Genomic DNA, 57413 nt, shown 5'->3' on the forward strand with positions numbered 1-57413 from the left:
AAACGGGATGACAACTTCCTCGCAGCCGTCCAACTCGCATCCCTGCGCATCTGGCTAAGAACTTATGAGTCGGTGACCTAGACCAGCAAACAAGATTTGGTTCAGCAAGTGGACACAAGAGGTCGAAACCGTGGCCATGATGACAGCCCTGGAAGCTCATGACAAAGAAAAAGGGCCAAGGCCAGTCTTTCGACGATCCGCATTGATGCGTGTCGACCCATGTCACACAATTCATGAAAAGAAGGACAAGACGGATTGAACTTTGGGGCGCTTTCACTAAGACAGGCACACCTCCCGGAACCATGACAGAGCAGAACGATGCTGAAGCAGACAGGCAGAAAGATTGCGCAAAGGCTCGGCCTGCGCGTGAAAAAACAGGCGCCTCTGCCCGCTAGGAAAAGTCCTGCCAAGCTGGAACGGACCTTGCGCCTGTCGCTGGTAGTTCCGACCTATAATGTCGAAGCCTATATCGACCGCTTTCTAGACAGCGTCTTTACTCAGACATCGCTTTTAAAAAGCTTTGAGGTGATCGTCGTTGACGATGGCTCGACCGATCGCAGCGCCGAGATCGTCAAGGAATGGCAGGCGCGCTATCCCAAGCATCTGCGCTATGTCTATCAGGAAAATGCGGGTGCATCATCTGCGCGGAACACCGGCTTGGCTCTGGCAAAGGGGACATGGGTTGGATTTCCAGATCCTGATGATTTTTTGGATGAGAACTATTTCAGGAAGATGCTGAAGGAAATCGAACGGGAGCATAAGAAGCCACTTCTGGCCGTATGCTCCAACATGATTTTTTATTTTGAAGATCAGGATATTTTTTCGGACTCTCATCCTCTGAAATATAAGTTTGCGTCCAAGACTGTCAGGAAATCGACCAGCAATCTGGGAAACTTCATCCATCTGTCGGGTGCCACGATCTGGTTGCACCGTGAGACTGTGATAAGCCATGGATTGAAGTTTGAGAAAAGGGTGAGGCCTTCTTTTGAAGACGCTCATTTCATGAACAAGCTTTTTGTTCTTTCGCCACAACGCACCGTAAGCTTTGTGCCGAGTGCAAGATATTACTACAGGAAAAGGCTCAACAAGACATCTCAGGTGGATACCGCTAGGGCACAGCGTGCCTGGTTCATAGACAAATATGAACATGGCATCCTTGATCTACTGAAGCATTCCCAGGAAAACCTTGGCACTGTTCCTAGATTCATCCAGAGGACCTGCCTCTATGAAGTCTTCTGGTCCTTCCGCCATCTGGTCAATCATGAAGAGCGTGCCAATTTTCTCGACAGGGAGGATCGGGACAGGTTTTTGCGCCTAATGAGGGAAGTTTTCACCTACATAGATGCTGATGTTATCAAGAGTTTCGAACTTGCTGGATGCACGGAAGAACACAGGGTAGCCCTCTTGTCTCTCTTCAAGGATCAGAGGCGTGACAGCACTGCGATCTATGTGGAAAAGAACGACTCCGCTGCGGGCATCATGCAGTTCTCCTACTTCACCGGAGGTCTTGATGATTTTACAGTTCAGCCTTTGGTCAACGATCGAGAGGTAAAAGCACAATTTCCTAGCAAAAAGTCATCAGAGTTCTTGGGAATCAATTATTTCACACAAAATTTTTTCTGGGTTTCCTTCAATGACGGAGACACGATATCCTTCAGCGTCGAGGATAGTCCTTGCCGTATCCGACGCGGCGGTAGGTCGATCGGTCACGAGGCTGACTGGTTGACGCTTCGCAATGCATTAAGGAAACCTGTCCCTCATAATCACAGTGAAGAAACTTCGCGGCTTCGAAACCATGTCATAGCCAATCAGGAAAAATATCGCGATTGCATGGTCCTAATGGATCGCGATGATCGTGCCGATGACAATGCGGAACATCTGTATCGGCACATGATGCGGACGGGCAGGGACGGGAATGCCTGGTTCGTTCTGGACCGCGATTCAAAGGATTGGATCCGTCTAGAGAAAGAGGGTTTCAGATTGCTGCCCTTTGGTTCCGATGATCATATTGCAGCTCAAATGAATGCCGCAGTGCTGATTTCCTCTCATGCCGATCATTATGTCCTTTGGCCGGTTTCTCGAGGCGACTTCGCAGATCTTGCCAGGTATGAATTCGTGTTCCTCCAGCATGGAATTTCCATGAACGATTTGTCGGCTTGGCTTAACCGCAAGCCCATACGTCTGTTTGTGACCTCGATGCCGTCGGAAGAAGCCCACATTTCTGACAGCGGCAGCCCCTATGTCTTTACAAAACGGGAGGTTCTCTTTAGCGGGCTTCCCCGCCACGACAGCTTGGTTGACAAGTCAAGACATGCTGCGGCGGACACCATTCTGGTCATGCCGACCTGGCGAAAGTATCTGACGGTAGAGGGCGAGGTCACGGGAATGCGCCGGACCAAGCAGGATGATTTCACCGGCAGCCTCTTTGCCCGCAGCTGGTCGGCAGTCCTGGATTCGGATTCGCTGCGACAGCTTGCTGAAAAGCACGGAATGAAGGTGGTTTTCGCTCCGCACCCCAACATGGCCATGTATCTTGAAGATATGAATTTGCCAGCCTGGGTCGAAACGGTCGATGTCCGCAATGGCGTTTCCTATCAGAACTTGCTTTCGCGTGCCCGCGTTGCGGTGACGGATTATTCCTCCGCCCTGATGGAGGTGGCATACCTGCAGCGCCCAGTAGTCTATTTCCAGTTTGATTTCCATGAGTTCTTTGCAGGAGAGCATATCTGCAAACCCGGCTATTTCTCGTTCGAGCGGGATGGTTTCGGGCCTGTTGTCCAGAAGCCGAAAGATGTGATCGCGTGTCTGGAAGACGCGCTGTCTGGCCGTGAAAACCCCGTCTATGCCGAGCGGCGCGACAATGCCTTTCCGTTCCGGGATGGCGGGTGCTGCGAACGGGTTTGTACGGCCATCGAACGCCTCTTTGAACCGCGTCCTGCGCTGTCGCCTCTTTACACAACCCAAGTCGCACCCCTGGCCTTGCTGAAGACCGGCGCGGAACGATCTGTGACGCAGAAGGCGGCCAGATACTTCGGCTGACGGATGGGACGGCTGTCGGCTCGGTTCCACCGCCCGGGCTGTTTCGCGCAACGCCCCGGCCTGCCCCGCCTGCAAGCGGGCCATCACGCTGGGCAGTCTCTCCAGTGTTCCTCTTGCCATGGTCGCGCAAGTCATTCGGCGGATTGCCGCAGGGGCGGTTTCCATGCTTCCCTTGATATGCTACCGCCCGGAAAGAACGAGAGATGGCCTGGTTCGTGGTCGACGGCCATGCCCCCATCAGCAAGCCCTTGCCCCGGCGCAAGCGGCTGTTCGACGTGGCGCTGGCGCTGCTGGGGCCCTTGTTCACCGCTGCGGTCGCGGGAGAGGCGGAAGGCCAGTGCCGGCGGGACGGTGCCGCCAAAAGGCCGATCATCACGGACATAGGTCCAGAGACGGGCCGTCTTCGTGCCGCCCCGGGCCAGCAGCGGGACCGTCGTATCATCGACATGTAACCGCTCTGCGGCCATGACATGGGCTTCGATCAGTGTATACAGCGGCTCCAGCAACTCGGTCACCGCGCCAACCTGGTCGGCGAGCATGGAGAGGCTGAGTTCCACGCCCTCGCGGGCATAGCGTTCGGCCTGGCGGTTCAGCGGTTGGTGCTGTCCGAACTTCTCGAACACGATTATGGCCAGGAGGCTCGGCCCCGCCCATCCCCGCGGAACCGAGTGGAATGGAGCGGTCGGCTGCGAGATCTTCTCGCAATCTCGGCAGGTGAACTTCTCGCGGACGGTCTGCATCACCTTCCACTGCCGCTGCACTACCTCCAGCGTCTCGGTGATATCCTCGCCCACCTTCTTGATCCGGTCCGACCCGCAGCAGGCGCAGGCCGTCGGCGCCTCGACCACCACCCGTTCGCGCAGCAGATGCTCGGGGAACGCCTTGCGGACGGGCTTGCGCCGGTCGAAAGCACGGACCTTCGTCGCCTTTTCTGCAGCCTGCCCCGCGCGAATGGCACCGTGTGAGAAGCGAACGAGAGATCTCGTAGCGTCGTGCCGTTGCCGCAGCCATCCGCGGCGCCGCGTAGCTCTCCTCCACGATTCGAACCTTCTCGGCGTCGGTTCACCGCCGCCGGCCAGTATCCGTGACCGAAAGAACCTCTACTTGGCATATGAAGCTATGATCTGTCATAGCTTCATGCTCTTACAGGCAACCGGGTGGGTCGGTCAGACGGCCCCCGGCGGATGCATACGTAGGTACTGACGATCGCTGCGGTGAGTCTTCAGCAATTTGCTGCCTGCATGGGCGCATCGGCCGGTTTGCGGAACCTTATACAGCCTTGCCCAATCCGATCTTCCCCGCTAGTCCTACTGCGTCTACAGGCTCTGGCGGCGAATGCGAACTGGCTGAAGCATTTGCATGATCCCAAAGCTGTTCGAGCGAGTAGAAGGCATATGAATCCGTATGACATTCTTCCTCAGGAGGCGTTCTGGTCTCCTGCCGTGGCCAAGAAGCACATGCTGGATATCAGCGGCTTGTGGAAGGCTCCCTTCCCGATCCTGCCGAAGACACGGATTGCCACCTATGGTTCCTGCTTTGCGCAGCATTTCAGCAAGGCCCTGGTGGCGCGTGGCTATACCTGGATGAACGCGGAACCTGCCCCTTCGGGCGTCGCAGAGGAAACCGCACGCCACTTCAACTATGGCGTCTTCTCGTCCCGGACCGGCAACATCTATACGACATCGTTGCTGCGGCAATGGGTGGAATGGGCGATGGAAAAATCTGTGCCGCCCGCGATCCATTGGGAAAAGGAAGGCCGGATCCATGACCCCTTCCGGCCCAGCATCGAACCCGGCGGGTTCGGTTCCGTCAATGAGATGATCCGGTCGCGGCAGACCTGCATCGCGGCGTTCCGGGATTCGATCATGCAGTGCAGCCTGCTGGTCTTCACCCTTGGCCTGACGGAAAGCTGGTGGGATGCGGAGGGCGGATTCGAATATCCCATGTGCCCGGGCACCCATGCCGGCACCTTCGATGCGGACCGGCATGTGTTCCGCAACCAGGACTACGGCTTTGTCCGGGAAAACCTCTTGAAGGCAATCTCGCTGATCCGGCAGGGCCGCGAAAAGGGGCCGAGGATCCTTCTGACGGTTTCCCCCGTACCGCTGACGGCCACCAATTCCGGCAATCACGTCCTGGTGGCGACGATGGAATCCAAGTCGATCCTGCGCGCGGTCGCGGGCAACGTGGCTGCAAGCGTCAAGGGCGTCAGCTACTTCCCGTCCTACGAAATCATCAATTCCCCGGTGTTCCGCGGCATGTTCTTTGAACCGAACCTGCGCAGCGTCAACGGCCATGGCGTCGGACATGTGATGAACTGCTTCTTCGCGGGCCTGGACAAGAAGGGGGCTGCCGCGCCCGGAACCGTTCCCGCACAGCGCAAGTCCCGGCGGGGGGATCCCGAACCCGCCTCGGCGGACGACGTGAAATGCGACGAGGAATTGCTGGACGTTTTCGGCAGGCAGAAATGAAGCCCGTCATCATTACGGGTGATTCCCATCTGGGGCCGATCCGGCGCGGCCTGGACCTGCTCCCCGAAGGCCGCAGGAACCGCTTCGTCTTCTGGCCCCTGGGGAAGGGGGCCGCGCTGCGCAGGAAATGCCATGCCTTCGATGCGGCCACGCTGACGCTGCGGACCGCATCAAGGGTTTGGGTTGACCGGGTGTTTTCAAGGGAAACGATCGGCGCCATGGGTTCCGATACGGTTCTTGCCGTCTCGCTGCCCCTGAACACCTCACGGATCTTGCGGGATTATTCATGGGAAACCTATGCCCCCTGGCACCTTGCACAAGCCGAATTTGCGCTGTCTGACCAAATGGTCGAGGCGATGATCGACGGCGACAGCATCCATGCACTGAACATGGTCAGGAATCTTGCGCGGATCTGGCCACGAACCGCCGTGATCGAGGCGCCGCGGTTCTTCGCCAATGCCAGCTATCTGAGCCGGAAAAGGCTGGATGTCATCCGCCATGTGGATGCGGCCTATCGCGACAGGGTTCGCACCATGCTGGCCGAGGCGGGAATAGATGTCATCCCCCAGCCGGCGGCCACGATCACGGACAAGGGGATGACGGCATTGTCCTTCGATCACCACGACCCGCAAGATGATCATCATGCGAACGAAGCCTATGGAAAACTGGTCCTCGAGGAGATAGGGGCCTACGTGGATCGGCTGCACTAAAGGCAGGCCCAGCCTTTCGGCAAAGCGGAAACTTCCGGGGATATGGCTATCTCGCCTGTTCTGCCAAATCAGAGGATAATGAATGGCAATCGTTAGCCACAAGCATCGCGTCGTTTTCTTTCCGATGGCGAAAAACTGCAGCACCTCCGCCAAGCACCTTTTCTATCTTCTGGATGTCGGCATGCCATTCCGTACGGCCAAGAAGAAATACGGGCTTTGGGGGCATGTCCATAAGTATTATCCGACGCAGACCAAGGAAGAATGGCAGCAAATCTTTGATGCCTATGAATCGATCGTGATCGTCCGGGATCCGATAAAACGCTTTCTGTCTGCCTATGGCAACCGCATCGTTCATATGAAGGTCTTGGAAACGGTGGGGGGTGCCTCTGCCAGGATCCTGGCGGCAGGCCATCCGTTGCAGCCTTCGCTAGAAGAATTCGTGCAGAACCTGGAATTCTATTGCAGTGTCTCGTCCTATATGAAGAACCATATCGCGCCTCAGGAAAAAATCGTGGGCGACATCTTTCCCAAGATCAAACGGGTGTATGATACCTCGCAAGTTCCCGAGTTCGAGGCATTCATGTCCGAACGCTGCGGAAGTCAGATCGTCCTGCCACGCGAACAAAGCGGAGGGCCGAAATTCACGGTCTCGGATCTTAGCGAAAGATCGCTCGGGAAGCTGCTGGATTTCTATCGCAAGGATTACAAGATGCTGTCGCGCTTCTACAGCCCGCCCAGCCTCTAATCCAAGCGCCCTTGTGCGCATTTTAACGGACAACAAACGCTCTCATCGAGACGGATCTCATCTTCATACCCCGGAAAGCCTTTCATGCCTTTGTCGCCACGCCTCTATCTTTCAAAAGCGATAAGCACGACTCGCATCATGTGGGATTATTCCCTGGTCGCGATTGCCCATCCCGGTCTGTTGAAGGAAGCGGCAAGGACCATTGTGCATCGCAAGTCCCGCCGCCTGGTCAGCGAACTGCGGGCGGTGGACACGACACGGAACGGACCGGTAAAGGCCGCGCCGGTCGATCCTCGTTCCCTGCTGGACATGCTGGCCGAGGAGACTGGCGTGCTGGTCCTTCGCGACAATCCCGGAAACATCTGGATCGGAATTTCCGATACGGATTTCCTGCGTGCCTTGGTGCGGTTGCAGCTGAGCGTCGCTTCGGGAAAGCTGATGTCCGCCGGGAAGACGGTCAGACTGACAAGCTCGTCCGAACGGCAAGCTGCCCTGCGGGAACCGAATGTCGTTTTCACCTTTCCCGGACCTGGCCTGGAAGAAGCCAGCCTAACGATCGAAAGCTATGCCTTGCGGACCGATGGGGTCTGGATTTCGGGCAATGCCAACAATCGCCTGGCGCGGGCGCTCTATTCCGACATCCTCTTGCAGCCGGGCTTGCATCCCCTGTCCGAGATCCTGCCGGGTCCGCCGCTGGACATTCGTGCCGAGGAACGGCCGGTAGATGTGGTCTATACATGGGTCAACCACAAGGATCCCGACTGGGTCCGTCTTTACCAGGACCACAAGTCGGCAGCAGACGGGCGGGATCCGGCCCATATCGACGATCATGTCAGCGACGACGCAAAGGCGATTTCCCGGTTTCATTCGATCGATGAATTGCGCTTCTCGCTGCGCTCGGTTGCGAAGAACCTGCCCTGGGTCCGCAAGATTCACGTTTTTACCAACTGCGCGGTCCCGGATTGGCTGAAGGAACAGAATCCCAGGATTGCCTGGGTGGATCATTCCCAAGTCATTCCGGAAGAATACCTGCCGACCTTTTCGTCGCATGTGATCGAAAGCTTTCTGCATCGCATCCCTGATCTGGCCGATCAGTTCATCTACCTGAACGACGATGTCTTTATCGCAAAACCCCTTGGCAAGGATTTCTTCTTTGATGCCGGTGGCCTCTCGCGATCGTTCCTGGAAGGCTACGGAATGGTTTCGGGTCCGGTGCGCATCGGTGATCCGGATTACCTCAATGCATCGCGGAACTCTGCCCGGCTTATCCATCAGGCATTCGGCGTGTTTCCCACGCGACTGCACAACCACACGGCATTTGCCCTTCGCCGCGATGTGCTTCAGGAAATCGAGGATCGTTGGTCCCGGGAATTCCATGCCTTCCGTCGGAACCGCTTCCGGATGCCCAGCGACCTGAACATGACGTCGTTTCTTTATCATCACTATGCGATGAATACGGGAAGGGCCACCGATACCAAGATCAAGATGGCCTTGGTAAAGCAGTTGGATGTCCGCTGGAAGAACAGGCTGTCCAATGCGATGAACCAAGATATCGAGACGATCTGCATCAACGAAGGCGGGTCGGGGACGCCAAGCTGGGACTGGCACGACAGCGTTCTGGATTTCCTGAAAACATTCTATCCGATGAAGGCCGATTGGGAACGGTAACGGACCTTGAGCAGACGAATGGCGGTCCGGCGCACATGAGCGGCAAGCCCTCCGGCAATAAACCGGACAAGTTGCGTGAAGGGAACGGCCTGCTTCGCCGTCTTCTTGCCATCCTGCGTCAGGAAGGCGGCATGGGAATGTATGACCGCATCCGCTATCCGAAGCCTTTCTGGCGGCGTCCGGCCCTGCCATCCCCGATTCGAGGGCCGGTCAGGATCCGCGGCGGGGAGGCGGATGAACGGGAACAGGTCGAACGGGCCTTGCGGGATTTCGGGATTGCAATCGCCCCGGATGATGCCCCCGGGGCCGCAGAGGTGATCCATCTCGGCCCCGACTGGCCAGACATCGCGCATGTCACGGACAAGGACATCCTGGCAGGCACCGAACCGCCGGATCTGGACAGGATGACCGCACTTGCCAGGCGATGCCGTGTGGTGTTGACCGCCTGCGCGTCCGGGATTTCCGCACTGGCCGACAGGGGGATTGCGCTGGAAAGGATATTCTTCCTGAAGGATCGGCAACGCCTTCACGAGGGCATGACGCGCTGTCTTCTGGCCTTGCAGCATGGTTCAGCGGCGGCATCGTCCTGGCATCATTTTTCGGACCTGCAGAACCTGCCCGGGCGTCCCCGGATCTGTGTCGGGCTTCCGGAAACAGCCGGGCGCCGGCAAAGCTTTCTGTCCAGGGGGCTGAAGAATTTCATCCTGTTCGATGGGATCAGGCGAAATCCCGGCTGGATCGGAACGGGGGAAAGCTTTCGGATGATGGCACAAGCCTGCCTGGACCAGGGCTTGGACCGCGCCTTGTTCACCGAGGACGATGTCGAGCTTCCGCTCGACTTCGAAGATCGCCTTACCCGCATCCAGGCCTATCTGGACAGTTGTGACTGGGATGTGTTTTCGGGCCTGATCACCGATATCGGCCCGGATTACGCAGTCACACGGGTGGTGCGGCGGAATGGTGAGACATTCGTCCACCTGAACCGCTGTGTGGGCATGGTCTTCGGCCTGTACAGCAGGAATGCGCTCTTGCGCCTTGCCTCGTGGAGTTCAGCCTCTGGCCTGACAATTGACCGCTATCTCGAAAAGACCGGCAGCCTGGAAGTGGTCACCACCCTGCCATTCCTGGCGGGGCATGATGACAGGCTTAGATCGTCGATATGGCGCTTCAGCAACCGGCGCTACAGCCGCATGATCCGGGGCAGCGAGGAAAAGCTGCGGCTGATGGTCCGAGCCCATGAAGACAGGCAGATGAACCCGAAAGCCGTTCCGGGACGAAATATCACGAAAGCTTAACAGGGCTGTTTCCTGGTCCTTACGAACAGGATCTATGCAGAAGGTCAGTCGCATGTTCCTCAGGATGCTGCCATGCCCCGTCCTTCTCCTGAAGAAATCAACGATTTCCTGCGCAATCAGCACGGCGCCAGACCGCGAAAGCCCCCGTCAGGCAGCCGCGCCCGGCGGCGGATAGCGAAAATCCCTGCGCCGTCCTGGCGCGCGGGGGCTTTCTGGCTTTCTGCGGGTCTGCGGTTCTGCCGGCGCGTCCCGCCTAGTCTGTCAAGCCTGACGATCGCCATGCAGCGGCGCAGCTAGGCGGGCCGGATCCCTTCAGGACTCCGCCGCCTCCATGTTGGCACTGTGGTGCGCAATCGCGTCGTCGATGTCGTTGTAGTAGTAAAGCTTGCCATTTTCCAGAACTGCCCCGGACTGGCAGATGCGCTTGAGTGTGCCAAGACTGTGGGACACGACGATCGCCGAAGACGTGCACAGCCTTTGCTTCAAAAGCTCGGTACTTTTCTTGCGGAAGCTGGCATCGCCGACGGCCGTGACCTCGTCGATCAGGTAGGTGTCGAAGGGCACCGCCATGGATGCCCCGAATGCCAGGCGCGAGCGCATCCCGGATGAATAGGTGCGGAATGGCAGATAGTAATGCTGCCCCAGGCCGGCGAAATTCTGGACGAAATCGCTGACCGCATCGGTGTCCAGACCATAGACGCGTGCAAGAAAGCGGACGTTCTGCTCGCCCGACAGTTCCTTGTGAAAGGCGCCGGCAAAACCCACCGGCCACGAGATGCGCCCGGTGGACAGGATCCGTCCCGATGTGGGCAACATGCTGCCGGCCATCATCCGCAGAAGCGAGGATTTGCCTGCTCCGTTCCGACCCAGCAGGGCGACCGCCTCTCCGGTTGGAAAGACGGCCGTGATATTGTCAGCAATGACCTTCTTCCGGCCGTTCAGCCGATAAATCTTGGTCAGATTTTCCAGCTTGATCATGAGTCCTTACCGGCGCCGATCCCGGGATCCATAATAGAACATGGTGCCCAGCAGCCATATCAGCAGCAGAAAGCCCGACACGACCACCAGGAAACGGATGCGGTGGGGGTATTCCGCCATGGTCGCAAGGGTCGGGCGGACATAGGCCGCCAGATATAGAGCCCGCCGCTCGGCCGAGGCACGGGCTGAATCATAGGCCGCCAGGGCTGCCGTATAGGATTCCTCGGCAAACTGGCGATCGACCTGGATGGCTTCGAACTGGCTAACGATTTCGGCAAGGGCCGCCGCCTCGATCTGGTCTGTGCCGACCTTGTTGCGCTGTTCCCGGATCTGTTCGCGGATGGAGTTTACCCGTAATTCGCCTTGGACGATCCGCGGATCTCCTTCGGGGGCATTGACCCGCAGCATGTCCAGTTGCACCAGGGCCTCGGCCAGCTGCTGCTGCAAGGTCGCCACGATCCCGGCCTGCTCCACCGTGGCCGAGTTCGGGTCGATGATCTGGTTCTTGCTGCGGAAGGCGCTGACGGCCTGCCGGGCTTGCTTCAGCCGCTCGATGGCCAGATCCAGATCCTCGCGCGCATATTTCATGGAATCCTGCCGTGCCACGGCATTGATCTCGTCCAGCCGTTTCTGGCTTTCGGCAAGAATGACATCCGCGATCAGCTTGGCATCCGCCGGATCATAGGCAAGGATCCGCAGGTCCAGCATCCCCTCGTCGTAATAGATCTTCACCATCCGGTTCCAGTGACGGACCAGATCCTCGATCTGCGGACTGCCGTCATAGCTGAACATGACATCTTCGGGATGCTTGGACCAGATCGCTGCCAGATCGACTTTCTTGGCGACCTCCTCGACCAGTGACTGGCTCTGGATGAACTTGTAGAGGATGTCCGTATCCGAACCGGAATTCTGGGCCAGCTTGGTCAAGCCGCTCAACGCGTCCAGGGCACTGTCGTTCTGTTCGCTGCGGACAAGAAAGCCGACATAGGAAGCGTACTGATCCGCAGCGCGTCCCCACAGATACCAGGCAGTGCCCAGGGTGGGCAAAGCCACGATCAGCAGGAAGCTGAACAGAACAAGCCAGTGCCGCGGCTTGGGGGTCGCGGCGGGCAGTTCGGGAAAGGCTGCCGGGAATGCCTTCCCATGCCCGGCAGCCCACCGGGGCTGGACGGGCGTAAGTTCGGATTTGTTCAACGCCCTCAGCATCTTGGCCCGACGTAGCTTCCTGGCCTGCAATGCCTTGGCTTGTGCGACCTTTGCCACGGCGGTTGCATCAGGGTCGTCCTGAACCTCGTCTGCTGGCGCTGGCGCGGGTATCATCGAAAGGGACTTCCTGGTGTTTGCCTTTTGCCCGGCCCTGCCTGCCTTCACACCGACCGGGCCCCGATCCGTGGTCTCGGCATCCGACCGGGCATTCCCGCTTTCCGGCCCTGTTCCGGTGTCGAACTGTCCGTCGTTCATCGCGGGGATCTTTCTCTGGTCATGGGCATTGCATCGGCTTATCTGGCAGGTCCAGAGGATAGGTATCTAAAGACAATCGCCACAAGCCTCCAGAGCCAGATTCACCCGCGTCAAGGACAGTCGCATGGCATTTCGCCACCTGAGATCACAGCCTCCTGCCTTTCAGCAGCAGCCTGGAACCGGGGTCAGCTTCCCCATGGCCCGCACCGTCGGGGCGCTGATCATGCGGGAAGTGTCTTCCACCTATGGCAAAAGAGTAGGCGGCTATCTCTGGGTGATCCTGGAACCCATTGCAGGCATCGTCCTGTTGACGCTGATCTTCTCGGTCGCCTTGCGGACACCGCCCATCGGCACCAGCTTTGCCGTTTTCTATGCGACGGGTCTGATGCCGTTCATGTTCTATGGAACCCTGAGCGCCGCGGTCGCTAGTTCAATCTCGTTCTCGAAGCCCTTGCTCAGCTATCCGGCCATCACCGTGACCGATGCGATCATTTCTCGCGCGCTTGTGAACAGCATTACGGGGCTTCTGGTCGGCTATATCCTGTTCTCGATCCTCCTGGGGATCGAGGAAACACGGACAAATCCGCAGATCGGCCAGATCGCCCTGGCCTACGGGATGGCCTTCGTGCTGGCGCTTGGCGTGGGGTCGGTGAACGCCTTCCTGTTCGCGGCCCTTCCCGAATGGCAATCGCTCTGGATTATCGTGAACCGGCCGCTGATGATCGTGTCCTGCGTGCTGTTCATGTATGACGACGTGCCCCATCCCTATGACGACTATCTTTGGTGGAACCCTCTGATCCATGTGGTGGGCCAGATGCGGAAGGGTTTTTACCTGACCTATCCGGGCGACTACATCAGTCCGGTCTATGTGTTTTCCGTGGGCCTGGTTCTCTGGGTGATCGGCACCGCATTGCTGCTGCGCTATCACCGGGAAATCCTGTTCGAATGGTGAACGAGGTGAAGAAGTCCTGGACAGGCAAAGAAAGCCGTTTCCGGTGACCGTGTTGCCGGCAATGTTACAAGATCGCTTTGCACTGAAAAGCTTTACAGCCCCGCCGCCCACAGCCTGAAGCGCCGCGCGCCGGTGATCTCGCGCACCAGCCCCATCCGGCGCATCCGCGACAGCAGCCGTTCCGCCGTGTCGCGGCTGATCCCGGCCAGTTCCTCGACCTGGGCGGTGTGCAGGACCGGATGGGCGGCCAGGGCCGCGATGATGCGGGCGGGGTTCTGGCCCTTGATCGTTGCCGTGGCCTCGCGCGCGGCCCCGGCCCAATCGGCGATGCGGTCCAGCATCCGGCCGGCATCGCCTGCGCCCTGGGTCACGGCGGCCAGGTGGCGCGACAGGCGCCGTTCGGGCGGCCCGCCATCGGCCCAGATCGCCCGGCCGTGGCGGCCCAGGGGCACAAAGACCAGGCCCGGCGTGGCGCGGGCCATGTCGCGGGCGGCCCAGACCGCGCCCTCGATCGCGGCCCCCTCGGGCGACAGATCGGCCAGCCGCCACAGCATCCGCGCCGCAGGCGCGCGGGCCAGGGGATGCAGGGCCGCCAGCCCCTCCATCGCCTCGCCGAAATCCGCGGCCGCCGCGTCGAAGGCGGTGCCGACGGGGCGTTCCGACCAGGCCGGATCCGCCTGGTCCTCGGCCCGGTGAAGCGCCAGGAAATCGCGCAGCCGGGCAGGGTCGGATTGCCCTTCCAGCCGCCGCAGCGCCCAGCGGGCCTGCGCCATGGCCCCCAGGTCGGTCCCGGCGCGGGCGGCCATGGCGTCAAGGCCGATCTCCTCGCGCGACAGGGGGGTGCCCTGGGCGCGCAGCATGTCCTCGATCTCGATCAGGGCCAGGCGGCGGGTGGCGCCCGCGCGGGCCCCCTGATCCATCAGGGCCAGCCGCGCCTCCAGCCGCCCGACCGACAGCGCGGCTCCGGCCAAGTCCACGGCCAGCGCCGACTGCGCCGCCAGCCAGTCGGCAGGCCGGGGCAGGGCGGTTTCGCCCTCATCGAAGTCTTGCCAGGAAAGCCCGGATCCACGCATATCCGCACCCTAATGCAGATCTGCCGAAGAACCAAGCTCCTGCTTTGGACCCTAAATATCCTCTGGGGGTCCGGGGGGCGAAGCGCCCCCGGCCGTCGCGGGACGCAAAGCTACTCCGCCGCCACCGGCCCTGCCTCCGGGCTGCGGCGCAGCCCCTCGATCAGCACATAGATCACCGGGGTGATCAGCAGCGTCAGCACGAAGGCCAGGGACAGCCCGCCCACGATCACCGCGCCGATGGCCTGGCGGCTTTCCGATCCCGCGCCCGTGGCGATGGCCAGGGGCACCGCGCCCAGGACCGTGGCGATGGTGGTCATCATCACCGGGCGCAGGCGGGTCACGGCGCCCTCGCGCGCGGCGACGGCCAGGGGTTTGCCCTCCTCGCGCAGCTGGTTGGCAAATTCCACGATCAGGATGCCGTTCTTGGCCATGATGCCGATCAGCAGGATCATCCCCACCTGGGAAAAGATGTTCACCGTCCCGCCGGTCAGCCACAGCGTCCCCACCGCCCCGGCCAGGCCCAGGGGCACGGTCAGCATGATCGTCAAGGGCGTGCGGAAGCTTTCGAACTGCGCGGCCAGGACCAGGAAGACGATGGCCAGCGACATGGCAAAGACCGAGGCGATTCCCCCGGCGCTTTCCAGGTAGTCCTTGGCCTGCCCTTCCCAGGCCAGCACCGCGCCCGCGGGCAGATCGACCGCCGCCGCCTCGACCGCCGCCATCGCGCCCGCCAGATCGGTGCCGGGACCGATATCGGCCTCCATCTCGACCGAGATCAGGCGGTCGTATCGGTTCACGGCGGGCGCGGTGGCCCCCGTCTCGATGCTGGCGAAAGCCCGCAGCGGGATCAGGTCGCCCCGGTCGTTGCGCAAAAACACCCCCAGCATGTCCTGCACAGAGTCGCGGTCCTGGGGATCGGCCTGCAGGATCACCGGATATTGCCGCCCGTCGCTGGTGTATTCGCCCACGCTGCGGGACGCGAACAACACCTGCAGGGTCTGGGCGATGGTTTCGGACGACAGCCCCAGATCCTGGGCGCGGGCGCGGTCGATCGACAGGCTGGCGCCCGGCTGGTTGGCGGAATAGCCCACCTCGACCGAGGCGAGGCGGGGGTCGCCCTCCAGCTGGGCGGCCAGGTCATTCGCCCAGGCGGCGGCGCGCGCCATGTCCGGGCCGCCCAGCATCCAGCGGATATTGCCCTGGCCGCTGGACAGGCCAAGGCCGCCCGCGGCGCGGATAAAGGTCTCGGCCTGGGTGATGCGGGCCAGTTCCGGGCGCAGGGTGGCGATCACCTGGTCCACGCTGACGGCGCGGTCCTTCCAGGGGGCCAGGTTCACGAACAGCAGCGAGCGGCGCAACTCGCCCCAGGTGCCGACGATGGTGGTCACGTTGGTCACGGTACCGTCCGCGCGCAGGGGTTCCAGCAGCGCCTCGACCTGGCGGGTGGCCGCATCCGTATAGGCCAGGTTCGACCCTTGCGGCGCGGTCACGGTGATGCGGATCTGGCCGCGATCCTCGTCGGGCGTCAGTTGCCGGGGCAGGTGCCCATAGACGGCGAAAGCCCCCGCCATCAGAAAGGCGGTCACGGCCAGGATCGGCAGGGGCCGGGCGATCAGCCGGTCCAGCACCGCGCCATAGACCCGCTCCAGCGCGCCGATCATGCGGTTGACGCTGCGGGTCAACAGGTTCGGGCGTTCCTCGCGCGGCATGATCTTCGCGGCCAGGACCGGCGACAGGGTCAGCGCGATCAGGGCCGACACGGCCACGGCCACGGCCAGCACGATGCCGAATTCGGCGAACAGCTTGCCGATCTCACCTTCCATGAAGCTGACGGGCACGAAGACCGCGACCAGAACGGCGGTGGTGGCGATCACGGCAAAGCTGACCTGGGCCGATCCGTCGCGCGCGGCCTGCAGCCGCGACTTGCCCATGGCGCGGTGGCGCTGGATGTTTTCCAGCACCACGATGGCGTCGTCCACCACCAGGCCGATGGCCAGGATCAGCGCGAACAGCGTCAGGATGTTGATGGAAAAGCCGAAACCCAGCATCGCCAGCCCCGCGCCCAGGGCGGAAATCGGAATGGTCACCACCGGGATCATCGACAGCCGCATCGACCCCAGGAACAGGAAGATCACCGCGATCACCAGGCCCACCGCCTCGGCAAAGACCTTGAGCACCTGGTGGATCGAGCTTTCGATGAACACGGCCTCGTCCGCGGTGATGTCCAGGGCCATCCCCGGGGGCAGGGTCGGGCGGATCCGGTCCAGTTCGGCCCGCACGGCTTGCGAGATGGCGACGGTGTTGGCCTGGGCCTGCGGCTGGACGCCCAGGCCAAGCGAGACCACGCCATTGGCGCGAAAGATCGACTCGCGCTGTTCGGGGCCTTCCTCGATGCGGGCCACGTCGCCAAGGCGCAGGGGGCGGCCCCCCCGGTCCCCATCGGCGCCCCGGATCACCACCTGGCGGAAGGCGTCCGGGCTGGAAAACCGGGTCCGGGCCAGGACCTGCAACTGCCGGGCGCCGGTCTCGATCTCGCCTGCGGGCAGTTCGATGTTGTTGGCCTCCAGCGCGGCGATGATGTCGCTTGTGGTGACGGCCTGGGCGGCCATGCGCGAGGGGTCCAGCCAGATGCGCATCGAGGGCGACCGCGCGCCGAAGGTCGCGGTGTTGGCGACGCCGGGCAGCCGGGCCAGCCGGTCCACCAGGAAGCGGTCGGCATAGTCCGACAGTTGCAGCGGCGTCATGGCGGGGCTGGACAGCGACAGGCGCACGACCGGGTCGCCCTCGCTGTCGTTCTTGTCCACGCGGGGACGCTCGGCCTCCTCGGGCAGGCGGCCCACCACCCGGTCCACGGCATTGCGCACGTCGTTGGCGGCCGCGTCGATGTCGCGGCCGGAATCGAAGGTCAGCACCGTGCGCATCCGCCCGCGTTCGGATTCCGTGGCCATGGCGGTGACGCCGCTGACGCCCGCCAGCGCGCCCTCGATCACGGATGCGACCTGGCTGTCCACCACATCGGGGGCCGCACCCGTGTAATCGACGCGGACCGTGACCTCGGCGGCCTCGACCCGGGGCAGTTCGCGCACCGGCAGGCGCGACATGGCGACCGCGCCCACCAGCACGATCAAGAGGTTCAGCACCGTGGCCATCACCGGGCGGCGCAGCGACAGGTCGGGCAGGCTCATCCGCCGCCCTCCGCCGGGGCCGCGGCCTCGACCCGGCGCCCCTCGGCCACGGGCTCGATGGCGCTGCCGTCGGACAGGCGGTGCAGGTTCGTCACGATCACCCGGGCAGAGGGGGCCAGGCCCGAGACGACCTCGACCAGCCCGTCCTGCTGCTGGCCGGTGACGATCTCGACCTGGCGCGCGGTGCCGCCGTCCGCGACCATGACCAGGGTCCGGTCGCCCTCGACCGTCAGCGCGTTTTCCGGGACGGCGGGGCGCTGGCGTTCGTCCAGCACCAGCCGCACCTGCAGGAACATGCCGCCCGCCAGCGCGCGGTCGTCGTTGGCGATCTCGGCGCGCAGGGCCAGGCTGCGGGTCGCGGCATCCACGCGGCTGTCGATGCGGCTGATGACGCCCCCGAACACCCGCCCCGGCCAGGCGGCGGATGTCAGGTCCACCCGTTGCCCCCGTTCCAGGCGTGGCAGCAGGGTTTCGGGCACGCTGAAATCGACGGCGATCATCGACAGATCGTCCAGGGTGGCGACGGGGGTGGTGGTGTCGATCACCTGGCCTTCCACCAGGTCCGACATGCCGATGACGCCCGCGAAGGGCGCGCGCAGGCTGCGGTCCTCCAGCGCGACGATGGCGCGGTCGCGCTCGGCCTCGGCGCGCAGCAATTGCGCCTGCGCGGTCTGATAGGCGGCATCCGACGCGCTGCCCGAACGGTTGAGGCTTTGCTGGCGGTCAAAGGCCGCCTGCGCCTCGGCCAGGGTGGCGTCCGCGGCCTTGAGGTCGGCCTGTTCGGCGCGGCTGTCCAGTTCGACCAGCACGGCCCCTTCCTCGACCCGGTCGCCGGGCTGGAAGGCGATGCGGCTGATGCGGCCGCCGGATTCCGCCACCAGATCGACGGCCTGGCGGGCGCGGGCGGTGCCCACGGCGGTGACGGCATCGGCAAAGGTGACGATCTCGGGCGCGATGGTTTCCACCCGCAGGGGGGCGGCTGCCGCGCCTTGGGCTGCGGGGACCGGTTCGGGGGCGGCCAGCAGCCGTTCGGTCAGCCACATCCCGCCCGCCGCGGCGGCCCCGATCACGACCAGTCCCAGGACGGCCCTCACCGCGCGCATGCCTGCTCCTTCAAGGGTTCAGAGTGGGTCGTTTCCAGAACAACCGATCGGGCCAGAAGGGACAACCGATATCGACGCGGTCCCGGACATGTGAAGTTTGTAAACGAATGTCTCAGATGGCGCGGATGGGGCCCTTGAACAATGCCGGCGAGGCCGGAGGATCAGGCCAGGGGCATCCCCCCTTTGGTCGCGTGCATGGTCCTTACACGATCCTTTCGCGTAAGGCGTCCGCCCGCAACGCCGCCTTCAACGCCCCTGTCCGGGCCGCCACCTCGCGGTGAATCCGCGCATCCTCGGCGTAATGGGTTTCCACGAAAGAGCGGACCTCGTCCATTTGCAGGATTCCGCTGGCCTCGGCCGCGTTCTTCCTGGCCGAAAGCAGGCGCAACGCCCCATCCTTGATCCGGGCATGGATATCCAGCGGCAAGGTGCGGCGCAGCACGTCGTTCACGCGATAGGCAAGGCCGCCGACCCGCTTGAAGCGAAGCTCGACGTTCTGATTGCTGCGCGTGCCCGATTCCATGGGCGTGTCCGTCATCCGGCCGATATGGGCGATGAAATCGGGCACCAGCTCCATCGGGATCAGGTGATCGACGATCCTGCGGTCCTCGTCATGGATGAAATCGCGCTGCCGGGCGAAGAAGATGTATTTGCTGGATGGCCTGTCCAGTTGGTCCGCCACCTCCTTGATCGTCCTCAAGGTCAGATCGCGCAATTCGTCCTGGGGAATGAGCGTCATGGGCCGCTTGTCGTACCGCCACAGCATCTGGCGCAGGGACGACCCGAACCGCTCCAAGGGATCGCGCACCACCGCATAGGAGGTGAAACGTTCCAGATAGGAATATTCCCGGGGGAAATGCTGCCTGAGAATGGAAAGCGGCACATGGCCGTAATCGATGTTCCCCAGGACGGGATGGGTTCCCACCTCTGCCATCCCGATATGGTCCGGGTCGCACTTGATCAACTGCGTGCGCACCGAAGTGCCCGCGCATTTCGGGATATGGACGAAAACGAACTGATGTCGCGGGCTGATTATCATCGGGCGATCCTGGGCTTCACCGTGAAACGGACTTGAACTTCATCACCTGGGCCGGAATGTCCCGGGGCTGGCGGTTTTTGGAAACGCCGGATCCTGGCATGGGGACCGCAGGTTCATCAAGCGCCTGTCCCCATGCCCCGACCAGGATGCATCCGCCGCCTTCGTTCCTTCAAACACTGGTGCCGCCCCGAAAGTAACCATCTTGGACCGATGATCGGCGAACGGAAAGGCGGGAACTGTCTGCCCCTAACCGCATCGTGACCAAGCCTCGCCAAAACCGGGGTTCCGATCCCGGCCTGTTCTAGCTTAGCTGGCGCCATCCCCATCCGAAAGGCCCCCGCCCATGATCGCCCGCCGCCTTGTCCTGTCCGGTGCCGCCGCCTGCGCAATCAGTGCCGCCCTGCCCGCGCGCGCCGCCGTTGCCGATCCGGGCCGCCCGAACCCCATGCCCGAGGAACTGCGCAAGTCCCTGGAACGCGACCCGACCGCGCCGGTCCTTGGCAACCCCAAAGGCGACATCACCCTGTCGGTGTTCTTCGACTACAACTGCCCGCATTGCCGCAAGATGGCCGGGCCGATCGGGGCGCTGATCGCGTCCGACCCCCGGCTGCGGGTCGTCTATCGCGAATGGCCGGTCTTCGGCGAGGAGTCGGAGTTCGCAGCCCGCGCGTCGCTCGCCTCGCTGGAAACCGGCAGATACTGGCAATTCCACACGGCCCTGCTGGCCATGAAGGACCGCGCGGCCGAGGCCAGCGTGATGCGTGTGGCCCGCCAGCTTGGCCTGGATCAGGCCGCCCTGCGCCGCGGCATGGAGGCGGAACCCGTGACCCGCCATATCCAGTTGTCCTTCCAGCTGGCCGAGCATATGGGCCTGATGGGCACCCCCACCTTCATCGCGGGCGACGAGGCGGTCTTCGGCGAACAATCCCGCGCCGATCTGGCCGGGCTGGTCGGGCGCGGGCGCCGGACGCTGGGCCTGGCCTGAGGCGCGGATTCCCGGGACAAGTGGGGACGCGCTGCGCATCCCTCCTGCCGGCCGCATCCCCGGGATCGCCCCCTATGGCGAATGTCGATCCGTCGGCCCCGCAGCGCCGATCTTCATCAGGCCATAAGGACCGCTTGCGGCCCCTCTGCGCTCTGAAGCGCCGACAAGCGGCGCGGGACTGCCCGGGCTTGATGATGAACAGGCTTGGGCTAGATTGATCGCAGGAGACCTTGGCCATGCCCCTGCAAACCCCTTCGCAAGCCCTGGAACAGGGGCGCGACCTGATCCGCGACCTTGCGGCGCGGCACCACACGGCCAATCCCCGCGTGTTCGGGTCGGTCCTGACCGGCCAGGACCGCGCGGGCAGCGACCTGGACCTGCTGGTGGAGCCGCTGCCCCGAACCACGCTCTTTGACCTGGGCGGCTTGCAGGATGCGCTTCAGGAAGCCCTGGGCGTGCGGGTCGATGTCAGAACCCCCATGGATCTTCCCCCGCATATCCGGGCGGAGGTGCTGCGCCACGCGGTCCCGGTTTGAGCGGACCGGCGCGGCTGGCCGAATGGCTCTGGCAGATGGTGCAGGGCGCGACGGATGCGCTGGCCTTCACGGAAGGCATGGACGAGGCCGATTTCCTAGCAGACCTGCGCACGCAGCGTGCCGTGGTGATGAGCTTGATGATCCTGGGCGAGGCCGCCAGCCGTGTCCTGGCGGATCATCCCGAGTTTACCGAAGCGCATCCCGGCATCCCATGGCGCGGGATGCGGGGGATGCGCAACCGGATCGCGCATGGATATTTCGACATCGACCTACATGTGGTCTGGCAGACGGTCCGGTCCGAGTTGCCGTCCCTGATCAAGGGCTGGCGTCTTCCCGGTCCTGATCAGCGGCACTGCCGCGTGAAGGGCCAGGGGAAACGCATGTGTTTCCCCGCCCTTGCTGCGGCGGCTCTGCTTCAGCCTTACCAGCTGGTCAGCACGGACCCTTCGTATTTCTTGTCGATGAAGGCCTTCACCTCGGCGCTGTGATAGGCCTCGACCAGCTTTTTCGCCCAGTCCTGGCCTTCATCCCCTTTCCGCACCACGATGATGTTCACGTAAGGGCTGTCGGCCTTTTCCATGGCGATGGTGTCGGTGTTGGGGTTCAGCCCTGCTGCCAGCGCATAGTTGGTGTTGATGATGGAGGCATCCGTGTCGGCCAGCGACCGGGGCAGCTGCGCGGCGTCCAGTTCCAGGAATTCCAGGTTCTTGGGGTTTTCCGTGATGTCGAGCGGCGTCGGCACCAGCCCCGTGCCCTCGGCCAGCTTGATCAGGCCCAGATCCTGCAGGATCAAGAGCGCGCGCCCGCCGTTGGTCGGGTCGTTGGGGATGCCGATCCGGGCCCCGTCCGGCAGATCCGCGATGTCCTTCAGCTTGTCGGAATAGACGCCCATCGGCGTGGTGATGGTGGTGCCGATCTCGACCAGGTCGAACCCGCGGTCCTCCATCTGGTTTTCCAGATAGGGCCGGTGCTGGAAGCTGTTGGCCTGGATGTCGCCGTCGGCCAGCGCGGTGTTGGGGATCACGTAGTCCGAAAACTCGACCACCTCGATGTTGAGGCCCATGGGCTCGGCGACGCGGGCGACCTCCTCCATGATCTCGGCATGTTCGCCGGGCGAGACGCCGACCTTGATGTCCTCGGCCCAGGTGGCGGGGGCCATGGCGGCCGTGGACAGGGCCAGGGCGGAAACGAACGTGGCAAGACGCAGCATCGGATGGGTTCCTTTCTTGTCTGCGAAGAAATCGGGGGAAACTCAGCGGCCCCGGTTGCGGGGCGCGCGCTTGTCGAAGCGGGCGGCGATGCGTTCGCCGATGGACTGCACCAGTTGCACCAGCACGATCAGGACCACGACCACGGCGGCCATCACCTCGGGCATGAAGCGCTGGTAGCCGTAGCGGATCCCCAGGTCGCCCAACCCCTCGCCGCCCACCGCGCCGACCATGGCGGAATAGCCGATCAGGCTGACCACGGCCAGCGTCAGGCCAAGCGCGATGGATGGCCGCGCCTCGCGGATCAGCACCTTGCGGATGATCTGGAAGGGCGTGGCGCCCATGGCGCGGGCGGCCTCGATCAGGCCCGCATCGACCTCGCGGATGGCGTTTTCCACCAGGCGGGCGATGAAGGGGATCGCGGCCAGGGTCAGCGGCACGATGGCGGCGTTGGTGCCGATCGAGGTGCCGACGATGGCGCGGGTCAGCGGGATGATCGCCACCACCAGGATGATGAAGGGCACGGACCGCGTGGCGTTCACCACCAGCCCCAGAACCTTGTTCGCCCAAGGCGCCGACAGCAGTTCCCCCCGCTGCGAGACAGCCAGGAACACCCCCAGCGGCAGGCCGAAGGCGGTGCCCAGGATGGTCGAGGCCGCGACCATGTAGAGCGTTTGCAGCGTCGCTTCCCACAGAAGGGGGATCAGGTTAGCGGACATGGCCCAGCACCTCGGTCAGAAGCCCGTGTTGTTCCAGATAGGCCCGCGCCTCGGGGCCGCGATCGGCATCGACGGAAATCAGCAGGTTGCCGAAGGGATGGGGGCCCACCTCCTCGATGGCGCCGGCCAGGATGTTGCTGGCGATGCCCTTTTCCACGGCCAGCTTGGACAGCATCGGGTCGGTGGCGTGGGTGCCGGCGAAGGTCACGCGGATCACTTCTTCCGAAGGGCCGTCGGGGCGGGCGGGCAGCAGCCGCCCGGCGATGAAGGCGGGCAGCGTCAGCCCGGTCACGCCGCCCAGGAAGGACCGGGTGGTCGGATGCGTGGGCCTTGTGAAGATGTCGTAGGTCGGGCCCGATTCCACGATCCGGCCCCCTTCGATCACCGCCATGTGGCTGGCGATGTCGCGGACCACCGCCATCTCGTGCGTGATGAGCAGGATCGTCAGGCCCAGGTCGCGGTTGATGTCGGCCAGAAGCCGCAGCACGGTTTGCGTGGTTTCCGGGTCGAGCGCGCTTGTCGCCTCGTCCGACAGCAGCACCCTGGGGCTTGTGGCAAGCGCCCGGGCGATGCCCACGCGCTGCTTCTGCCCGCCCGACAGTTCCGCCGGATAGCGCGCGGCCAGGCCATCAAGGCCCACGCGGGCGATCAGGTCGGTCACGCGGGCGCGGATGGCCTCCGCAGGCTCTCCCGCGATTTCCAGGGGCAGGGCGATGTTGCCCGCCACCGTGCGGGACGACAGCAGGTTGAAATGCTGGAAGATCATCCCGACCTCGCGCCGGATCGCGCGCAGCGCCGCGCCCCGCGCGCGCCCCACGTCCCGGCCCGCCACGGTGACGGTGCCGCTTGTCGGCCGTTCCAGCCCGTTCACCATCCGCAGAAGCGTCGACTTGCCCGCGCCCGACCGGCCGATGATGCCGCAGATCGCGCCAGGCTCCACCGCCAGCGTCACGTCGTCCAGCGCATGAACGCGGGCGCCGCCCGGCCCGGCGAAGGCCTTGCCGACCCCTGAAAAGCTGATCGCCGCGCCTGCGGCGGCTGTGCGTGCCGCCCCTGCGGCGGGATTGCCGGTCATTCCGTTTCGTCCTTGCGGCCAGTCCGGGCGGGGTTGCCCCAATCGGGGGCGGGACGCAAGGCCGGTGATGAATCGCATGGCCCCCCGGCCCCGTTGCGGATAGTCTGGCGGCAATAGCCGGAGACCGGATTTTCATGAGTGTCCTGAACGCCGATTTCGCCGCCTCCGATGCCGGATCCCGTCCGGCCTTCCGCGCCTACGGGGACAGGCGGTATTTCGCATCGTTGAACGGGTTGCGGTTTTTGTGCATCGGGGCCGTCCTGTGGCATCATTCCCCGGCGAACACGCTGGTGACCTCGCCCCGGCTGCTGGAACGCGGCTTCGTGGGCGTGGACTTCTTCTTCGTCCTCAGCGGCTTCCTGATCACGACCCTGCTGCTGCGCGAGGAACGCGGGACCGGGCGGATTTCCCTGCCGGGCTTCTATCGCCGCCGCGCCCTGCGGATCCTGCCCGCCTATGTCCTGCTGGTGACGGCGATGTCGGCCTATTGGATCGGCGTGAAGGGTTATCACGACCTGGCCGGAATGGTGCCCTATTACTATGCCTTCCTGGCCAATTTCCTCAAGGGCGACATCCCGCTGCTGACGATCACCTGGTCGCTGTCGGTCGAGGAACAGTATTACCTGCTCTGGCCTGCCCTGCTGGTGGTGCTGCCGCTGGCCTTCCGGCTGCGCGCCGGGCTTCTGGCGGTCCTGATCGGCCTGTGCCTGCTGGCCATGCTGGGACTGGCCGACTGGCTGGATCTGCCGCGCCTGGAAACCGCCCATGCCGTCTTCGTCCTGCCCGGCATGTCCTACATGGCGATCCTCTGCGGGTCGCTGATGGCGCTGCTGCTGGACGATCCCGCGGGGTTCCGCTGGCTGTGGCGGCTCTGCGGCTGGCGCGGCGCGCCCCTGGCGCTGTTCGGGGCGCTGCTGCTTTATTTGCAGCTGACGCCCGATTCCCTTCTGGGCTGGCCCGCCCTGGGCATGGATGTCCTGATGGCGCTGTGCCTCGCCTCGCTTGTCGTGCGAGAGGATCACGTGCTGCGCCCGGTCCTGACCCTCGCCCCCCTGGCCCGGGTCGGAGAGATCAGCTACGGCATCTACCTGTACCACCTGATCGGGCTGCACGTCGCGAACGAGGGCCTCGCGCGCAGCGGGCTTGCCGCGCCGCAGGCGGCATGGGCCGTGACCCTTCTTTACCCGCTGGCCGCCATAGCCATCGCCGAGGCAAGCTTCCGCTGCCTCGAGCGTCCTTTCCTGGCGCTGAAATCGGGACATGCCGCGGGCCGGGGCAACCCCGCCCCCGGCCGCTGAGGGCCGGGATCATTTTCCCTTTCAAAGCCCGTCTTCCCGCTGGCCTGTTCCCCCGGCATTTGGCACAAGCCCCGGGCAGGCGGGCCCATCCGGGCCCCGGTGCAAGGATGTCCAGGTTCGCGATGCGGTCAACTTCATGCTGACGAAAATCCTGCGCTCGACCAGCGGGCGCGCCGCAAGCTGGACGATGATCGGCTTTGGCGCCAATTACGCGATCCGGCTTTTGTCCACGCTGGCCCTGACCCGGCTTCTGGCGCCCGAGGTCTTCGGCCTGATGAGCCTGGCCTGGGTCCTGCTGGGGGCGCTGACGATGCTCAGCGACGTGGGCACCGTCCCCTCGGTCATCCGCAGCCCTCGCGGCGACGACCCCGATTTCCTGGACACCGCCTGGAGCGTGCAGGCCGTGCGCGGGTTCTGCCTGGGCGGGCTTGTCCTGCTGCTGGCCTGGCCGGTATCGCGCCTTTACGACGAGCCGCGGCTGTTCCCGATCCTGTGCGCGGTGTCGGTCATGCCGGTCTTCCAGGGGCTCAACTCGATCGCCATGGCCACCTGCCGGCGGCATGTCCGGCTTGGCACGCTGACGGTCATGGGCCTGACAGGGCAGATCGTGACCACCTCGTTCAACGTCCTGTTCGCCTGGTGGCTGCAATCCGTCTGGGCGCTGGTCCTGGGATCGGTCGTGGGCGTGCTGTTCGGCCTGGTCGCCAGCTACCTGTGGCTGCCGCCCTATCGCCCGCGCCTGCGCTTTCACCGCGACGCCATGGCCGAGATCGTGACCTTCGGCCGCTGGGTCCTGCTGGCGACCCTGTTCACCTATTTCGGCGGCCAGGGCTCGACGGCGATCATGGGGCTGGAAGTCCCCCCCGAGACCCTGGGCCTGATCACCATCGCCACCACCATCGCAGGGGCCTTCAGCGATCTTGTGCTGCGGGTTCTGAACCAGGTGGTTTTCCCGTCCATCGCCCGGATCTATCGCGAGGGGGGTGACATCGGCGCGGCCGTGGAGCGGGTGAAGAGGATCATCTTCCTCTGCGTCCTGCCGGTCTTTCTGTGCATTTCGCTGGCCAGCCAGCCCATCATCGACCTGCTTTACGACCCGCGCTATGCCCAGGCGGGAAGCTTCCTGGCCCTGCTTGCCCTGAACAATGCGATCGGGACATTGCAGGTGCCCTATCAGAACGCGATGCTGGCCGCAGGAAACAGCCGTGTGCATTCCGTGGTGATGGGCGTGTCGGCCGTCTCGACGGTTCTTCTGATGCTGGTCGGGATGCATGTGGCCGGCATCTATGGCATGATCGTGGGCTTGGGGGTCGGCGGAAGCCTGCTGCCCTTTGTGGCATCGGCCTATTTCGCAAGACGATATGGCATCATGCATTTGAAATACGACCTGATGACACTTGCGCCGGTCCTTGCCCTTTACGGCTACACGCTCTTCAAGATCCTGGGATAGGAACCGTTAGCCCAGGACCGCAAGGCGGCGCAGCTGAAATTCCATGGCGGGGCCGCCCGCGTCTTTGCGGCCGAGCGGTGCGCAACCGCGCCGCAAGCCTGATCGTCGGCCACCTGACCGCGCAGGCCTGGCAGGACTTCGGCAAGGGCAGGCGGATGGCGGGGATCAGGACGATCCTGGACGCGCTGTCCCGGCAGCCCTTCAGGCGCGGCTCATGGAAGAGTCTTCTGCTGATGCTGGCCCGGTCCCTTCCCGGCCGGCGCTGAGCGCGCCGGGAACAGCCCCGCAAGGCCGCGCAGGGCCATCACGAGTGCCATCCCGCCCAGGAACCCCGCCCAACCGCCGCCGACATAGCCGAGGGCGATCCCCCAGAAGGACGCGCCCTGGAGCCACAGGGCCGCAGCCCCCGTGAAGGATCCGGCCAGGATCAGGAACAGCGCCACGACGATCATGCCGGGGGCCGAGGGTAAAAAATCGAGGCTTGCGCGGGGACGGCCATGGGCAGGGACACTTCGTGATGTCGCTATGATCTTGTGCATCAAACCATCTTCAGGAGAACCCGCAATAGAAATTATCAACCTGAGGATGATTTCAGTGATTCGGTTGTATCAGTTGGATAAAGGCAACCTTTAATTGAAATTTCCGTGGCCTGAATCCGCCGCTGAAAGACGGGCGCAACCCCGCGTGCAAAACCCGCCCAAACAAGGTTAACGCCACGTCTTTCCACGACAAAATCCTTACGTCGGGCAAGCAACTCATGGAACTGTTAAATTTTTATTGATATGACCTTTTCCCAAGACATGGGTCGGGGGAAAGCATTGCCAGAAGGCAAGACCGGCGGGGCATGATGCGCCCTGCCCTTCATGACCCATGTCCGGTGTGTTCGCCCGCGTTGGGCAGTCGGAAAGAGTGTCATGAGTGACTTTTACAAGAAATACGAATGGTCGGCCTTTACCGAGGCGGACCTGCTGAAGAACGGCAGGAACGGCTGCGACTTCGGCAAGGGCGACAGCTTCGTCGCCGGTTCGGCCACCACCAGGATGGCGACCTATGACAACGACGCCAAGCTGTCGGGGGCCAGCACCTGGTGGTGCAACACCTATGCCGACGACACATCGGGCCAGGACGGGTATGTCAACGGCGCCCGCGTCGGCTGCCAGATGTATGCCGAACAGTACCACGTCCTGCGCGGGTCAGACGGCAAGACCTATTACCTGATCGAGATCAAGATCGAGGGCCATGATTCCGCAGGCGCGGGCAACGGCTATTTCACCTATTACGGCGCGCAGCCCCCGGCGGGCACGGCGCTGACCGTGACCGGCACCTGCAAGGTCGAGGGTTCCTGGATCGACTATTCCTGCCTGGGCGCGGGCAACACCGCCCCCCCGAATACCGCGCCCACCTTCACCAACGTCCCCGCCAACGGCGTCTTCTGCGTGTCCGAGAACACCAAACTGGTGGTGGACCTGAACGCCTCGGACAAGGATGGCGATGCCCTGTCCTTTTCCATCGTCGGCGGGGCCGATGGCGCGGCCTTCACCATCGACGCCAAGACGGGCGTCCTGTCCTTCGTGACCGCGCCAGATTACGAAAAGCCCACGGACAGCAACGGCAACAACAGCTACAAGGTGATCGTGGCCGTCAGCGACGGCAAGGGCGGCACGGTCAACAAGGAACTGACCGTCACCGTCGGCGACGTCAAGGAAGACGCCCCCCGATGCACCGTGATCGAGGCCGAGGACATGAAGCTGTCCTGCTATTCGGTGAAATGCGCCACATCGGCCTCGGGCGGGGAATATATCGCGCTGGCCAGCGGCACCGGCAGCGCCACGACCACCTTCGCGGGGGCGGCGGGCACCTATGACCTGTCGCTGCGCTATTGGGACACGGCGGGCGACGGCAGCATCAAGGTCTATGTGAACGGCACCCTGGCCGGAACCGTCCGGCTGAACGCCAACGACAATGCCTGGCACGACATCAGCCTGGAGGGCCTGAACCTGAAGAAGGGCGACGTGATCACCCTCAAGGGCAGCGGCACCGGCTGCGAAAGCGCGATCATCGACAAGGCCACCATCTGCCCCACCGAGGTGAAGCCCGGCGCCCTGGAAGGCCGCGTCTTCCTGGACGCCAACAAGGACGGCATCGACAATGCCGAGGCGGGCGTCGCGGGCGTCACCGTGCAGCTGCTGAACGCGGCGGGTGTGGTTGTCGCCACCACGGTCACGGCGGCCGATGGCGGCTATGCCTTCGGCAACCTGACCCCCGGCGATTACCGCGTGGTCTTCCCGACCGAAGTCGATGGCCGCGAACTGACCGGCGCCAATGTCGGGTCCAACGACAGCGTGGACAGCGACGCCAACACGGCCACCGGCCAGACCGGCAGCTATGCCGTTGTCGGGGGCGGTGTGACCAAGGACGTGGACGCGGGCCTGGTCGATCCCGGCACCGCCGCGATCGAGGGCCGCGTCTTCGCCGATGCGAACGGCGACAATGTGGACAACGGCGAGGCGGGCGTGGCGGGCGTCACCGTCACCCTGCTGAACGCGGCGGGCGCGGTCATCGCCACCACCGTGACCGCCGCCGACGGTTCCTATCTGTTCGAGGGGCTGGACGCGGGCAAGTATGTGGTCGAGTTCCCGAAATCGGTGAACGGCCTTGTCCTGGTCAACGCCAATGTGGGCGGCGACGACACGATCGACAGCGATGCCAGCCAGACCACCGGCCAGACCGGCGTCATCAGCCTGGGCATCGGCGAGATCTCGTCGGACAACGACGCGGGCGTCAAGGATCCGGCGACCGCCAGCATCGGCAACTTCGTGTTCCTCGACGCCGACAAGGACGGCATCCAGGACGGGACCGAGCGCGGCCTGGCAGGCGTCACCGTCACCCTTTACGACGCGGCGGGCGCGGTCATCGCTACCACCACGACCAACGCGGCGGGCGGATACCTGTTCACCGGGCTGAAGGCCGGCACCTACAAGGTGGGCTTCACCGAAAAGGCGGGCTTCGACTTCACCGCCGCCAACGTGGGCAATGACGCCGCCGACAGCGATGCCAACCAGACGACCGGCCTGACCGCGCCGATCACCTTGACCATCGGCGAGGCGAACCTGACCGTCGATGCAGGCCTGGTCGTGGAAAACGTGGCGCCCGACGCCCGGAACGACGCGGCGGGCACCTGCGCGACCGATCCCAGGACCGTGGACGTGCTGACCAACGACGCGGACGCCAATGGCGACGCCCTGTTCATCACCCAGGTGGACGGCCAGGCCATCGCCGAGGGCGGTTCGGTCGATGTGGACGGCGTCACCGTGTCGCTGATCGGCGGCAAGCTGGTGATCGACGGGTCAGACGCCTACAAGAACCTGCTGGTCGGGCAAAAGGCGCAACTGGACATCAGCTATACCGTGTCGGACGGCAATGGCGGGTTTGACACCGCCATCCTGGACATGGACTTCTGCGGGGCGAAAAACACGCTGGACACGATCAAGGCCAGCCTGCCCGCGACCGGGACGCTGGTGCTGTCCATCGACGATACCTTCGACGGCGAGCATTTCAACGTCACCCTGTCGGGCACCGGCGACAACCGCTTCGACGGCCAGACCTTCGACGCGGCCTATTGCGTGTCGGCCTATCTGCCGATTTCCGAAGGGGTCGAGGTTCCCTACAACGTCTTCCTGGCCGATGCCTCGGTTTCCAAGACCGTCGTCTCGCGTCCGCAGAACCTGGACATGGTCAACTGGATCCTGAACCAGGACTTCGACGCGATGGACAACGGCGACGGCAAGGGCCAGGCCTATACCGAGGCCGAGATCCAGGGCGCCATCTGGGGCCTGACCGACAACATCGTCTTCGTCAACCCGGCCCTGGGCAGCACCGCCAACGCGCGCGAGATCTATAACCTTGCCCTGGCCCATGGCGAAGGGTTCGAGGCGGGCGAAGGCGACATCGTCGGCCTGATCCTGGATCCGACAACGGCGGCCGAGGCGGCGGGCAACAAGCAGCCCATCATCGTCGGCATCGAATGGGACGACCTGGCGCAGGATTGCTTCTGCTTCTGATCGTCACGCCCGCGCTGCCCCCGGGTGGCGCGGGACGCATTCCGGTCGTCCAGGAACCGGGATCGGGATTTCCCCGGGGATCCCTTGTGCAGTGTGACGGCGCCCTGGATCGCCGTCTGTTTTTTCGGAGTTCAAGCCATGAAGAAATTCGCCTTTGCCAGCGGCCTCGTCAGCGCCGTTTCCGCCGCCGCCTCGGTCGCGGCCACCGGCGCCGCCTATGCCTGCGCGGGCCTGTCCTGCCCCCCGGCGCCGACCCCCGTTCCGGAAATCAGCGCCCTGGAGGGCACCGCCGCCATCGCCGCCATGGCCGCCATCGTGCTGCTGACCTGGGAACGCCGCCGCCGCGCGCACTGAGCGGTTCGGTAAAACCCTTAGCATCGCTTGCTTGACAGGCCTGCCCCCGGGCGGGCCTGATCCGTTTCCACCGCTTGCCCCCGGATCCCGTTCCATGAGCGACAGCCGCGCCCCCCGCCTGCCCGCCCCTTCCCTGCCCCTCACGCCCCTGGCCCTAGCGGCCCTGCTGATCGTGGCCGAGCTTCTGGTGATCGGCATGACCTTCAAGCACGGGATCGCCTTCCGCTGCCTGGACAACTGGCCGCGGCCCGTCTGCGAAACCACCAGCCGGACGCTGGCGGGGCTGTATTGCGCGATCGCCGCCACGGGCCTGTTCGCGCTGCTGCGGCCCTGGCTGTTCCGCGACCTGCTGGCCAGGGCGGGCCATGACGCGCGGCCGCTGACCGTGAACGGGGCCGGGTTCGCCCTGGCCATGCTGCCCGTCCTGTTCCTGCGCCAAGGCGAGGGCACGGCGATGATCCTGCCGTCCTTTGCCGCCTGGATCCCCGGCATGGCGCTGATCCTGGGGGGGATCGGCGCCTGGCTGGCGCCGCGCGCATTGTGGGCACGGTTCGGCCGCCGGGCCGGTCCGGCGCTGGCGGTGGCCATCGCGGCGGGCGCCATGGCCCCGATGATCGCCATAAGGCTGCAACCCGTCTGGGACATGGACGCCATCGCCGGGGCGACCTTTTCCGCCGTCCATTGGATGGTCGGCGCGCTTGGCTATGACGTGGTGGCCGACCCGGTCCGCCGCCATATCGGCGCCGAAGGCTTCATCCTGTCGATCGCCCCCGCCTGTTCGGGGATCGAGGGGATCGCCCTGGTGACGATCTTCGTCACGCTGTATCTGTGGCTGTTCCGGCAGGAGCTGCGCTTTCCCCGGGCGCTGCTGCTTTATCCGCTGGGCGTCGTCGCCAGCGCGGGCCTGAACGCGGTCCGCATCGCCATTCTGCTGATCCTGGGGATCGAGGGTCAGCCCGAACTGGCCGTGGGCGGATTCCACAGCCATGCGGGTTGGGTAATGTTCACCGCCGTGGCGCTTGGCATCATCGCGCTGGCGCGCCGGGTGGCCTGGTTCAACCGCGCGCCCGCCATGGCCGCCCCACGGGCCCCTCTGCCGCCTCTGCGCCGCGACCCGGTCGCCGCCCGCATCCTGCCCTTCGCGGTCTTCATGCTGACCGCCGTGGTGGCCCCCGCGATCAGTCCGACCCCCGCGATGTTCTATCCCCTGCGGGTGATCCTGCTGGCCGGGGCCGTTTTGCTGGTCTGGCCCGCGCTGCGGGGCATTGCCTGGCGGGTGTCGCCCCTGGCCTGGGCTGCGGGCGCGGCTGTCGGCCTGATGTGGGTGGCGATCCCCGTCGCGCCCTCGGTTGCCGCCCCCCCTTACGGCGCGCTGGCCGGGGGCATGGCCGCGCTGTGGTTCGTCTTTCGCGGCATCGGCACCGTGATCCTGGTCCCGCTGGTCGAGGAGCTGTTCTTCCGCGACTACCTGGAAGGCCGGCTGCGCGGCGCGGCCCCTGCCCCCCTGTGGCGCAGCATCGGGGCCATCGCCGTCTCGGCCGCGCTGTTTGCCGCGCTCCACGACCGCTGGGCCGAGGCTTTCGTGGCAGGCGTCGTCTTTTCGCTGGTGTTGCGCCGCAGCGGCCGGATCGCGGAGGCCATCGCCGCCCATGCCATGGCGAACCTGATCGTCTTCGCCGTGGCGGTCGCAACCGGAAACCTGGCGATCATCTGATTGCGGTTCGGCCCATTTTCGCCTATCTAGCCAGATAGCTGGACAGGTGACGCGATGTGGACCTTGCAGGACGCCAAGAACCGCTTTTCCGCCGTGGTCGATGCCGCCATGGCCGGGCAGCCCCAGCAGGTGACGCGCCGGGGCAAGCCCGCCGTGGTCGTGGTCTCGGCCGCCGAATACGACCGGATGCGCCAGGCGGCGGGGGACCGGCGCGGCAGCTTCCTGCACCATCTGCTGGAATTTCCGGGGCTGGACGATGATCCCCGCCCGCAGGACCGCCCCCTGGCCCGCCCGCGCGATGTCGATTTCTGAAAAACTGATCCTGGACACGAACGTGATCTCGGCCCTGCGCCGCCCGGACCGCAGCCCGCGCGTGGTGGCCTTCCTGGCAAGCCAGCCCGAGGACAGCCTGTTCCTGTCGGTCATCACCCTGGGAGAGATCGAGCGCGGCATCATCCGCCAGGAAAGCCGCAATCCCGGCTTTGCCGCCGACCTGCGGGCCTGGTCGAACCGCACCCAGGCCTTGTTCGGGGACCGCCTGCTGCCCTTCGGCGCGGCCGAGGCGCGGATCTGGGGTGCCCTGTCGGCGCGGATCGGGCATGACGGCGCCGACCTGCAGATCGCCGCGACCGCGCTGGCCCATGACGCGACCGTTGTCACCGGCAACACGGCCGATTTCCGACCCTCGGGCTGCCGGATCGTCGATCCCTTCGCCTGACGGTCAGGGGAAAAGGTTGAAGTTGCGGTTCACGCCCAGATAGACCCGTTCCTCGTCGTCGCGGGTGCCGTTGCTGTCCTTGCTGCGGATGATGCTGGCGCCCGCGACCAGGGCGAACTCGTTTGGCAGGTCGCGGCTGTAGTCCAGCCCGAACGAGGCCGAGCGCGCATCCTCGTTGTCGCCCGTCTGCACCTGGCTTTCGCGAAAGCGGATATTGGCGCCGATGGTCGAGATGTCGGACAGTTGGCGGCGGAAGCTGGCGGACAGGTCGGTGTTCAGCGCCTCGTCCCCGTCGTCGTCGGTGACCGCCGCGCGGCGCAGCGAGGCCTGGAATTCGGACGCGCGGCTGATTTCCTGGCGATAGGCGATCTGGAAGATCGGGTCGTAATTGCCCTGGAAATGCGTCACGCCGATCTGGCCCGACAGCTCGTAATAGCGCAGCTTCAGCGTGCGGCCGATGTTGAAATCCTCGCGCCGCCCGGCGGTGCCGGGGTTCGATCCGAAGGACAGCGACCAGTCGCCCAGGGGACGCGAGCGGATCAGGCCCAGGCTCAGCGACGGGCCCCGGGTTTCCTCGACAAAGCCGTTCTCCTCGGTCCGGCGGATGGTGGTGCGGGCCAGCTCGACATCCAGGTTGGTCAGCTTGTCCACCTGCAGCGAGGCGCCCGCGCCGTAGCGGTCGAACCGGCTGTCGGTGCCGTCGTCGCTGTCGGTGCGGCTGGCCCGGGCCAGGATGCGGGCCCGGATCAGGGGAGTCGGCTCCAGGTAGAAGGTGACGTTGCCGCTGCGCGTCTCGCTGTCGTCCAGGTCGGGATCGGTGGTGCCGGTATAATCGCGCTGCAGCCAGGACAGGCCGAATTCCCCGCCCAGTTTGGATTGGGTGCCGAAGACATAGGTCAGGCGGGCGTCGGTCTGGGCCACGCGGCCCCCGTCCAGCGTGACGAATTCGTTGGCGATGTCGTCGAACAGGATTTCCTCGTCCAGGTCGTTCTCGCGATAGCCCAGTTCGGTCTCGATGGCGGCGTTTCGCGCGCCGCGGCGCAGCAGCAGCCGGGCCTGCGGATCGCCCAGGGCAAAGGTCTTGCTTTCGTCCGGGTCGTTCAGGCGGAAGGGCGCGGACAGCGAGAATTGCAGCGACTGGACGCGGGTGGCGCGGCGCAGCGACAAGTCCAGGGGCGTGATGCCGACCAGGGTGCCGTCCTCGACCGCGACCTGCTGGCCCAGCGTCAGCCGCGTCTCGGGGGCCGAGGGGTCGCTGTCCTGGGCCTGGACCGGGGTTGCCAGCGGCAGCAGGGCGGCAAGCCCCGCGATGCCCGCCGCCAGGGCCCCCCGGCCGATCCCGTGGCCGATCCCCTGGCCGATCCCGCGCCGCACCTTTCCCCTCACTCGAACAGGCCGCGTTCGGGAACGATGATCACGTCGCCCTCAGCCAGGACGGGGTCCAGGTTCATGCCCGCGCCCCGCATGATCGCGGCATAGTTCACGGTGATGACCTGCCCCGGCACCGAGGCGCGGCGCAGCTGGATGCGCTTTGTCGCGGCAAAGGGGGTCAGCCCGCCCGCCTGCGACAAGGCCTGCAGGAAGGTCGTGCCGGGCAGCACCGCCTTGGGGCCGGGGGCGCTGGCCTCGCCCATGATGTAGATGTTGACCACGTCCTCCTCGGCCTCGGTCACCGGCGCCTCAAGGGGCATGGCAGTCACGAAGACCGTGGGCGGGGATGCCAGCACGCCCGCCAGCGCCTGGCTGATGCTGTTGCTGACCGCCGTGGGCGACTTGCCCGCGACGCGGATGCTGCCCGCATAGGGAAAGTTGATGGTCCCGCCCGGCAGCACCGCCACCGTGCGGTTCAGGGTGGCGTCCTCCAGCACCTCGATCATCAGGCGGTCGCCGGTCTGGATGCGGTATTCCTGCGCCAGGGCGCCGTGGGCGAAAGACAATGGCAGCGCCAGAAGGGCGGCCAGAATGAAACGCAGCAGGATCGTCATGGATCAGTCCCTTTATACTGTTCCCGTCAGCCTGCCTTGCGGCGCCTGGCCTGTCTGGGATCACTCGATATCACATTGCCATGGGCGAAAGCCCCAGAGGGACAAAAAATCCTTTCCCTGTCACCTCTGGACCACAATCCGCCCTTGGCTTCCGGCACCCGGGAACCCGGGCGTCAGTTCGTGGCCTGCCCCGCCGCCGGGGGCTGCGCGGTTCCGGCGGCGGCGGGATCGTTCAGCCGGGCCAGGGTTTCGCGCGCGGTGTCGATGGATTTCCCCGTCTGGCCCGGGGACAGCATGTCCAAGCCCTTTTGCAGCTGCGCCTTCGCGGCATCAGACTTGCCGACGGCGGCCTGGACCACGCCCAGGTGCAGCTGCACCACGGGATCGTCGGCCAGCCCCGCTGCGGCGCCTTCCAGATAGGGCAGCGCCGCGCGGCTGTCGCCGTTCAGGTGTTGGATCCAGCCATAGGTGTCCATGAAGGCGGGCACGGTGGTATCCTTCAGCCGCCGCGCCACCGCCGAGGCGCGCGTCACCGCCGCAGGATCGTCGGGCTTCCAGGTCGCCAGAAGGCTGGCCAGGTTGTTGGCGACGATCACCGCCGAGGAATCGCGCGCGTAAAGCTGTTCATAGATGGCGATGGCGCCGTCGATGTCGCCCTTGCGCTCGACCAGGCCGGCCTTGGACCACAAGAGGTCGGGGTTGCCGGGGATGGCGGCCAGGGCCTGGTCGGTCAGCGCCAGCGCGCCGTCCGTGTCGCCCTGCTGCGAGGCCAGCCGGATCAGCGCCAGGTGCGGCGGCAGATCGGCGGGCTGTTCGGCGACCAGCGCCCCGAAGGTGTCGCGCGCGGCGGGCAGATCCTTCTTGGCGGCCTGCGCCAGGCCCAGGGCCATGCGGGCCGGGCGGCTGGCCGGATCGGCCGCGACCATGTCCCCCGCCAGGGTCAGCGCGGCATCCACCTGCCCCGTCGCCAGTTGCGCGCGGATCAGGCTCAGCTTGGCGCCGATCCCGGCATCCGCGGCATTGGCCTGCTGTTCCAGATAGCCAAGCGCGGCGGCCTCTCCTTCCTGGTTGGCCATGCGGGCCAGATCCAGCCGCTGGGCCGCGGCGATGGCCCCGTCCGTGCCGATCTCGCGCAGGCGGGCGATCACGCCCTGGGCGCGCGGCAGGTCGGGCATGGACAGGTAGACCTGGCCAAGCGCCGCCAGCAGATCCAGGTTTTCCGGATCGCGGCGCAGGGCGGGCAGGATCGCGTCCTCGGCCGGGCGCCAGCGGTCCTCGGACATCAGGCGGCCCGCCAGGCGCAAGGTCGGGGCAACCGCGTTCCCCGAGGCCGCCGCCGCCTGCGACAGGTAATCGCGCGCCAGATCGGGTTCGCCCGCGCGGTCATAGGCATCGGCCATCAGGCTCAGCGCCTCGGGATCCTCGGGCGCCTGGTCCAGGACCGCACGCAGCGACAGCACCGCGTCGTCCACCTTGTCGTCGCGGATGTCCCAGGCGGCCTTCAGCTTCAGCGCGCCGGGATGGCCGGCATTCTGGGCCAGCACCTCATCGACCTGCTGGCGGGCGCCAGGTTCGTCGCCGGTCTCCAGAAGCATCCGCGCCAGCTGCACCTTCACGTCGCGCGAGGCGTCCGTGGGCTCGGTCACGCCGTCCAGGACGGACCGGATCTCGGCAATGGCCTCGGCGCGCTTGCCGTCGCGGAAATCGAAGCCCGCGCGCAGGGTACGGAACAGCAGCGGATCGGCGCCCTCGGCGATGACGCGGTCCAGTTCGGCCCGGGCGGCATCCGCGCCGCGCTGCATCTCGATGAAGCGGATCAGGTCGGCGCGCGGGGCGGGGTTGTCCGCAGGCGCGGCCTCGGCCAGTTCGCGCAAAAAGGCCTCGGCCTTGTCGGGCTGGTTTTCGCCCCTGTAGAAGCGCACCAGGTCGGCCTTGGCCTGGCTGTTGTCGGGAAATTTCGCGATGGTGGCGCGCAGATGCGCCTCGATCGCGGGCTTGTCGCCGCGTTCCGCCAGAAGCGCCAGCCGCTGCAGGTATCGCTGCGGATTGTCGGGCTGCAGTTCCAGCAGGCGCGCGGTCAGCCGGTCGGCCTCGTCCAGGTCGCCCACGCTGGCCGCCCGGTCCAGCAGGATGCCCATCAGCATCGGGTCGTCCGGCCGCGCGGCGGCCATGCGGACCGCCTCCTGGGTCAGGGTGGCGCGTTCGTCGCGATCCTGGGCCACGGTGGCGTCGCGATAGCGCCGGGTCAGGTCCAGCACCTGCACCTGCGCGTCCTGGGGGGCGATCTCGACCGCGCGGGCGGTGTGGCGGGCGAATTCCTCGGGGTTCTGGCCGTCGAAGGCCAGCCGCGCCAGGGCGATCCGCGTCGGAAGGTCGTCGGGATACTGTTCGGCCAGGCGCAGGTACTGGCTGTAGGCCTGCGCCGTCTCGCCCCGGTCCAGATAGGTCTCGGCCAGGGTCTTGCGGGCCTCGTAATGGGTGCCCTCGATGTCGAAGACGTTGCGGAACTGCACGATGGCGCGGTCCACGTCGCCCGATTCAAGCAGCTGCAGGCCGGACTGGTAATATTCCTCGGCCTTTTCGGCCGATGTCTTGCAGCCGGCAAGGGGCAGGGCAAGGCCCAGGGCCAGGGTGGTGGACAGAAGCAGACGGATGCCCCGCCGGGCAGGGGAGGGGCTGGAAGGAACGTCGGAAATCATGATCGGAAACGTCTCGTCGCTTTGGGGCGGCGGGTGCCCTTCTGACGGCCCGCAGCAGGAATGACGCGGCCTCAGTAACCTGTGCCGCGCAGGACCACCACCACGGTCCGGGCCAGGATCTTCAGGTCGAGCCAGCCGGACAGATCGCGATGATATTCCTCATCATAGCGCACCCTTGCGACGAATTCCGACTCATTTCGCGCCGAGATCTGCCACAAGCCGGTGATTCCGGGCCGCAGCCGGTAATAGGCCTGCCCGCAATACATCCCCCGCTGCTCCACCATCATCGGGCGCGGCCCCACCAGCGACATGGTGCCGTTCAGCACGTTCAGAAGCTGCGGCAACTCGTCCATCGAGGTCTTGCGCAAAAGCCGCCCGACCGGCGTGACGCGGGGATCCTGCTTCAGCTTCTGGGTGCTGGCCCATTGAATCCGCGCCTCGGCGTCCTGTTCCAGATGCGCGGACAGCCGGTGTTCGGCATCGACCACCATGCTGCGCAGCTTCCAGATGTGGAACACCTGTCCCTTCCGGCCCACCCGCTTCTGCACGAAAAAGGGGTTGCCGCCGTCGCAGGCCACCAGAAGCGCCATCAGCAGGATCAGCGGCAGGGTGACGGGGGCGGTCAGCAGGACAAGAAGGACTTCAAATCCCCGCTTGGCGCCGTTGCGGTAGAAACCGCGTTCCTTGCCCCCATCGGGAAATCCCATGTCCGGCAGGGCAAGATCGGGGGTGAAGTCGGTCATGCGCGTATTGATCGTCAAAATTCCCTCCGTCGAGGAAACACCATGAAAAGGGGCCCACGGGCGACAGCAAGGACCAGGCTTCCGAAACAGCACAACCCCTGTCGCGGACAGCGCCCAGCGGAACAAGGACAGGCTAGCATGGGGGAATGGCAATCTGAATAAATAGATTAAAAATTAGTTAAATTTTTCTTTAGTTATTGTGTTCGCTTGAAATTTTCCCTGGTTTCTCCGCATGGGGCCGGAAATCCCCGGGACAGGGCGCAACCGATGGTGGAAAAGACGCAGGGGGATCCGCCCATGCCGTTCAGACTCAGCGGCTTTATTCTCACTTTTAGGCAGTTGACGCGGCGCGCCCGGGTGTCAGGCTGGCAAAACCCCGCCCGAAAGGGTATAGCGATCCAAGGATTTACCGGAGTGCCCGCCGTTTGAGCCAGTTCTACCTAGATCATTACGGCTTTTCGGTCCGCCCGTTCTCGATCCTGCCGGATCCCGCCATGCTGTTCTGGTCGGACCGGCACAAAAAGGCCTTCGCCGTCCTGGAATACGGGCTGATGACCCGCGCGCCCCTGACCGTCGTCACGGGCGAGGTGGGCGCGGGCAAGACCACGCTGATCCAGGCCCTGCTGCGGCGCGTGGATCCCGACATGCGGGTGGGGCTGATCTCCAACGCGCGGGGCGACCGGGGGGATCTGTTGCGCTGGATCCTCAACGCCTTCGACATCGCCACGCCGGCGCGGGCCGATTACGTCGACATGTTCCAGACCTTCCAGGATTTCGTGCTGGCCGAATATGCCGCCGGACGCCTGGTCGTGCTGATCTTCGACGAGGCGCAGAACCTGGGCGCGGACACGCTGGAAGAACTGCGGATGCTGACCAACATCAATTCGGGCACCGACGAATTGCTGCAGCTGATCCTGCTGGGCCAGCCCGAGCTGCGCGAGATCATCACCCGGCCCGAACTGCGCCAGTTCGCGCAGCGCGTCAGCGCGACCTTTCACCTGGGCAGCTTCGACGCCGACACGACCGCCGCCTATATCCGCCACCGTCTGCAGAAGGCGGGCGGCACCGGGGACGAGATCGACGGCCCGGCCTCGGCCCGCATCCATGCCGAGGCGCGCGGCGTGCCCCGGATGATCAACAAGATCGCCGACCTGGCCCTGGTCTATGGCGCGGCCGCCGGCCGCAAGGCCGTCGGCGCCGACATCGTGGACGAGCTGATCCGCGACGGGCTGATCCTGACGGCGGCCCCCGAGCCCCCCCTGCCGAAGCGGTCCAAGAGGCTGGTTCTGGCCCATGAACAAGAGGTCAAGCGGGACGCACCATGATCGACCTGCGCTTTTACTGGTCCCTTCTGATGCGGCGCCTGCCGGTGATGCTGGCGCTGCTCATCATCTGTTCGGTCTTCGGCGCCGTCTGGGCGATCCGGGCACCCGCGACCTATTCGACCTCGGCCCGGCTGCTGGTGGAAAATCCGCGCATCCTGGAAAGCCGCGACACCGGCGGCGATTCGGCGGGCGAGATGCTGCAGGTGATCGAACAGCAGCTTCTGACCCGCGCCAACCTGATCGACGTGGCCAACAAGCTGGATGTCTTCGCGTCTGACAGCAGCCTGGACGTGGACGAGAAGCTGGACCGGATGCGCGCCAACACCGAGATCCGCCGGACCGGCGGGCGGGACGAGGCGACGATGATGCTGGTCAGCTTCACCTCGCCCGACCCGCGCACGGCCGCCGCCGTGGTCAACGAATACACCACCCTGATCCTGGGCGCCAACACCCGCTCGCGCGTCGGCGCGGCCGAGAACCGGCTGGCCTTCTTCCAGGGCGAGGTCGAGCGGCTGAGCCAGGATCTGGACCGGCAGAACGCCCTGATCCTAGACTTCAAGCGCAAGAACGCCGACGCCCTGCCCGAGAACCTGCAATACCGCCAGGACCGCCAGTCGCTGCTCCAGGAACGCGTGGCGCGGCTGGAAAGCGACCTGGCCGTGTTGCAGGCGCAGCGCGCGGAAATGGTGCGCCTGTTCGAGCAGACCGGCAACGTCCCCGCCAGCAATGCCCCGCAAACGCCCGAGCAGCAGCAACTGGCCGCGCTGCGGGCCGAGCTGAACGGCGTCTTGGGCGTCTATAACGAGGACAGCCCCCGCGTCCGCGCCCTGCAAAGCCGCATCGCGGCGGCCGAACGCGCGGTCCAGGCGCAGGGCACCCCGACAGAGCCCGCCAACAGCGGCAATTCGCTTCTGGACATGAACCTGTCGCAGATCGACAGCCGGGTCGCGGCGCTGCAGAACGAACGGACGCAGGCCGATGCGGAACTGGAAAGGCTGGCCGCCTCGATCAACGCCACGGCCGCCAACGCCATCGCGCTTGGCGCGCTGGAACGGGACGAGCAGAACATCCAGTCCAGCTACAACGCCGCCGTGGCCAGCCTCGACCAGGCCCGCCAGGTCGAGCGGGTCGAAACCTCGGCCCAGGGCCAGCGCATCACCGTGATCGAGGCGGCCAGCGTGCCCAGCCAGCCCTCGGGGCCGAACCGCAAGAAGATCGCGATGGCGGGCATCGGCCTGGGCCTGGCGCTGGCGGCCGGGTTCTTCGCGCTGATGGAGCTTTTGAACAACACCATCCGCCGCCCCGCCGAGCTGCGGTCCCGGTTCCAGATCACCCCCCTGGCCGTCATCCCCTTCATCGAGGGACGGCGCGAACGCCGCCGCCGCCAGATCGTCCGCCTGGCCGCGATCCTGGCGGTGGTGATCATCATTCCCCTGGGATTGTGGGGGATCCATACCCAATACATGCCGCTGGACATCCTGGCGCAAAAGATCGTCAACCGCCTGGGCCTTGGTTGAGCGAGGGGAAAATCCGGTCATGGAAAAACTGCAAGCCGCCATCGAGATCGCCCGCAAGAAGCGCGAAGCCGAACGCGGCGAACCTGCCGTCTCCGCCCCCGCCCCTGCAGCGCCGGACGCGGCGGCCGTCCCCCCGGCCAGCCCCGATTCTGGCACGCCCGATACGGACGCGCTGTGGCAGGCCCTGCCCGAGGCGGATCTGGACCGCGCCACGCTGGTGCGGTCCCGCATCCTGTCGCAAAGCGCGTCCCACGAATCGACCCCCTTCGACGTGCTGCGCACCAAGATCCTGTATCAGATGCGCCAGAACGGCTGGCGGCGGCTGGCGATCACCTCGCCCCTGCCGAAATGCGGCAAGACCACGGCGGCGGTGAACCTGGCGTTGGCGCTTGGGCGCCAGCCGGAACTGCGCTCCATGCTGTTCGACTTCGACCTGCGCGCGCCCGCGGTGGCCGAAAAGCTGGGGCTGGACCGGCCTCCCTCGATCGCGCCGCTGCTGCGCGGGGAACGCGCCTTCGCCGATCATGGCCGGCGGATCGGCCCCAACCTGGCCCTGGCCTTGTCGGGCGAGGCGCAGACCGACCCGACGCGCCTGCTGATGGCGGACACCACCCGCGACACCCTGGCCCGGATCCAGGGGGATTACGCGCCCGACATCATGATCTTCGACCTGCCCTCGATCCTGATCGGCGACGATGCCCGCGCCTTCCTGCAGCATGTGGACTGCGCCCTGATCCTGGCCCGCGCCGACCAGACCCGATACGGCGATTTCGACAGCTGCGAACGCGAGGTGGGCGAATACACCAATGTCCTGGGCGTGGTGCTGAACGCGTATCGCCACGGCGACGGGCGGGTGGATGCGGAAGGGGGCGGGACTGTGGCGGGGCAATCGCATGGCTGACCAATCCCTTCATACCGGCGCCCCCGGTTCCCATAGCAGGCGGCTGTTGCTTTATGTGCATGTCCCTGTTCACCAAGGGCATGACGGCGAACTGATGATCGAGCCGCAGGCGGCGAACGGCCTGCGCCTGTGGGCCAGGAACTTCGACCATGTCACGGTCATGCAGCCGGTCAGGGCGGATGCTGGTGGTGGCAAGATGCTGCAACCCGTGTCGCAGATCCCCGGTGCCGACAGGATCACCTTTGATCCCCTGCCGATGGCCTATCGGCCCGACCGTTTCCTGCGCCACCTGCCTGCGGCACGGCAGAAGATCCGCGACAATATCGCGCAGGCCGATTATCTGTGCTTCAGCCTTGGCGGATTGTGGGGCGACTGGGGGGCGGTGTCCTCGATCATCGCCCACCGGATGGGGCGGCCTTATTCGGTGTGGACCGACCGGGTCGAATCCAAGGTCGCCCGTCACAACGCGCGCACTGGACAGGGCCGTTCAGCCCTGCGATCCCGTCTGGACTGGCGGCCGATGGCCGCGCTGGAGAAATGGGTGATCCGCCGCGCGGCATTGGGGCTTTTCCATGGGCGTGAAACCTATGATGCCTACGCCCGCTTCTGCCGGCAGCCGCAACTGGTGCACGACATCCATGTGGGCAAATCGGATCACATCAGCCCCGACGCCCTGCCTTGCAAGCAACATGCGGCGGCCGAAGGCCCGCTGCGCATCGTTTATGCCGGCCGCGCCGATCCCATGAAAGGCCCGCTCGACTGGGTCGAGGTTCTGGCGATGCTGGCTCGCAGGGGGGTGGATTTCCGCGCGACTTGGCTGGGCGATGGACCGCTGCTGGCCGAGATGCGGGCGGCCATCGACGCGGCAGGTCTGACCCTGAAGATCGAACTACCCGGCTTTGTCAGCGACCGCGGCACCGTCCTTGAGGCGTTGCGGCAGGCGCATGTCATGCTGTTCTGCCATAAGACGCCCGAATCGCCGCGTTGCCTGATCGAGGCGCTGGTCTCGGGCACGCCCCTGATCGGCTACGAGGGCACGTTTGCCGCCGACCTGATTTCCGGCCATGGCGGGGGGCAGCTTGCGCCGATGGACGACACCGCCGCCCTTGCATACATCCTGGCCAACCTGGCGCAGGACAGGACAAAGCTGGCAGACATGATGAAGCGCGCCGTCCGGGATTCCAGCGAATTCCACGACGAGGCGGTCTTTGAACATCGCGCCTGCCTGATCCGCGATCATCTGTAGACCCAGGGGCAGGACAGCCAAGCGGCCCTTACTTGTATTCGATCAATCTCTGACCGCGGCGCCCGATCCGCTTCCACCAGTATTCCAGAACCCCGATCGCCTCGGGCAGCTTTCCCATTGTCAGGAATCCGGCCCTGACCAGATCCCCGTCGCGCCGCCACAGCCGGACGACCTGCAGGGGCCAGGCCAGCAGCAGGGCCAGCAGCAGCGGATGGACCAGGACCGCCCCCAGGACCGCCGCCAACGGGATGCCCAAGCCCCAGGCCAGCGCGCGGCGGGCTTGCGCGACATTGTGGCGTTCCGGTCCCCGTCCATGCAGCGCCGCGCCCAGGGCATAGGCATAGCCCGCCCGCCGGGCCCGCCGCCACCACTGGCTGAAACGGTGCATGGCCGCGTCATGGCGCGCCATCTCGGCATCCAGGCGCCAGATCTGCCAGCCCATCCGGCGCAGGCGCAGGCAAAGCTCGGGCTCCTCTCCGGCGATCAGGGCGGGGTTGAAGCCGCCCGCCGCATGAAACGCCGTCGCCCTGAACAGGGCGATGCCGCCGCAGGCCTTGGCGGGGCCTATGGGGGTGTTCCATTCGTGGTCGATCAGCCGGTTGTAAAGCGATGCCTCGGGCGCGATCTCGCGCAGGCGCCCGCAGGCGACGGCGGCGTCAGGGTTCTCGGCCAGGAAGCGCGCGGCCTGCGGCAGCCAGCCGGGATCCAGCACGCAGTCGCCGTCGATGAACTGGACGTAATCGGCCCGGTCCCCGGGCAGGGCCGCGACCCCGGCATTGCGCGCGCGGGCGGCGGTGAAGGGGGTGGCCATGTCCAGCCTGACAACAACCGCGCCCCTCGCCTCGGCGGTGGCGATGCTGCCGTCGGTCGATCCCGAATCGACATAAACGATCCGGCGGAACCCGGCGGCCCGCAGGCTGTCCAGGCAGCGCACCAGCCGCTGCCCTTCGTTGCGGCCGATGGCCACGGCGTCGATGACCGGCGGGGACGGGGCGTTCATGTCGCGGCCGCGGGCCGGGGGGGATGGCGGCGGGTCTGCCGGGTATAGGCGTTCCGCCCGGCATGGGGATCGGCGGGTGCGGGCCCGCCCGCCGTCTCGGCCATCCGGCCCAGTTCCAGGCGCCCGGCCAGGGCCCCGGCCAGCAGCCATGTCACCGGGGTCAGGGTGGCATTGGGGATGAGGTCGATCATGTTGGCGGTCAGCGCCATGGCCAGGCCCGCGGTGGCGGGGGTCAGCGCCAGGGTCTTCCAGCGCAGGCCCATCAGGATCATCGGCGCCAGCAGCAGCCCGAACTGCGCCAGATAGCCGATCCAGCCCCGGGTGCCGATCGCCATGACCCAATAGCCGTCGGTGACGCTGATGTCGCGGCCTTCCTCGTTGAGGACGCGGTTGCGTCCCCAGCCTCCCCAGCCGAAGGCGGGCCGCTGGTTGGCCTTGGCCAGCAGGATATCCTCGTTGTCCAGGCGATAGCGCAGCGATGCGGCGCGCCCGGGATCCACGCGCTCGGCCCAGGCCAGGACTGTCTCGGTGGGCACCAGGTCCGCGCCCCGCAGCATCGGGTAAATCAGCAGGACAAGGGCCAGGACCGCCGTGCCGATGACCTGCAGCCGGACCGGCAGAAGAAGGATCATCCCCCCCAGCAGCAGCCCGATGGCCAGCGCGCCCATTCCCTTGGCCAGGACCAGGGTCAGGAACAGCCAGGCCGAGGCCAGAAGCCAGCGCGTCCGGGGTCCGCCCGATGCGCTGCGCCACAGCGACAAGGCCGCCAGGAACGAGGCGCAGAAGAAGATCGCCAGCCAAAGCCCATGGCTGAGGAAGACGACGGGCCGAAAGCCGCCCGCGCGGACGTGCTGCACCCAGTCATGGGGGAAATAGCCATAGATGTTGCGGCTGAGTTGCGGCGAGAAGCGCACCTCGTAAAGGGCCGGCAGCGAATAGGCCAGTCCGGCCACCGCCAGCCCGACCAGCAGTCCCCTCTGGGCGTCCGGGTGGGCCAGGTATTTGCGCGCCAGAAGAAAGGGCAGCAGCGTGAACAGGGTTCCCCCCAGGAACGAGCCCGCATCATAGGGGCGCAGGGCCGGCAGGACCTGGGGCCCGTATCGCAGCACATCGCCATTGGTCAGCACGGTGGCGATGGCCCCGGCCAGCATCATGATGAACAGGATGCGCAGGATCCGGCTGCGCGGCCACAGCCCCGGCAGCACCATGTCGGGGGCCATCCCCCGCAGGCGCGGCCCCTTGACCAGCAGGGCGGCGGCCAGGGCGGCGGCAAGGCCGGGGATCGAGTCCTTGTTCAGGGTCGGCACGGCGGGAAGGTCGATCGCGTAGTTCTGGGGCAGCAGCAGATAGGCGCCCAGGATCGAGGCCATCACGGCCGTCGCGGGCGCCCGGCTGGCGAAAAGCCAGAACACCACCACCGGCCAGAACAGGACAACAACCATCGAGATCATGGCGGCCGTTCTGCCACAAACATTTTCAACAGACTACGGCCATCTGGAGGGAACGCGCCTTGCCGTTCGGGGATGCAGCCCGGGCCGCTTGCCGTCGGGCTGCGGGGCGGGACAGCCTTGGACACCGCAGGTCGCGGGGGGAATCGGAAAAGTAAATCCTCAACCGTTTGTTATCATGGTGATATCCATTCTCGATTGAATGGCCGGGCGCTGTTTCCCCAAGACAGGGCCGCAGTTGAAAGCCGATCTTTTTCTAGGGCGATGGCGGTCCTGCCGATTCGCCTTGTTTTTCAGGAGGCTTTCTTGGGGATCAGATCCATGATCGTTGCGGCTTGCGCCGCAATCGGAATCGGGCAGGCGGCGGAGGCGGCAACATATGATGTGGTCTTTACGCTGACCAGTGTCGCGCATGATTATTGCCCTTTCATGCAAGGTTACTGCGAAACCTCTTTCCTTGACGAATGGTGGGGCACGGCCGTCAATACGCCGGTGCAGGGCATCCTGGAAATCGAAAGCAATGCTGTTGCCGCGCTTATCATAAATGGCCGCATCTTCTTTGGAGAAGATGGTATCTTTCAATGGCAGAGTGCTGCCAATTCCTGGGCCGAAGGCCAAGGCGGCATCTGGTATAGCTATTTGACATGGACAGGAACAGAGGGAACATGGTCGCACACGGCGGATCATTTGCCAGATTATTATCTTGCAGACGCTGAATTCCGCTTGGCCCCCGTCCCGCTTCCCGCGACCGCAGCCCTTCTGCCGCTTGGCCTCGGCGCCCTCGCCCTGATGCGAAGGCGCCGTCGCCGGGTCAGCTGACCACCAGCACCAGCTTGCCGCCCGTGACGCTGACGCCTGCGGGCAGGACCGCGCCCTGGTTGGCCACCGTGACGCCCGCGCCGGTCAGGTCGTGGGTGCCCGCCGCCAGCCCGGTCGGGACCACGATCCGCGCGGTCGGCGCCAGCGTCAGGGTCGCGGTCACGGTCGGTTCCGTGGTGCCGTTGACCCCCGAGCGGAACCGCTGCAAGGGCGCGATGCCTGACGCGCCGACAGCCGAAACCGTCAGGGTATTGGGGGTGTCGGTGCCGTCTTCCTCTCGCTTCGGCGCGACCTGGAAGGTGTCGCCCGGGACCGGCTGCCCCACCACGTCGCAAAGCCAGATCCTGTAGCGCGTGCCCCGCGCCGTGATCCGCTCGACCGCCGCGACCCGCGCGGTGAAGCCGCTGACAGAGCCGGTGACGGTCTTGCCGATATGGCGGTGGACATAGCGGATAGGGCCCATCGCGTTGGGATCGACGGTGATCTCGACGCCGCGCCGGAACTCCAAGGCGCCGGCGATGGTCAGGGCGGCGGTGCCGGTCCCGTCCCATCCGACGCGGGCACGCTGGCCGCTGACGACCAGGGCCTGGTCCGCGCCGACCGTGGCGTCCGGCCCCAGCAGAGCCTGCGCCTGGCCCCCCGCATAAAGGTCCAGCGCCGAGGCCGCGCCGGACAGCATCAACCGCCCGCTGACCGCCTCGAGGGACAGGGGTTGCGGGGCCGCGTCCAGCCAGACCTGACCGGCCAGCCGGACGATCATGTCGGCCGCGTCGGTCAGCGTGCCGATCTTCAGCCGCCCCGAGGTCACGTCCAGCAGTCCGCCACCACTTTTCAGGGCCGCGATGTCCGCGTTCACCGTGCCGAAGCGGACAAAGTTTCCCGCCAGATCGACGCTGTCCGCGACATGGGTTCCGGGCAGGTCAAAGGTGGACCAGTTGCGCCGGTTGTCCCAGCGGAAGCCGTCGATGCGCGGGTCGGGCTGGAAGACCAGGGCGGCAGGCGCGGTGCGCGCGGGGATGGGCGTGCCGAAGCGGTCCTTCACCCATCGCATGTCCTCGCGCACGATGTCCCCGATGCTGGGGGCGGCGGCGACATGGGTCACGTATTCCGCGATGGTGCCGCTGGCCTTGCCCAGCCGGTTTCCGGCACGGCGCTGGATGGTGGTCTGATCCAGTGTGGTTTCTGAAATCCCGTCTACGTTCTTGGCGGGGAATTTGCCCCACTTCCAGACCTGGGTGTCGTTATACAGCTTGGCGCTCGACTCCGTGGTGGCGGACGAATTGGCCCTGTAGCTGTCGTGGTTCGCATCGGGCCTTGCCGCGATTTCAGCCGCGTTGTCAGGATTGGCATGGTGCGCCAGGACGTTGCCCATCAAGGCCGAACCGGGGCCGTTGACGGTGAAGCCCCAGTCGACCGCGCCTTCCTCGTAGGCCACCCGCCGGTAGCCCGCCGAGTAACCGATATTGTCCAGCACGTTGTTGAACTGGGCCTTGCCGTCGAAGCTGTTGGCCGCGACCTGGAGGTTGTTGTCCAGGAACAGGTTGCCTTCCAGGTGCAGCCCCGACCGCATCTGGACGCCGCAGGACGACGCCCGTGACAGCAGGTTGTGGCGGACAGTGATGTCGAAAGTGTTGGTCTGGAAATACAGCGCGTGCGAGTATTTCGAGGGTGGATGCGGCAGGGTGGCTGACCCGTTGAAGTCATAGCCCTCCACCCATCCTGTGTGGTCGATCAGGCAGCTGTCCACCAGGATGCCTTCGGCATTGGCAGTATAGATGCCGGCAATGTGGTTGCCGTTCGCCAGCCATTTGCCATCGGATGTCACCCGACTGGGCTTGTCCTTCCAGGCCTTCAGGATGGTGGTTTCGCGCACCGTGGCAAAGGATGTGTTCTGCAGGTCCAATGCCCGGCCAATGTCCACATGGTCGAAGGCGAAGGCATAGCCATACCATGTCTGCACCGCATCCGCCGTGACCTGGGTCGGGTCGCGCATGGTCTGCACGTCCTGGATGACACAATAGGGCAGCATCAGGAAGTTGCTAACGAAACGGACCACGGGGTCGGCCCCCGTGCCCCATGCGCCGATCAGCACCGGATGCAGTTCGTCCTCGCCGCACAGCCCGCTGAAATCGAGGCCGCTGTAATCGTAACCGCGTTCCAGGAAATAATGGTCAGACCGGCCCGCCGCGTTGTCCGCAGCAACGGCGGAACGAACAGCGGCATAAAGGTCGGCATGGATGGCCGTCCCCTCGGTCCCGCCGTATTGCGGGCGTGCCAGCAGCCAGGCGCCGGTGACGCTGCCTGCCGGAACCTTGGCGGCCGCAGCGATCTGCGCCTGCGTAAGACAGCCGGCAGAGCGGCCGAAATACCATTTGCGGTGCCGCTGGCCCGGCTCGCAAACGAAGCGGCCGTTCGCGCCCACCGGCAGCCAGTAATGCTCGCCCGAGGGATGGCCGCGCTTCTGGTGCCTTTGGGTGCGGACCACCGCCTTGCGGTCCGGTTCCATCGACAGGGCAATGTCGCCCGCTTCCCTGACCTCCACCAGGTTCAGCGTCGTCCCGCCATCGGCCCGGGCCACCGCCCTGCCGGACGAGGGCGAGGACAGCGCCTGGTCATAGACGTTCACCCGCCCCGCATGGCCTTCCAGCAGCCTGTGGGCGCGCGACCAGAGGTCGACGGTTTCGGTCTGGCCACTCGCGGCCAGGGTGACCCTGGTATCGGCTGCAAAGCTGAAATCGATCTTCACGACGTGCCTCCGATGGCGATCTCGTTTGACAGCTGGCGGCGCGTGCCATGGCTGTCCGTTGCGGTTTCCAGAAAGCCGATTCTGCAGCCCGCGTCCGTGGCCGCAACCCCATAGGTTTCCTTGGTTGCCCCCGGGATGGGAAGGCCGTCGCGCTGCCACTGGCCCTGCACCGATACGGGACCGGCCTCGGCGTCGCTGACAGGAAGGCCGCGATAAAGGACGCCAAGCTGGCTGCCCACCTTCGCGGTCCCCATGACGCGGGCGGGGACCAGCCACAGCGGGCCGTCCTTCAGGGCGGCGGCGGGGATCGTGTAGCTGCCCGCATGGGCCGCAGGCTCGATGATCCGGACCTCGGCGGTGCCGGCGGGATCGACGACCAGGGCCAGCCGGGCGTCAGGGGCCACCGCCAGCCTGGCCGGTTCGGGCAAGGCCGGCAGGGTGAAGGGTGCCGACAGGCTGCCGGTCTCGGCGCCGTTCTGGCGGACCGTTTCGGCCAGAACGATGTCCTGCGCGGCATCGGTCGCGACGGGTGCGAAGGACAGACCCGTCGCATCGGGGACAACCGTTCCGCCCGCCAGCCATTGCCGGGTGATCGTGGCGGCCCCCCGCGCCGCGTCATGGGCCCAAAGGCCGGGCTCGCCCTCCAGCACCCCGGCCGCGTCCCGGATCGCCGGGGGCGCCAGGCAGACCGGCCCCCGCGCCAGATCGGCGAGATCCAGGGAATAGGTGCCGGCATGAGGGGACGGGGGCGCGACCTCGATCGTCAGGGCGTTGGCCTTGACCGCCACCGCCTCATCGTCCGAGGCCACCACCAGAAAAAGACCCTGGGCGGGCTGCGTTTGCAGCGGGCGCAGGGCGCGGGGGCCGTAGCCCAGGCCGACCTGCAGCATCATGCCAGCACGACGATGTCGGCGGCCGATGTGCCGGTGGCCAGGATACGGCGCGCCCGGATCGGGAAGGGGGCGCCGGGCACCACGAAGACGCGCCCGGCATCGCCCGCGACCGTGACCAGATGGACAAAGCCCTCGGTTCCGACGGCGATGGCGCGGGCCGGAAAGGCCAGGTCGGCCCCGTCATCCGGCGTGACGCTGGCCAGCCGGGCGGCCGGGCTTTGAAGGCCAGAGGCCTGGTTGTGGAAAGGATCGTTCATGGGCCCTCCCTTGAACACCGGCCGCCCCCGGCAAGGGGCGGAACGGCGCGGTTGAATTGCGGCGCCATGAACAATCTTAAGAATAGATTAACCAAATCCTAAGCGCCTGCACGTTGCAATCATCCGGTTCCGGACGGCGTTTGGTGACCGGGCGGAAAAATCCGCTACACTCTTCCATTCAAGGAAACGTGATCAGGAAAAACTCCTGAAGGAAACATCCAACAGGAAGGAAGCGGTGCGGCTTTACCATGCGACCTGCTCCCAGGGAAACTTCGGCGACGACATGAACACGTGGTTCTGGGACGCGCTGCTTCCGGGATGGCGCGAAGCCTGGCCGGACGTCACCCTGTTCGGCATCGGCACCATCCTGGGCAGGAAGATCCTCGACGCCCATGGACGCGTCCTCGTCTGCGGCAGCGGGGCGGGCTATGGCGCCATCGAGGGGATCGACCGCAGCAAGGTCGAGATATCCTGGCTGCGCGGGCCGCGCACCGCGGCCCTGATCGGCGCGGACCCCGGCTTGGCGATCACCGATCCGGCCTGCATGGCAACGACCATGCCGCAGTTCCGCGGCCTGGCGCGCGGCACGGGCGGGACGATCTTCATTCCCCACCGTTCGACCGCGCGGCTGGACTTGGACTGGGACCGGATCGGCCGCCATGCCGGGCTGCGCGTCGTGCTGCCCTCGGGCGAGGCCGGGGAGGTCATCGCGGATATCGCCCGCGCCGGGCTGGTGGTCACGGAATCCATGCATGGCGCGATCTTCGCCGATGCCTTCCGGGTGCCCTGGGTTCCGATCCGGATCTCGAACGAATTCAATGATTTCAAGTGGCATGACTGGGCCGGAAGCGTCGAGGTGCAGATGCAGATCCAGCAAGCCCTGGTTCTGCCCCGGAAGCTGTGGTTCCTGCTTCGCGATGCCAGGGCCAGGCTGCGTTCGGCCAGGCCGGCAAGACCCGCCCCGGACAGCGCCAACGACCGTCCCGATCCGGTCCCGGCGCCCCCGGATCTGGGCGAGGCGGGGCGGCGGCGCGTGAAGGGCCTGGCCAGGGCCCTTGCCCCGGTCCTGGAACGGGCCATCGCCCGCGACCTGAAGCGGGCCAGCCGCGCCGCCCTCCATCTGAGCCGCGACGGCGTGGTGGCCGACCGGATCGACCGGATCCGCGACAGGCTTGCCGTTCTCCAGCGCCGGATCGACGCGGATCAGGGGCGGGGGTGACGCCTCAGGCCGGGGACACCGGGGGCTGCCAGGCCCCGGCGCGCTCGGCCTCGATCTCGGCCACGGCGCGGGCCTTGCCGACGGTCAGGGCGCGGCGCTGATAGGCCCGGATGAAGGCGCGCAGATCCGCATCCCCGTGCTGCTTCTCGCGGCGCAGCCAGGCTGCCAGGAACCCCTGGATCGTCGCCAGCCCGCCCAGGACATAGGGGGGATGGGCCATGCGATAGAGACCCGTGGCGATGAAATACACGGGATCCGAGCCCATGTAATACTGCCCGAAGCCGTGCCGCCTGCGGCCGGTGAAGACGCTTTTCTGGCTGGTCCCCATGGGCCGCAGATGTTCAAAGCGCAACGCCTCGTCGTTCCAGCTGACCGCGATCCAGCCCAGCTGGCGGGCCTTGTGGCAGTCGATGGCGTCCCACATCACCTCGCGCACGAAGCCGCCGATCTGGGCGAAGCATTCCCGGCGATAGAACTTGGTCATGCCGACCGACATCTCGTCGCCGCATTTTTCCGAAATCCAGCGGCCCGTGGCGCTGCGGAACCAGGGCTTTCCCGAACAGGTGCCGATGCGGGGGTTTTCCTCCATCCGCGCCATCAGGATCTCGAAATAGCGGGGCGGCAGATCCAGGTCGAGATCGAGCTTGCACAGATAGGGATAGGCCCCGGCATCCACCTGATCCAGGCCGTGATAAAAGGCCTCGATCACGCCGGGGCCCACGGCGCGGTGGCCGCGGTCGGGCTTGGTCACCACCTGGATGAAAGGATGGCGCGCCGCGTATTCCGCCAGGATCGCCGGCGTCTCGTCGGTCGAGCCGTCGTCGACGATGATCCACCGGGCCGGCGGCACGCTTTGGGCGATGACGCTGTCCAGCGTCCGGCGCATGTAGGCGGCCTCGTTGCGGCAGGGCGACACCAGAAGATAGGCGCGGGACGCATCGGCCCCCTGGGCGATCGGCGAAGACACGGCAAACCTTTCCGACGGGAATGACGGCTTGATGTCTGCCCGCTTCACGCGCGAATCACAAGCAGGGGAACGGGCGATGATTTTTCGCCAGCCCTTTGCCGCAAAAGGAAACAGCCCCCGAAAAGACGGGAATTCAATTGGCAATTGCAGCGGTTTATGCCGTTCAATCTGCGACAATGAATGTGCAGGGTAATCCTTGCGGCAAATCCGGCAATTCCTTTGCCCGCGGCGTTAATTCCGCTTTAACGCTTGTTTGCCGGCAAGCGGAAATGGTAAAAATTGCACGGTGTGTCGGCCATCACGAGTGAAAAGGTTTGCCATGAATATCCTCAAGACCCTTCTGGCCGGTCTGGTTCTTGCCGCATCCAGCCTGGGCGCCCATGCCGCGACCTATTACGCCGACAGCGTCATCGACGTGAACCCGGGCGCCTGCACCGGCACCGCCCTGGGCTGCGCGGCCAATGACCGCCAGAACGTCGGCAATGCCGTCGATACGGACAACAGCACCTTCTATTCGCTGGGCTTCGGCGGCGACATCACCCTGGGCTTCCCCATCGCCCTGTTCACCGGCCCGCAGACCCTTTCCGTCTTCGAGGTCACGTTCAACCGCGGCGGCGGCGATGGCGAGGCGGCCGAGGTGTATGGCGTCCTGGGCGGGATCGAGACGCTGTTGGGAACGATCACCAACGTCGTGGGCGAGAACGCGGTCCTGGCCTCGGGGGCCTTCGAATACATCAAGCTGGTCGATGTGACGCTGGACCTGTTCCCGGCCACCAGCAGCTATGACGGCTTTGACGTGGGCGCCATCACGATCTCGGCCGTGCCGCTGCCTGCTGCGGGCGTTCTGCTGCTGGCGGGCCTTGGCGGGCTGGCCGCAATGCGCCGCCGCAGGAACGCCGCCTGATCGCCGGGCGGCTGCCATGCTTGCAAAAAACCCGCCTGCGCAAGGCGGGCTTTCGGCCGCGCCTTGCGCAAGCGGAAATTTGAACGGATTGTCCGCATGGACAACATGAATCCTTCACCCGGAACGGGTAAGGTCGCCCCATAGGCACAATCGCCAGCCTTCTGTCAGCGGTTCTCAAAGGTTCCCGGTTCATGGCTTCAAGCGAAGATATCACCACCTCCCTTCGGGACCGGACGTCCTTCAACGCGGCCGGGATCGTGCTGCTTGCCCTGGCCACGATGACCGCCGGCTGGTTCTTCCTCGACGGGCTGGATGCGCTGCTGCTGGCCTGGCAGACCCCGGAATACAGCCATGGCCCGCTGATCCCGGTCCTGTCGGCGCTGATGTTCCTGCGCGAGCTGAAGCAATACCCGACCCCCGACGGCCCGGTCACGGACCGCTGGCCCGGCGTCGCGGTGATCGCCCTGGCCTTCACCCTGGGCGCCCTGGGCAAGCTGGCGCAGGTCGATGACATCGTGGCCTATTCCACGATCGTCTGGGTGGGAGGGATCATCCTGGTGACGATGGGATGGTCGCGGGGCTGGCATTTCTGGCCCTCGGTCCTGCACCTGGTCTATATGCTGCCGCTGCCCGCGACGCTTTATTACAAGGTGTCGATCTGGCTGCAGATGGTGTCGTCGGAAATCGGCGTGGGCATCCTGAAGCTTTTGTCGGTGCCGGTCTTCCTGGAAGGCAACATCATCGACCTGGGCGTGATGCGCCTGCACGTGGCCGAGGCCTGTTCGGGCCTGCGCTACCTGTTCCCGATCATGTCGTTTTCCTATATCTTCGCGGTGCTGTATCGCGGCCCGAAATGGCACAAGGCGGTGCTGCTGCTGGCGGCGGTGCCGATCACGGTCCTGATGAACTCGGTCCGCATCGCCACCGCCGGGATCATCGCCAATGTCTATGGCATCGAATGGCTGGAAGGCTTTACCCATTTCTTTGAAGGCTGGGTGATCTTCCTGATCTGCATCGTGCTGATGTTCGCCCTGGCGCGGCTGATGCTGCTGTTCCATCCGGGCCGCCCGACCCTGGGCGATGCGCTGGATCTGGAAACGTCGGGGCTTTTGGCCCAAGCCGGGCGGATCCGGCTGGTCCGCCCCTCGGCCGCGATGGCGGCGGCGGTGGTCCTGGGGCTGGCGGCGCTTGGCGCTTGGCAGATGGTCCCCCAGGATCGCGGCCAGCCTGTCGCGCGCAGCGCCTTTGCCCTGTTCCCCACGCGCTTGGGCGACTGGCAGCAGCGCGGCCCCGAGGAACGGCTGTCGCCCGAGATCGCCAAGGCCCTGGGCGCGGACGATTACCGCCAGGTGACCATGGTGCGCGATGCCGCCACGCCCTGGGTGGGGCTGTTCATGGCCTTCTACCAGGACCAGTCGAAGGGCGGCGTCCATTCGCCGGAAATCTGCCTGCCCTCCTCGGGTTGGGAAATCGCCAAGCTGGAGCGGGTGGACATCGCCCCCCGCCTGGGCGCCGAGGGGCAGTTCCTGCTGAACCGCGCCATCATCCAGAAGGGCGAAGCGCGGATGATGGTCTATTACTGGTTCCAGCAGGGCGACCGCCGCGTGGCCTGGGATCTGGCGGCCAAGTTCTATCTGCTGGCCGACGGCATCCGTTCGGGCCAGACCGATGGCGGCATGGTGCGCCTGACCACCCCCATGGGCCCCGAGGAATCCGAGGAATCCGCCGAAGCCCGGCTGCTGGAGATGACGCGCGCCGTGATCGCCCCCTTGCCGAAGTTCATCCCGGAAGGCTGAGCCGGTCCTTTCATCCCGGCCTGAATATCCCACAGAGTGTCCGGGGGACGTGAAGTCCCCCGGCGGTCGCGGGACGCAAGCCGTCAGCCTAGGACAGCAGGACCGGGGCGGGCCCCGGCTTGCCCTGCAGGATCCAGTCATAAGCCTTGGCGATCTGGCGGGCCTTGGCGGACCAGGTGAAATCCTGGAACGCCCGCGCCCGCGCGGCCCGGGCCAGGGGGGCCAAGACCGAAGGATCGGCCAGCACCCCTTCCAGGGCGGCCCGCAGATCGCTGACGATCTGGTCGCGCCGGCCCAGCGGGATCTTGAAGCCCGTGTCCCCTGTCACCAACTCGCCCGGCCCGGCGTAATCGACCACCATCGGCACCACGCCAAGCGCCATCGCCTCCAGCACGACGCCGCCGCCGAACTCGCGGATCGAGGGAAAGGTCAAAAGGTTGGCGCGCGCGGCGACATCCTGCACGGCCTCGTGCGGCAGGGTGCCGTGGAAGGTCACGGCCTCTCCGATGCCCAGGTGCCGGACCTGGTCCTGAAGCCCCGCCATCAGGGGGCCGTCGCCCACCATGTCCAGCACCAGCCGCCCGGCCCGGGCCAGGGGGGCGACCGCCTCGATCACCATGTCCGGTCCCTTGTAGGGCACCATCCGGCCGATGAAGCAGGCGCGCAGCGGGCCCGCCGGATCCTGCGGGGCGACCCGGTTGAAGCGCGCGGGGTCGATGGCGTTCTCGGGCAGCCAGAGGGTCTTCGGGCGGTAAGGGCCGGGGATTTCGCCTTCCGTGTGGCGCGACCCGGCCAGGATGACCGCCGCCGCCACCAGGCTGCGCCGGTGCAGGGGGTTCAGCTTGTAGGCGCCGCGCACATAGGACAGCCATTCGCGTTCGCGCCGCCGTTCGGCATCGAAGCCCCGGGGCCAGGGCACGCCGCCGTTCAGCGGCCCCAGCACGAAGGGCACCCCGGCCCGCGCGACCTTGGCCGCCATGGGCGAGGCGATGGTCGGCGACAAGGGCGTCACCCGATGGACCAGGTCGTATTCGCCCGCCCGGATGGCCTTGCCGAAGCGCCGCCACACCAGGCGTTCGAAATAGGGATAGGACAGCGCGTTGATGGCCGT

Annotated in this window: 46 protein-coding genes and 1 pseudogene (1 of these 47 running past the window's edge); 25 read left to right on the forward strand and 22 right to left on the reverse strand. The window is 65.5% G+C overall.

What is annotated here, in order from left to right; all coding sequences use genetic code 11:
• The first annotated feature begins 318 nt into the window (after positions 1 to 318).
• Entirely contained in the window at positions 319 to 3039 is a 2721-nt protein-coding gene (locus tag JX613_RS11290; RefSeq protein WP_207101570.1) for a bifunctional glycosyltransferase/CDP-glycerol:glycerophosphate glycerophosphotransferase, read from the forward strand.
• Between the two features lie 308 nt (positions 3040 to 3347).
• On the opposite strand, the pseudogene tnpC reads toward JX613_RS11290, so the two are convergent.
• A pseudogene (tnpC, locus tag JX613_RS11295) lies at positions 3348 to 3986 on the reverse strand (IS66 family transposase); the annotation flags it as partial.
• Between the two features lie 495 nt (positions 3987 to 4481).
• Between tnpC and JX613_RS11300 the strand changes: the two are divergent.
• From JX613_RS11300 to JX613_RS11320, 5 genes are all read left to right on the forward strand, one after another.
• Positions 4482 to 5510: a GSCFA domain-containing protein gene (locus tag JX613_RS11300; protein WP_336512298.1), complete on the forward strand. Its 1029-nt coding sequence runs from the start codon at positions 4482 to 4484 to the stop codon at positions 5508 to 5510.
• Entirely contained in the window at positions 5468 to 6220 is a 753-nt protein-coding gene (locus JX613_RS11305; RefSeq protein ID WP_207101572.1) for a hypothetical protein, read from the forward strand. Before JX613_RS11300 ends, JX613_RS11305 begins: the two co-directional genes overlap by 43 nt.
• Before the next feature lie 82 nt (positions 6221 to 6302).
• Complete coding sequence (locus JX613_RS11310) at positions 6303 to 6965, forward strand: sulfotransferase family 2 domain-containing protein (protein WP_207101573.1); 663 nt, start codon at positions 6303 to 6305, stop codon at positions 6963 to 6965.
• A gap of 138 nt (positions 6966 to 7103) precedes the next feature.
• Positions 7104 to 8633 carry a stealth conserved region 3 domain-containing protein gene (locus JX613_RS11315; protein WP_207101574.1) on the forward strand — a complete coding sequence of 510 codons (1530 nt, stop codon included), beginning with the start codon at positions 7104 to 7106 and terminating at the stop codon, positions 8631 to 8633.
• Between the two features lie 35 nt (positions 8634 to 8668).
• Positions 8669 to 9928: a death domain-containing protein gene (locus JX613_RS11320; protein WP_207101575.1), complete on the forward strand. Its 1260-nt coding sequence runs from the start codon at positions 8669 to 8671 to the stop codon at positions 9926 to 9928.
• A 312-nt stretch (positions 9929 to 10240) separates the two neighbouring features.
• On the opposite strand, the gene JX613_RS11325 is transcribed toward JX613_RS11320, so the two are convergent.
• Both JX613_RS11325 and JX613_RS11330 read right to left on the reverse strand, forming a co-directional pair.
• The gene (locus tag JX613_RS11325) at positions 10241 to 10906 is read right to left on the reverse strand and encodes an ABC transporter ATP-binding protein (RefSeq protein WP_207101576.1); all 666 of its coding nucleotides are present in this window, start codon (positions 10904 to 10906) and stop codon (positions 10241 to 10243) included.
• Between the two features lie 6 nt (positions 10907 to 10912).
• The gene (locus JX613_RS11330) at positions 10913 to 12112 is read right to left on the reverse strand and encodes a KpsE/RkpR family capsule polysaccharide export protein (protein ID WP_207101577.1); all 1200 of its coding nucleotides are present in this window, start codon (positions 12110 to 12112) and stop codon (positions 10913 to 10915) included.
• A gap of 451 nt (positions 12113 to 12563) precedes the next feature.
• On the opposite strand from JX613_RS11330, the gene JX613_RS11335 reads away from it, so the two are divergent.
• The gene (locus JX613_RS11335; RefSeq protein ID WP_207101578.1) at positions 12564 to 13319 is read left to right on the forward strand and encodes an ABC transporter permease; all 756 of its coding nucleotides are present in this window, start codon (positions 12564 to 12566) and stop codon (positions 13317 to 13319) included.
• 92 nt (positions 13320 to 13411) lie between these two features.
• On the opposite strand, the gene JX613_RS11340 is transcribed toward JX613_RS11335, so the two are convergent.
• The 4 genes from JX613_RS11340 to JX613_RS11355 form a co-directional block, all read right to left on the reverse strand.
• Positions 13412 to 14392 (reverse strand): hypothetical protein, encoded by a 981-nt coding sequence (locus JX613_RS11340; protein WP_207101579.1) that lies wholly within the window; start codon positions 14390 to 14392, stop codon positions 13412 to 13414.
• A gap of 110 nt (positions 14393 to 14502) precedes the next feature.
• Positions 14503 to 17577, reverse strand: coding sequence for an efflux RND transporter permease subunit (locus tag JX613_RS11345; protein ID WP_207101580.1), 3075 nt, complete (start codon positions 17575 to 17577; stop codon positions 14503 to 14505).
• Positions 17574 to 18680: an efflux RND transporter periplasmic adaptor subunit gene (locus JX613_RS11350; protein ID WP_207101581.1), complete on the reverse strand. Its 1107-nt coding sequence runs from the start codon at positions 18678 to 18680 to the stop codon at positions 17574 to 17576. Before JX613_RS11350 ends, JX613_RS11345 begins: the two co-directional genes overlap by 4 nt.
• A 202-nt stretch (positions 18681 to 18882) precedes the next feature.
• Positions 18883 to 19719 carry a sulfotransferase family 2 domain-containing protein gene (locus JX613_RS11355; protein ID WP_207101582.1) on the reverse strand — a complete coding sequence of 279 codons (837 nt, stop codon included), beginning with the start codon at positions 19717 to 19719 and terminating at the stop codon, positions 18883 to 18885.
• A gap of 343 nt (positions 19720 to 20062) precedes the next feature.
• On the opposite strand from JX613_RS11355, the gene JX613_RS11360 reads away from it, so the two are divergent.
• From JX613_RS11360 to JX613_RS11370, 3 genes are all read left to right on the forward strand, one after another.
• On the forward strand, positions 20063 to 20704 hold the full coding sequence (locus tag JX613_RS11360) for a DsbA family protein (protein ID WP_207101583.1): 642 nt from the start codon (positions 20063 to 20065) through the stop codon (positions 20702 to 20704).
• 236 nt (positions 20705 to 20940) lie between these two features.
• Positions 20941 to 21240 (forward strand): nucleotidyltransferase family protein, encoded by a 300-nt coding sequence (locus tag JX613_RS11365; protein ID WP_207101584.1) that lies wholly within the window; start codon positions 20941 to 20943, stop codon positions 21238 to 21240.
• Complete coding sequence (locus tag JX613_RS11370) at positions 21237 to 21728, forward strand: HepT-like ribonuclease domain-containing protein (protein ID WP_237168515.1); 492 nt, start codon at positions 21237 to 21239, stop codon at positions 21726 to 21728. The genes JX613_RS11365 and JX613_RS11370 overlap by 4 nt, the downstream gene beginning before the upstream one ends.
• Here the strand turns inward: JX613_RS11370 and JX613_RS11375 are convergent.
• From JX613_RS11375 to JX613_RS11385, 3 genes are read right to left on the reverse strand one after another with little or no spacing between them, the layout of a single operon-like run.
• Positions 21662 to 22450: a MetQ/NlpA family ABC transporter substrate-binding protein gene (locus JX613_RS11375; protein WP_207101585.1), complete on the reverse strand. Its 789-nt coding sequence runs from the start codon at positions 22448 to 22450 to the stop codon at positions 21662 to 21664. The two genes, JX613_RS11370 and JX613_RS11375, sit on opposite strands and share 67 nt — an antisense overlap.
• Positions 22451 to 22492: 42 nt before the next feature.
• Positions 22493 to 23167: a methionine ABC transporter permease gene (locus JX613_RS11380; RefSeq protein WP_207101586.1), complete on the reverse strand. Its 675-nt coding sequence runs from the start codon at positions 23165 to 23167 to the stop codon at positions 22493 to 22495.
• Entirely contained in the window at positions 23157 to 24242 is a 1086-nt protein-coding gene (locus JX613_RS11385) for a methionine ABC transporter ATP-binding protein (protein ID WP_207101587.1), read from the reverse strand. The genes JX613_RS11380 and JX613_RS11385 overlap by 11 nt, the downstream gene beginning before the upstream one ends.
• Before the next feature lie 134 nt (positions 24243 to 24376).
• Between JX613_RS11385 and JX613_RS11390 the strand changes: the two genes are divergently transcribed.
• Together JX613_RS11390 and JX613_RS11395 are read left to right on the forward strand one after the other, a co-directional pair.
• Positions 24377 to 25540 carry an acyltransferase family protein gene (locus JX613_RS11390; protein ID WP_207101588.1) on the forward strand — a complete coding sequence of 388 codons (1164 nt, stop codon included), beginning with the start codon at positions 24377 to 24379 and terminating at the stop codon, positions 25538 to 25540.
• Between the two features lie 136 nt (positions 25541 to 25676).
• Positions 25677 to 26990: an oligosaccharide flippase family protein gene (locus JX613_RS11395; RefSeq protein ID WP_207101589.1), complete on the forward strand. Its 1314-nt coding sequence runs from the start codon at positions 25677 to 25679 to the stop codon at positions 26988 to 26990.
• Positions 26991 to 27202: 212 nt separating this feature from the next.
• On the opposite strand, the gene JX613_RS11400 is transcribed toward JX613_RS11395, so the two are convergent.
• Positions 27203 to 27529 (reverse strand): hypothetical protein, encoded by a 327-nt coding sequence (locus tag JX613_RS11400; protein ID WP_207101590.1) that lies wholly within the window; start codon positions 27527 to 27529, stop codon positions 27203 to 27205.
• A 375-nt stretch (positions 27530 to 27904) separates the two neighbouring features.
• On the opposite strand from JX613_RS11400, the gene JX613_RS11405 reads away from it, so the two are divergent.
• The 5 genes from JX613_RS11405 (at position 27905) to JX613_RS11425 (ending at position 33837) form a co-directional block, all read left to right on the forward strand.
• On the forward strand, positions 27905 to 31051 hold the full coding sequence (locus JX613_RS11405; protein WP_237168516.1) for an SdrD B-like domain-containing protein: 3147 nt from the start codon (positions 27905 to 27907) through the stop codon (positions 31049 to 31051).
• Positions 31052 to 31189: 138 nt separating this feature from the next.
• On the forward strand, positions 31190 to 31405 hold the full coding sequence (locus tag JX613_RS11410; RefSeq protein WP_207101592.1) for a hypothetical protein: 216 nt from the start codon (positions 31190 to 31192) through the stop codon (positions 31403 to 31405).
• Positions 31406 to 31499: 94 nt separating this feature from the next.
• Positions 31500 to 33119, forward strand: coding sequence for an exosortase E/protease, VPEID-CTERM system (gene xrtE / locus JX613_RS11415; RefSeq protein WP_207101593.1), 1620 nt, complete (start codon positions 31500 to 31502; stop codon positions 33117 to 33119).
• Positions 33120 to 33173: 54 nt separating this feature from the next.
• Positions 33174 to 33431 (forward strand): type II toxin-antitoxin system Phd/YefM family antitoxin, encoded by a 258-nt coding sequence (locus tag JX613_RS11420; protein WP_207101594.1) that lies wholly within the window; start codon positions 33174 to 33176, stop codon positions 33429 to 33431.
• Complete coding sequence (locus JX613_RS11425) at positions 33418 to 33837, forward strand: type II toxin-antitoxin system VapC family toxin (RefSeq protein WP_207101595.1); 420 nt, start codon at positions 33418 to 33420, stop codon at positions 33835 to 33837. Before JX613_RS11420 ends, JX613_RS11425 begins: the two co-directional genes overlap by 14 nt.
• A 3-nt stretch (positions 33838 to 33840) precedes the next feature.
• Here JX613_RS11425 and JX613_RS11430 read toward each other — a convergent pair whose 3' ends face one another.
• The 4 genes from JX613_RS11430 to JX613_RS11445 form a co-directional block, all read right to left on the reverse strand.
• Positions 33841 to 35211 (reverse strand): hypothetical protein, encoded by a 1371-nt coding sequence (locus tag JX613_RS11430; RefSeq protein WP_207101596.1) that lies wholly within the window; start codon positions 35209 to 35211, stop codon positions 33841 to 33843.
• Positions 35212 to 35219: 8 nt separating this feature from the next.
• A complete protein-coding gene (locus JX613_RS11435) occupies positions 35220 to 35822 on the reverse strand; it encodes a polysaccharide biosynthesis/export family protein (protein ID WP_207101597.1) in 603 nt (200 codons plus the stop codon).
• Positions 35823 to 35995: 173 nt separating this feature from the next.
• Entirely contained in the window at positions 35996 to 38521 is a 2526-nt protein-coding gene (locus JX613_RS11440) for a tetratricopeptide repeat protein (RefSeq protein ID WP_207101598.1), read from the reverse strand.
• Between the two features lie 71 nt (positions 38522 to 38592).
• Positions 38593 to 39264: a sugar transferase gene (locus JX613_RS11445; protein WP_207101599.1), complete on the reverse strand. Its 672-nt coding sequence runs from the start codon at positions 39262 to 39264 to the stop codon at positions 38593 to 38595.
• Positions 39265 to 39689: 425 nt separating this feature from the next.
• Here JX613_RS11445 and JX613_RS11450 point away from each other — a divergent pair, with 425 nt between their 5' ends.
• The 4 genes from JX613_RS11450 to JX613_RS11465 are packed head-to-tail and all read left to right on the forward strand — an operon-like array spanning position 39690 to position 44253.
• Positions 39690 to 40589, forward strand: a complete 900-nt coding sequence (locus tag JX613_RS11450; RefSeq protein ID WP_237168517.1) for an ExeA family protein — start codon at positions 39690 to 39692, stop codon at positions 40587 to 40589.
• A complete protein-coding gene (locus tag JX613_RS11455; protein ID WP_207101600.1) occupies positions 40586 to 42106 on the forward strand; it encodes a GumC family protein in 1521 nt (506 codons plus the stop codon). The genes JX613_RS11450 and JX613_RS11455 overlap by 4 nt, the downstream gene beginning before the upstream one ends.
• A 19-nt stretch (positions 42107 to 42125) precedes the next feature.
• The gene (locus JX613_RS11460) at positions 42126 to 43007 is read left to right on the forward strand and encodes a CpsD/CapB family tyrosine-protein kinase (protein ID WP_207101601.1); all 882 of its coding nucleotides are present in this window, start codon (positions 42126 to 42128) and stop codon (positions 43005 to 43007) included.
• Positions 43000 to 44253 carry a glycosyltransferase gene (locus JX613_RS11465; RefSeq protein WP_207101602.1) on the forward strand — a complete coding sequence of 418 codons (1254 nt, stop codon included), beginning with the start codon at positions 43000 to 43002 and terminating at the stop codon, positions 44251 to 44253. Before JX613_RS11460 ends, JX613_RS11465 begins: the two co-directional genes overlap by 8 nt.
• A 28-nt stretch (positions 44254 to 44281) precedes the next feature.
• Here the strand turns inward: JX613_RS11465 and JX613_RS11470 are convergent, their stop codons facing one another.
• Both JX613_RS11470 and JX613_RS11475 read right to left on the reverse strand, forming a co-directional pair.
• The gene (locus JX613_RS11470) at positions 44282 to 45253 is read right to left on the reverse strand and encodes a glycosyltransferase family 2 protein (RefSeq protein ID WP_207101603.1); all 972 of its coding nucleotides are present in this window, start codon (positions 45251 to 45253) and stop codon (positions 44282 to 44284) included.
• Positions 45250 to 46704, reverse strand: a complete 1455-nt coding sequence (locus JX613_RS11475; RefSeq protein WP_207101604.1) for a hypothetical protein — start codon at positions 46702 to 46704, stop codon at positions 45250 to 45252. Before JX613_RS11475 ends, JX613_RS11470 begins: the two co-directional genes overlap by 4 nt.
• Before the next feature lie 261 nt (positions 46705 to 46965).
• On the opposite strand from JX613_RS11475, the gene JX613_RS11480 reads away from it, so the two are divergent.
• The gene (locus tag JX613_RS11480) at positions 46966 to 47520 is read left to right on the forward strand and encodes a hypothetical protein (protein ID WP_207101605.1); all 555 of its coding nucleotides are present in this window, start codon (positions 46966 to 46968) and stop codon (positions 47518 to 47520) included.
• On the opposite strand, the gene JX613_RS11485 is transcribed toward JX613_RS11480, so the two are convergent.
• The 3 genes from JX613_RS11485 to JX613_RS11495 are packed head-to-tail and all read right to left on the reverse strand — an operon-like array spanning position 47513 to position 51416.
• Positions 47513 to 50266, reverse strand: a complete 2754-nt coding sequence (locus tag JX613_RS11485; protein ID WP_207101606.1) for a hypothetical protein — start codon at positions 50264 to 50266, stop codon at positions 47513 to 47515. The two genes, JX613_RS11480 and JX613_RS11485, sit on opposite strands and share 8 nt — an antisense overlap.
• On the reverse strand, positions 50263 to 51159 hold the full coding sequence (locus JX613_RS11490; RefSeq protein ID WP_207101607.1) for a hypothetical protein: 897 nt from the start codon (positions 51157 to 51159) through the stop codon (positions 50263 to 50265). Before JX613_RS11490 ends, JX613_RS11485 begins: the two co-directional genes overlap by 4 nt.
• A complete protein-coding gene (locus tag JX613_RS11495; RefSeq protein WP_207101608.1) occupies positions 51156 to 51416 on the reverse strand; it encodes a spike base protein, RCAP_Rcc01079 family in 261 nt (86 codons plus the stop codon). Before JX613_RS11495 ends, JX613_RS11490 begins: the two co-directional genes overlap by 4 nt.
• A 283-nt stretch (positions 51417 to 51699) precedes the next feature.
• On the opposite strand from JX613_RS11495, the gene JX613_RS11500 reads away from it, so the two are divergent.
• On the forward strand, positions 51700 to 52635 hold the full coding sequence (locus tag JX613_RS11500; RefSeq protein WP_207101609.1) for a polysaccharide pyruvyl transferase family protein: 936 nt from the start codon (positions 51700 to 51702) through the stop codon (positions 52633 to 52635).
• A gap of 4 nt (positions 52636 to 52639) precedes the next feature.
• Here the strand turns inward: JX613_RS11500 and JX613_RS11505 are convergent, their stop codons facing one another.
• Entirely contained in the window at positions 52640 to 53602 is a 963-nt protein-coding gene (locus JX613_RS11505) for a glycosyltransferase family 2 protein (RefSeq protein WP_336512299.1), read from the reverse strand.
• A gap of 319 nt (positions 53603 to 53921) precedes the next feature.
• Between JX613_RS11505 and JX613_RS19915 the strand changes: the two genes are divergently transcribed.
• Both JX613_RS19915 and xrtD read left to right on the forward strand, forming a co-directional pair.
• Entirely contained in the window at positions 53922 to 54506 is a 585-nt protein-coding gene (locus JX613_RS19915) for a VPLPA-CTERM sorting domain-containing protein (RefSeq protein WP_237168518.1), read from the forward strand.
• Between the two features lie 191 nt (positions 54507 to 54697).
• A complete protein-coding gene (gene xrtD, locus JX613_RS11515) occupies positions 54698 to 56302 on the forward strand; it encodes a VPLPA-CTERM-specific exosortase XrtD (RefSeq protein WP_207101610.1) in 1605 nt (534 codons plus the stop codon).
• 88 nt (positions 56303 to 56390) lie between these two features.
• On the opposite strand, the gene JX613_RS11520 is transcribed toward xrtD, so the two are convergent.
• Positions 56391 to 57413 carry the 3' portion of a glycosyltransferase family 4 protein gene (locus tag JX613_RS11520; protein WP_207101611.1) on the reverse strand. It continues 273 nt past the right edge of the window, so only the last 1023 of its 1296 coding nucleotides appear in the window; its start codon lies off the right edge, out of view; it ends in the stop codon at positions 56391 to 56393.

Origin of the sequence: Paracoccus shandongensis, from assembly GCF_017315735.1 — a bacterium.
Classification (GTDB): Bacteria; Pseudomonadota; Alphaproteobacteria; order Rhodobacterales; family Rhodobacteraceae; genus Paracoccus; species Paracoccus shandongensis.

Excerpts from the sequence above, each read along its gene's own strand:
- JX613_RS11290 (WP_207101570.1), top strand. The coding sequence starts at position 319 with ATGCTGAAGCAGACAGGCAGAAAGATTGCGCAAAGGCTCGGCCTGCGC.
- JX613_RS11305 (WP_207101572.1), top strand. The coding sequence starts at position 5,468 with ATGCGACGAGGAATTGCTGGACGTTTTCGGCAGGCAGAAATGAAGCCC.
- JX613_RS11310 (WP_207101573.1), top strand. The coding sequence starts at position 6,303 with ATGGCAATCGTTAGCCACAAGCATCGCGTCGTTTTCTTTCCGATGGCG.
- JX613_RS11315 (WP_207101574.1), top strand. The coding sequence starts at position 7,104 with ATGTGGGATTATTCCCTGGTCGCGATTGCCCATCCCGGTCTGTTGAAG.
- JX613_RS11320 (WP_207101575.1), top strand. The coding sequence starts at position 8,669 with ATGAGCGGCAAGCCCTCCGGCAATAAACCGGACAAGTTGCGTGAAGGG.
- JX613_RS11325 (WP_207101576.1), bottom strand. The coding sequence starts at position 10,906 with ATGATCAAGCTGGAAAATCTGACCAAGATTTATCGGCTGAACGGCCGG.
- JX613_RS11330 (WP_207101577.1), bottom strand. The coding sequence starts at position 12,112 with ATGCTGAGGGCGTTGAACAAATCCGAACTTACGCCCGTCCAGCCCCGG.
- JX613_RS11335 (WP_207101578.1), top strand. The coding sequence starts at position 12,564 with ATGGCCCGCACCGTCGGGGCGCTGATCATGCGGGAAGTGTCTTCCACC.
- JX613_RS11340 (WP_207101579.1), bottom strand. The coding sequence starts at position 14,392 with ATGCGTGGATCCGGGCTTTCCTGGCAAGACTTCGATGAGGGCGAAACC.
- JX613_RS11345 (WP_207101580.1), bottom strand. The coding sequence starts at position 17,577 with ATGAGCCTGCCCGACCTGTCGCTGCGCCGCCCGGTGATGGCCACGGTG.
- JX613_RS11350 (WP_207101581.1), bottom strand. The coding sequence starts at position 18,680 with ATGCGCGCGGTGAGGGCCGTCCTGGGACTGGTCGTGATCGGGGCCGCC.
- JX613_RS11355 (WP_207101582.1), bottom strand. The coding sequence starts at position 19,719 with ATGATAATCAGCCCGCGACATCAGTTCGTTTTCGTCCATATCCCGAAA.
- JX613_RS11360 (WP_207101583.1), top strand. The coding sequence starts at position 20,063 with ATGATCGCCCGCCGCCTTGTCCTGTCCGGTGCCGCCGCCTGCGCAATC.
- JX613_RS11365 (WP_207101584.1), top strand. The coding sequence starts at position 20,941 with ATGCCCCTGCAAACCCCTTCGCAAGCCCTGGAACAGGGGCGCGACCTG.
- JX613_RS11375 (WP_207101585.1), bottom strand. The coding sequence starts at position 22,450 with ATGCTGCGTCTTGCCACGTTCGTTTCCGCCCTGGCCCTGTCCACGGCC.
- JX613_RS11380 (WP_207101586.1), bottom strand. The coding sequence starts at position 23,167 with ATGTCCGCTAACCTGATCCCCCTTCTGTGGGAAGCGACGCTGCAAACG.
- JX613_RS11385 (WP_207101587.1), bottom strand. The coding sequence starts at position 24,242 with ATGACCGGCAATCCCGCCGCAGGGGCGGCACGCACAGCCGCCGCAGGC.
- JX613_RS11390 (WP_207101588.1), top strand. The coding sequence starts at position 24,377 with ATGAGTGTCCTGAACGCCGATTTCGCCGCCTCCGATGCCGGATCCCGT.
- JX613_RS11395 (WP_207101589.1), top strand. The coding sequence starts at position 25,677 with ATGCTGACGAAAATCCTGCGCTCGACCAGCGGGCGCGCCGCAAGCTGG.
- JX613_RS11400 (WP_207101590.1), bottom strand. The coding sequence starts at position 27,529 with ATGCACAAGATCATAGCGACATCACGAAGTGTCCCTGCCCATGGCCGT.
- JX613_RS11405 (WP_237168516.1), top strand. The coding sequence starts at position 27,905 with ATGAGTGACTTTTACAAGAAATACGAATGGTCGGCCTTTACCGAGGCG.
- JX613_RS11410 (WP_207101592.1), top strand. The coding sequence starts at position 31,190 with ATGAAGAAATTCGCCTTTGCCAGCGGCCTCGTCAGCGCCGTTTCCGCC.
- xrtE (WP_207101593.1), top strand. The coding sequence starts at position 31,500 with ATGAGCGACAGCCGCGCCCCCCGCCTGCCCGCCCCTTCCCTGCCCCTC.
- JX613_RS11420 (WP_207101594.1), top strand. The coding sequence starts at position 33,174 with ATGTGGACCTTGCAGGACGCCAAGAACCGCTTTTCCGCCGTGGTCGAT.
- JX613_RS11425 (WP_207101595.1), top strand. The coding sequence starts at position 33,418 with ATGTCGATTTCTGAAAAACTGATCCTGGACACGAACGTGATCTCGGCC.
- JX613_RS11435 (WP_207101597.1), bottom strand. The coding sequence starts at position 35,822 with ATGACGATCCTGCTGCGTTTCATTCTGGCCGCCCTTCTGGCGCTGCCA.
- JX613_RS11440 (WP_207101598.1), bottom strand. The coding sequence starts at position 38,521 with ATGATTTCCGACGTTCCTTCCAGCCCCTCCCCTGCCCGGCGGGGCATC.
- JX613_RS11445 (WP_207101599.1), bottom strand. The coding sequence starts at position 39,264 with ATGACCGACTTCACCCCCGATCTTGCCCTGCCGGACATGGGATTTCCC.
- JX613_RS11455 (WP_207101600.1), top strand. The coding sequence starts at position 40,586 with ATGATCGACCTGCGCTTTTACTGGTCCCTTCTGATGCGGCGCCTGCCG.
- JX613_RS11460 (WP_207101601.1), top strand. The coding sequence starts at position 42,126 with ATGGAAAAACTGCAAGCCGCCATCGAGATCGCCCGCAAGAAGCGCGAA.
- JX613_RS11465 (WP_207101602.1), top strand. The coding sequence starts at position 43,000 with ATGGCTGACCAATCCCTTCATACCGGCGCCCCCGGTTCCCATAGCAGG.
- JX613_RS11470 (WP_207101603.1), bottom strand. The coding sequence starts at position 45,253 with ATGAACGCCCCGTCCCCGCCGGTCATCGACGCCGTGGCCATCGGCCGC.
- JX613_RS11475 (WP_207101604.1), bottom strand. The coding sequence starts at position 46,704 with ATGATCTCGATGGTTGTTGTCCTGTTCTGGCCGGTGGTGGTGTTCTGG.
- JX613_RS11480 (WP_207101605.1), top strand. The coding sequence starts at position 46,966 with ATGGCGGTCCTGCCGATTCGCCTTGTTTTTCAGGAGGCTTTCTTGGGG.
- JX613_RS11490 (WP_207101607.1), bottom strand. The coding sequence starts at position 51,159 with ATGATGCTGCAGGTCGGCCTGGGCTACGGCCCCCGCGCCCTGCGCCCG.
- JX613_RS11495 (WP_207101608.1), bottom strand. The coding sequence starts at position 51,416 with ATGAACGATCCTTTCCACAACCAGGCCTCTGGCCTTCAAAGCCCGGCC.
- JX613_RS11500 (WP_207101609.1), top strand. The coding sequence starts at position 51,700 with ATGAACACGTGGTTCTGGGACGCGCTGCTTCCGGGATGGCGCGAAGCC.
- JX613_RS19915 (WP_237168518.1), top strand. The coding sequence starts at position 53,922 with ATGAATATCCTCAAGACCCTTCTGGCCGGTCTGGTTCTTGCCGCATCC.
- xrtD (WP_207101610.1), top strand. The coding sequence starts at position 54,698 with ATGGCTTCAAGCGAAGATATCACCACCTCCCTTCGGGACCGGACGTCC.